Genomic DNA, 55,273 nt, shown 5'->3' with positions numbered 1-55,273 from the left:
ATTGTTTATCTTTACTTAATTTACTTCGTTTCATACTTAAATTTTAACAAATTTAAGTTATCTAGGACAGCCCCATTAATTCAATGAGTACAAATAAAATTAATTCTATAATTATGGATTTTTATGAGATTAATAGAAAATAATGAAGAAATTTTATATAGAAAAATACATCCAGCATCTATATTTTGGGATAACGAACATAACAGACCTTCTTCAGCAGCATATAAAGATAAAAAAGGTTTATCAGTTGATAGATTAGGAGATAGAGAAGAAAATGAAGTTATTAACTCTTTCATTAATAGATTTGGAATGGATAAAGTAAAATCTGTAGTAAAGATTTCTGTTGGAATCTGTAAAGAATTAGAATTATATCCTATTTATAAACCAAGTTTGAATAATGAATATCATGCTGAAATACATGATTCTGAAAATCGAATTGAAATATCTCAATCTAAAGCTAAAAAACTAGCAGAAAATGTTCAAATAGTCTTTTTATAAAATATTCATTTTTACCAACAATTTTCATCTGCATAGATTTACATTTAGTTCAGTCTCATTACTAAATATTATACTAACAATATAACTATAATTTTTTATACATAACTAATAAATAAAATATTTTTTCAAATAGTAATATATAAAAAGTTTAACTATTAAAGTATAGAATATTACTTATTTTTATTAATAAACAAATGCATTTAGATAAATACAATATTTTAATATAAAAAATAATATTACTTATTATCCTTTATAACATTGTTATGAACAAAGAACATCATATTTACAAATACATAAATAATCATCATACTTGCAACTATAAGTTCAAATATAGAAATGATATTCCATATATAAAAATACTGTCCATTAACACTTTTAGAATAATTAGCATATTTTAATAATGCTTGAGCACCTACAGCCAAAGGAAAAGTATAAGCCGCAAATAAAGGTATAAATTTTATTTGAAAAGCTCTTATAAGAGATAAATATACTTTGAATGTAGTAAATAATCCCAATGCTAATAGTAAATTAAGCAAAGCAGTATTATAATCAGTAAATGCTGTTAAATAACCGCAAAGACAAAGATTGGCAGGAGCCCCCATTACCGCGAATGCAGGAAATCTGTCATCAGCTAAAGGATCATGAAATATTATTCTATAAAATATAAAAGGGAATAATATAATATAAAGAACAGTACCTATATAAACTATTACTTGAGATACTTGGGGAAATCCCATATTAGATCCAGTAACAGCAGCAACCACTATACCAACAGGAGGAACAAACCAGCTAGGAAGTATATGATGCAAATCTTTTAAATTAATTCTATGAGCTAAAAATGTGAATGCAAATATTATATGAACTGCAATTGCTGTAAACCACATAGCAACCCCAAGGGGTTTTACAAATTTCACTACTGAAGATGATATTACCATAACCGCCATATCAAGAGTAGGAATTGTACTTCCAGCAACTGGGTGTTCTAAATCATTAAGAAAATCTCCAAATGATGAAAATATTTTTGTTATAATAGTTAAAATTAAAATAGATGAAATTAAAGCACCTACATAAGCAAAATATTTAATACCAGTAAATATAGTCCAAGCATTAAATATTCCACCAACGCCAAGTGCTAAACCAGTTAAAGCCAAAGGCATTTTATTAATTTTTCTTATCATTTTTTATTACACTTTATTATTTATATTTTTGAATTATTCATTATTAAGACTTCTAAAAGGAAATTGATAATCAATATAATTAAAGAGGTTTCCATAAATACTTATGAAAACCTCTTAATTTAATAGAATCAAATCACACAGTAATTTGTTGTATTTCTTCTTCTTTAGCAGAATTATCTACATTTTCTCTCTTATCTAAATCTCCGCTTTGTTTGTTATAAACATGGAGTTTGTTATACATTTTAACACCAGTACCAGCAGGTATTAAGTGTCCTATAATAACATTTTCTTTTAATCCAAGCAACTTATCAACCTTACCCTTAATAGCAGCATTAGTTAAAACTTTAGTAGTTTCTTGGAAGCTAGCAGAAGATATAAAGCTTTCTGTATTAAGAGCAGCCTTAGTCAAACCTAAAAGCACTGGCTTACCGCTTGCAGGAGAACCGCCGGCTTCTTCATAACGTCTGTTTTCTTCTTCAAATTCGTATTTATCAACATACTGTCCAACAATATATTTAGTATCGCCTGGATCTGTTATTTCAAGTCTTCTTAACATCTGTCTAATGATAATAGCGAAGTGCTTATCATTAATACCTACACCTTGCTGTTTATATACGCCTTGAATCTCTTCAAGCAAGTAAGTTTGTAATGCTAAATCACCTTGAGTTTCCAATATATCATGAGGGTTTATTTTACCAGCACATAATTGAGCACCAGTTTCTACATAGTCACCATTTCTTACTAGAAGCATTTTACCATGAGGAACTAAATGTTTAGTTTCATCAAATTCGTTTCTAATTTTAACTACTTTCTTACCCTTATGAGAACCTCCGATTTCAACCACACCATCAATACCAGCAATAATAGCAGTGTCTTTAGGCTTCTGAGCTTCAAGCAATTCTTGTACTCTTGGAAGACCTCCTGTAATATCCCTACTCTTTTGCTGTATACGAGTTGTTTTAGCAATGATTTCACCAACCTCAACTCTTTGGTTATTATCAACCATAAGCTGAGCACCATTAGGTATGTCAGTTTCAAAAGTATCATTATCACCAACAATCAAAATCTTAGGCTGCATACTAGCATCTTTAAACTCTTGAATTATATTAGTTTTATTACCTGTTTGATCGTCTATAGATTCAACCAATGTTCTTCCAGGTATGATATCCTGCCATCTAACAATACCAGATTTTTCAGAAATGATAGGCTCGTTATAAGTGTCGAAGCTAGCTATTACAGTATTAGGTTCTATGAATACATGTTCTTCAACTTTATATTCACTACCAACTTTAATAGAAATAGTGTGATCAACACCTGTAACCATAACATATTTATCATCATCAGTAATAATGAAAGTACCATTATGAGTAGCTTTTATTTCTGCACCATCTTTATCATAACCTATAACATCACCTATAAGTATCTTAGCATAATTTTCAAATAATACTTCTTTGAAAGATGCTTTTTCGAATTTTTCTAATACACGTCTAATTACTAAATCACCTTTTCTAGCAGTGATTTTAACACCATTAGGCTGTACAACATAGTTAGAGAATTTCTCTATGTATATAGGATAATTTACTTTTACTTCATTTTCCTCAACCATCTGAGTAGCAACACCACCGATGTGGAAAGTTCTCATTGTAAGCTGTGTACCAGGCTGACCAATACTTTGAGCAGCAACAACACCAACAGCCTCACCAATAGAAGCAAGGTTATTAGTAGATAAGCTTCTACCATAACATTTCTGACAAACTCCCATTCTACTTTCACAAGTAAGTGGGTGTCTTATTTTTATTTTTTCTATTCCTGCTTTTTCTATAACATCAGCAATTTCTTCTGTAATTTCAGTGTTAGCAGAACAAATAAGTTCTTTTGTAACAGGGTGATAAATATATTCATTACTAAAGAAACCAACAATACGGTTTTTAAGCGGGTCAATAATTTCGTCCCCTGATTTTATAGCCTCAATTTCAATACCTTTAACAGTACCGCAGTCATGTTCTGAAACAACCACCCCTATTGCAACGTCAACTAATCTTCTAGTCAAATATCCGGCATTAGAAGTTTTTAACGCAGTATCGGCAAGACCTTTTCTAGCACCGTGTGTAGAAATAAAGTACTCTTGTACAGTAAGACCTTCTTTAAAGTTTGATATAATAGGAAGTTCGATAATCTCTCCTGAAGGTTTAGCCATCAAACCTCTCATACTAGCAAGCTGTCTTATCTGCTGTTTAGAACCTCTCGCACCAGAATCAGCCATGATATATACAGGGTTGAATCCGTCTTGGTCTTGTCTTAAATTATCCATCATAGCTTCAGTTATTTTACCTTCAACTGTAGTCCAAAGGTCGATAACTTTCTGCTTTTTCTCATCTGTAGTAATAACACCGTTTTGGTATTGGTTTTCAATGAACTCTACTTGTTTTGTAGCTTCTTCTATCTCATGCTTTTTCATTGGAGGGATAAGTATATCCGCAATAGAAATAGTAGATGAGAATATTGTAGCACTTTGATAGCCAAGTTCTTTAATATCATCTAGCATATTAACAGTTACAGCTGTACCATGTTTTAAATATACTTCATGAATAAATTTAGCTAAATCTTTACTGTTAAAATCTCTATTCTGATATCTGAAATCTTCTGGAATAACTTCATTGAATTTTAATCTTCCAACAGAAGTTTCTAGGAATTTTTCCTCTCCATCTTTATCTTTCATCAAAACTTTAATTCTAGCTTCAAGCTCAATTAAATTATTATCATAAGCAAGTATAGCATCTTTAGGAGAAGCAAACATTTTTCCTTCACCTTTGCTGCCTGGTCTTAATTTAGTCAAATAGTTAATACCAAGTACTATATCCTGAGTAGGGTTAACAATAGGTTCTCCGTTAGCAGGGTTCAATATATTATGAGGAGCTAACATCAAAGTCCAAGCCTCAATTTGTGCCTCTGCTGAAAGCGGAGTATGTACTGCCATCTGGTCACCGTCGAAGTCAGCGTTATAAGCGTGACATACTAATGGGTGAAGCTGAATAGCCTTTCCTTCAACAAGTACTGGTTCAAATGCCTGTATACCTAATCTGTGAAGTGTAGGGGCTCTGTTTAATAGAACTGGGTGTTCTTTAGCTATTTCTTCTAAAACCTCCCAAACTTCATCTCTGCCCTCCTCTACATACTTCTTGGCAGTTTTTATATTATGAGCTGAATTATTTTCAACTAATTTTTTCATAATAAATGGTTTGAATAATTCAACAGCCATTTTCTTAGGAAGTCCGCATTGATGCATTTTAAGTCTAGGACCAGCAACAATAACGGAACGGCCTGAATAGTCAACACGTTTACCTAAAAGGTTTTGACGGAAACGTCCTTGCTTACCTTTAAGCATATCAGAAAGAGATTTTAATGGTCTGTTACCTGGACCTTTAACTACTTTCTTACGTCTGCTATTATCAAATAAAGCATCAACTGCTTCTTGTAACATTCTTTTTTCGTTTCTAATGATAATATCAGGAGCTCTTAAAACTAATAATCTTCTTAAACGTATATTTCTGTTTATAACTCTTCTGTAAAGGTCATTCAAATCTGAAGTAGCGAAACGTCCGCCGTCTAACTGAACCATAGGTCTTAAATCTGGCGGTATTACTGGAACAACATCAAGTATCATCCAAGTAGGATCATTTCCGCTTGCTTTGAAGTCTTCAAAGATTTCAAGACGCTTTCTTAAACGTCTGTCACTCTTTTCACCTTTTTTAATCATTTCTTCTCTAAGCTTTTTGATTTCCTCGTCCATATCTAGGTCTTTAAGCATATCTCTTATACCTTCAGCACCTATACCGATTCTGATATTATCACCATATCTATCTAAAGCTTCATTATATTCATCTTCAGTCAATAGATCGCCTTTTGAATAAGCACTATCGCCTGGATCTATAACAACATATCTTTCAAAATAAAGTACGCTTCTCAAATGAGCGATATTCATATTAAGAAGAAGTCCTATTCTTGAAGGAGTATTTCTATAATACCAAATATGAGCAACAGGAGCAGCTAATTCTATATGTCCCATTCTCTCACGTCTTACCTTAAAATGAGTAACTTCAACACCGCATTTATCACAAACTACACCTTTATAACGAATGCTTTTAAACTTACCGCAGTAACATTCATATTCTTTAGTAGTTCCGAATATCTTTTCACAAAATAGTCCATCTCTTTCAGGTCTTAAAGTTCTGTAGTTAATAGTTTCAGGCTTTTTAACCTCACCATAACTCCAATCTCTCATAACCTGTGGGCTTGCTATACTAATTTTTATTTGGTCAAAGTTTGAAAATTGCATATACTTAAACTTCTCCTAATTATTTAAAAATCTGTGTTTTCTTTTTAGTTTTTTGTCTAAGTTCTTTTTCAGTAGAAGGAAGCTGATTGCCTTCTTCATCATGAATAGTAATATTAAGACCCAAACCTCTAAGCTCTTGAACTAATACGTTAAAGCTTTCTGGTATACCTGGAGAAGATATAACATCACCTTTAACTATAGATTCATATATTCTAGCACGTCCTGTCATATCATCTGATTTAACAGTTAAGAACTCTTGAAGCATATTAGCAGCTCCATAAGCCTCTAATGCCCAAACTTCCATCTCTCCTAAACGCTGACCTCCGAATTGAGATTTACCTCCCAAAGGCTGCTGAGTAACAAGTGAGTAAGGTCCTGTACTTCTAGCATGTACTTTATCTTCAACCAAGTGATTAAGTTTAAGCATATACATGTATCCAACAGCAACATCATTCTTAAATGGTTCGCCTGTTCTTCCGTCATAAAGTCTAACTTTACCATTAGTATTCATACCGCTAAATTCAAATGCTTCTCTCAAAGCTTCTTCTTTAGGGCCCTCGAATACTGGACAAGCATATTTTAATCCCATTTTATGACCAGACCAACCGAGTAACATCTCAATTACCTGACCAATGTTCATACGTGAAGGTACACCTAATGGGTTAAGACATATATCTACTGGAGTACCATCTTCTAAGAATGGCATATCCTCTATAGGCATTATTCTAGCAACAACCCCTTTGTTACCGTGACGACCAGCCATTTTGTCGCCTTCCTGTATTATACGTTTTTTAGCAAGGAATACTTTTACTACTTCCTCTACTCCAGGCTTTAATTCATCTCCATTTTCCCTGCTGTAAACTCTTACATCTATAACTGTACCGTCTTTACCATGTGGTACTCTTAAAGAAGTATCTTTTACATCTCTTGCCTTCTCACCAAATATTGAGTGAAGAAGTCTATATTCTGGTGTTATTTCTGTTTCTCCTTTTGGAGTTACTTTACCAACTAATATATCACCAGCTTTTACTTTAGCACCTATTCTTACAATACCTCTTTCATCTAAGTTTTTGAAAGCTGCCTCTGAAACGTTAGGTATATCTCTAGTAATATTTTCTCTGTCTAATTTTGTTTCGCGAGCTTCTGTTGAAAACTCTTCTATATGTATGGAAGTAAATACATCTTCCTGAACTAATCTCCTGCTTAAAAGAATAGCGTCCTCGAAGTTATAACCTTCAAAAATCATAAATGCTGCGAGTACGTTTCTTCCTAATGCTAATTCACCATGATCTGTAGCAGGTCCGTCAGCTAAAAGTCCGCCAACTTTAACTACATCACCTACATTAACAACTGGCCTTTGATGGTAGTTTGTATCTTGGTTAGTTCTTTGATATTTTACTAATTCATAAACATCTACATCATTATCGCTGTTTGGTTTTGTAGGTTTTACTCTTATTTCATCATGAACAACTTTAATAACTTTACCAGCTCTTTTTGCATGTACTGCTATACCAGTTCCAGGCTGACAAATTTTTGCCTCTACACCTGTTCCTACTATAGGAGCTTCTGGATACAATAAAGGTACACTTTGACGTTGCATGTTTGAACCCATCAATGCTCTGTTAGCGTCATCATGCTCTAAGAATGGGATCAATGAACTTGAAAGTGAAACTATCTGCTGAGGTGAAACGTCCATATACTGAACCTGATCTGGTGAAGAATATGGGAATTCACTTCTATATCTTGTTGATATTAAGTTTTCCTTAAATGTACCGTCCTCATTTATAGGAGCGTTAGCATCAGCAATGTGGTATCTTTCCTCATCATGAGCTGTCAAATATTCTATTTCATCTGTTACTCTGCCGTCAATAACTTTTCTATAAGGAGTCTCTAAGAAACCATGTTTATTAATTTTAGCATAAGTAGCTAATGAAACTATAAGTCCGATGTTTGGACCTTCAGGAGTTTCAATAGGACATATTTTACCATAGTGAGTATGGTGTACGTCTCTTACTTCAAATCCTGCTCTATCTCTTGTAAGACCTCCAGGACCTAAAGCGTTTAATCTTCTTTTATGTGTAATTTCAGATAATGGATTGTTTTGATCCATGAACTGAGATAATTGGCTTGTACCATAGAATTCTTTTATTACTGCTTGTATAAGTTTAATGCTTACAAGTGATTGAGGAGTTACTGCCTCCATATCCTGCATTTGCATTCTTTCTTTAGCTATACGTTCCATTCTAGTGAAACCAGCTTTTATTTGTATAGCTAATAATTCACCAACGCTTCTTACGCGTCTGTTACCTAAGTGGTCAATATCGTCTAATTGTTCTTCGTTAATAAATACTTTGATTAAGAAACGAATTGTTTCTACTATATCTTTATGTCTTAAGACTTTGTCTTGTTCGCTTTCTGGGAAATTCAATCTTTTATTGATTTTATAACGTCCTACATCACCTAAAGCATATAATTTAGGATCGAATACTAAATCATTACAAGTTTTTACAACGTTTTCTATTAAAGCAGGTTCTCCTGGTCTTATAACATTATAAATTTTTGTACATGCTTCTTCTTGGTTCTTTGTAGTATCTTTATCTAAAGTATTAATTATGGTAGCATTGTCTTTTATTGCATCCATATTTAATACTGATATCTCTTTAATTCCGCTCATTAAAAGTCTTTCAGCAAGGTTTGTATTGATAAGTTCGCCTGGGTTTAATATGATTTCGTCAGGGTTTTCTGTATCAAATACTGTTGAATAAGAACGTCTGCCTATTAAAGCTTCTTTTTTCTCTTCGTCTGAAAGTTTTTCTAATGATATATTATCTATTTCATAAAATAATTTTAAAATTTCTTCATTAGTTGTGATACCAATAGCTCTTAAAAATACTGTAACAGGAAGTTTTTTCTTTCTGTCAATTCTAACATACATTATATCTTTTTTGGTATCAAGCTCAAATTCCAACCAAGTACCTCTGTCTGGAATAATTTTAGCCACAAACATGGCTTCTCTATCACTTCTATTAAAAACAACACCTGGGGATCTATGAATCTGAGAAACTACAACACGTTCAGCACCATTGATAATAAATGTGCCTCTGTCTGTCATAGCAGGTATATCACCAACAAAAATTTCTTGTTCTATTATTCTTTCTGGATCTCTTACTGTTAATTGTACTTTTATTTTAAAAGGATAAGCATAAGTTTTATCTCTTCTTCTAGCTTCTTTTTCCGATATTTTAGGGTCGCCTATAGAATAAGAAATAAATTCTATTTGCATTTTTTCATTTGATGCTACTATAGGGAATATTGAAGTCAATACTTCTTGCAATCCTTCATTTTTTCTTTTATGTTCAGGTACATCCTTTTGAAGGAAACTTTCATAAGACTCTTTCTGTATAGCAAGGAGATCAGGAGGTTCTATTACTGAAGCAGAACGTGAAAAGTTTACACGTCCATTTTCTATCCTATATTTTTTTGCGAACTCCACCCCTCGTTCTGGATATACTTTATTATCTATCTGAATATTATTGGCCATATTAAAAGATCTCCAAATTAAAACGCTTTTTGATTATATTGATTTGACTTAATACACTAATAAGAAGGGTACAAAAGCGTTATACCCTTCTTACTATATGAATCATTAAATGTTAATGATATATTTACAAAAATAATTATTTAACTTCAACTTTACCACCAGCAGCTTCTAATTGTTTTTTGATTGCAGCTGCTTCGTCTTTAGAAACGCCAGATTTAATTGTTTCTCCGCCTTTTTCTACAGCGTCTTTAGCTTCTTTCAAACCTAAACCGCTAACAGCTCTAACTTCTTTAATAAGAGCAATTTTCTTGTCAGCTTCAAAACCTGTAAGAATGATATCGAATTCTGTTTTTTCTTCTTCAGCTGGAGCTGCACCGCCTGCTGCTGGAGCTGCTGCTACTGCTGCAACTGGCATAGCTGCTGTTACGTTAAATTCTTCTTTGATAGCTTCTACTAATTCATGAAGTTCAATAACTTTCATTTCTTTTATTGCTTGTAATATTTCTTCTTTTGTTAAAGCCATGGTTTATCTCCTTAAAATTGTTTAATAATTTTCTTTATTTTTATTAATTAATAATTATCAACATATTATGCTGATTTTTTCTTTTCTTCTTCAACACTGTCAAGCACATAAGCAAGCTCTGATATAACGCTTTGCAAGCTGTTTGCAAAACCAGATATAGGAGCTTCGAGTGCTGTAACAAGATGAGATAGTAAAACTTCTTTTGGTGGAATATTAGCAACTACTTGTACTTGTGCTGGGTCAAGTAAATCTTCACCCATGTAACCACCTTTGATTTTTATCTTATCATTTTTCTTAGATGCTTCGCTTATTACTTTAGCAGCACCTGGAACGTCTTCCTTAGCAAATACTACTGCTGTAGGATTAACGAACATTTCATCTTTTACTTCTCTGCCTAACTCTTTTAAAGCAATATCAACTAAAGAGTTTTTACATATTTTCATTGAAGAAGAAGTCTTAGCTAATTCACGTCTTAAATCTGTAAGTTGTGCTACTGATACTCCTCTGTAATCAAAGAATACTAAGCCGGCACATCCTCCAATATTTTCTTTAAGAAATGATACTGTTTCAATGTTTTTCTTATTAGGCATACTACCACCTCTATTATATTAAACCATCTTATTATTACTATTCATATAATGGGATCACAAAATACGACTTCGCTAAATAAAATAGGTTTATCACTAAACTAATTACATTTTGATTTTTTTATGATCTATTTTTATACCTACACCCATTGTAGATGTAACACCTACTGCTTTAATATATTCACCTTTTAAATCTGTAGGTTTTTTTCTTAAAATTTCATCATAGAATGCTTTAAAGTTTTCATTTAATTGCTCTAAAGTCATAGAAGCTTTACCTACACCCATTCTAACTATACCGTTTTTATCAGCTCTGTATTCCATTCTTCCAGCTTTGAAACTTTTTACTGCTTGAGCTATATCAAGAGTAACTGTTCCAGTTTTTGGGTTAGGCATAAGACCTTTTCTACCAAGAATTTGTCCTAATTTACCTACTTCTTTCATTAAATCTGGCGTAGCAATAGCAACATCAAAGTCAGTATATCCGCCTTTAACTTTATCTATTAAATCTAAATAACCAACTTCCATAGCACCAGCTGCTTTAGCTTCATCAGCTTTCTCACCTTGTGCAAATACTACAACTCTTTTTTCTTTACCAAAAGCATTTGGGAAAGATAAAGTATCTCTTATTGAGTGTTTTGGTAATATATTAAGGTTAATTGTAACCTCAATAGTTTCATCGAATTTACAGGTAGCGTTTTTCTTAGCTAATTCAATAGCTTCTTCTACTGAATAGAGTTTTAATTTCTCTACTTGTTTACGTATAGCGTCGTAACGTTTGCCACCTATTTTTTTTCCTTTTGTAGCCATCTTATTTTCTTCCTTTTTTCAAACGTTTACTTCCATTTATTTACTAATAAATGGTATGCTTCTTAAAATATATATTATTCTACTTTAATACCCATAGCACGAGCAGTACCCGCAACTATTTTTTTTGCTGCTTCTATATCATTAGCTGACATATAAGCCATTTTCTCTTGAGCTATTTCTTCTAATTGCTTTTGATTAATTGTAGCAACTTTAGTTTTGTTAGGCTCTCCAGAACCTTTCTCAATACCTAATTTTTTCTTGATTAATGTAGAAGTAGATGTACCTTTTGTAACGAATGTATAAGTTTTATCTTCATACACTGTTATATAAGTATTTAATATTTGCCCTTTCATTTTAGAAGTTTTAGCATTAAAATCTTTAACGAAAGCTGCTATTTGTATCTGCTTCTGTCCTAATGCTGGTCCTAATGGTGGAGCAGGTGTTGCCTCTCCGCCTGGTATGCGAACCTTTACAATACCAACTACTCTTTTAGCCATTTTTACTACCTCTTAATTATTTATTTTATAAATTTATAATCTTTATCTTATAGTTTCTTTACTTTGTTAAACTCTAATTCTGTAGGAGTACTTCTTCCAAATATTTCTATTTTTACAGTTACTTTACCTTTATCAGAATTAATATTTTCTATAACACCATTTAAACCGTTGAAAGGTCCGTCTATTACTTGAACCTTCTCACCGATATCAAATTCCATTCCTATAATTTCATTTATCTCAGTCTTAGATTTCTCATCTCTGTTTTCAAATATACGAGCAACATCACTTTCACTTAAAGGAGTAGGAACTATATTACCTTCTTCTTTTGTTGTAGCATGACTACCAATAAAACCAGCCACTCCAGGTGTTCTTCTAACCATAGCCTGAGTAGCATCTGTCATAATCATTTTTACTAAAACATATCCAGGATAAAAGAATTCTTCCTTAGATACTTTTTTACCATTTTTTGTAGAAGTAACTGTTTCTGAAGGTATATATATATCGACTATTAAATCAGTCATTCCATTTTCTTTAGCTCTTTTCTCTATACGCTCACGAACTTTATTTTCATAACCATGCTGAGTATGAACTATATACCATCTATAATCTTTTATATCAGCCATTTCTTCAGACATATTTTAATCACCTATTATATCTATTTTTTCTCATATAACGAATAGCAAAATACACAACAAATAAAACAACTACAGCCAATACTAAAACTAATGTAATCTTAGAAGATATTAAGCTACCCAAAATAGAACCATCTAATAAAGCCCTTACAACGAATGTTACAATATAATCTGCCGCACCTAAAAAAGCTGAAGCTAATATGAGCAAAACTATAACGACAACTGTTTGATTCATAACATCTTGTCTTGTAGGCCATACACTTCTTTCAAAAAGCTCTTTTTTTATCTCTTGCAAAGAAGCAAAAAAACTGTTTTTCTTTTTATCTGCCATAAAGCTACCTTAAACTGTATTATCTTAATCTTATAAGAAAAATAATCAGGTCAGACAGGAGTCGAACCTGCAACACTCGGTTTTGGAGACCGATGCTCTGCCAATTGAACTACTGACCCAAATTTATAAACATCTTATTAAAAAATAAGTATTTATCTAGATACTTTTAATTCCTTATGAATTGTGTGTTTTTTATCATGAGGACAATATTTTTTTAATTCTAATTTTTCTGGAACATTTTGTTTATTTTTAGTTGTTATATAATTTTTTCTTTTACATTCTGTACATTGAAGATGTATTTGCTCAGTTTTTACTTTAGCACCTGCCATTTTTTGCTCCTTAAATTTAAGTTAAACAAATTTAGATGACCTATAATTTACAAGGTATTCTATTATACTACGAAAAAAATTTTATGTCAACAAGAAATATAATATTTTTATATTTAAACATTATTTTTTACAGTACTTTACTATTGAAAATAATGTTTAAATATATATAATTTATACAAAAAATTTTATAAAAAATAATTGACTATATACAATTAATGGAATGAAAAATGAAACTCATAAAACAATTCACAATCATATTCGCTGTATATTCTGTGGCTGATATATTAAGTAAATTATTGAAACTTCCAATACCTGGAAATGTAATAGGCATGATATTATTATTCGTACTTCTGTTATTAGGAATAATAAAAGAAAGTCATATAAATGAAGCTAGTGATATATTAATAGCTAATATGTCATTATTATTTATACCGGGAACATTAGCTATAATGGACGAATACAAATACGTTAAAGATGAAATTATACCTTTTGTTATAATATGTGTTTTTATGGTAATAGTAATTATGGCATCAACAGGATTATCTGCACAGCTTTTTGAAAAATTATTTTCAAAATTAAGAAAATAATTAATTTTAAGAAAGTTTATAAACAATAAAAAACATAATGGTAAAAAATAATCAATCAACCTACAAGTAATTAAATTGCTTTGAAGTATTAAGTAATACAATTATATATAGAAAAAATAAATAACAATAAGTAAAGACGGCAAGCAATGAAATTACTTTGTACTATTTGACGACCAAGTAGTAACCTTCTGTGGGCGAACAAACAATAAAAAAGTGAGACAAAGCCGCCGAGTAATGAAATTACCCGGAACTATTTGGATTTGTTGAGCATAACAATAAAAACAGTGAGCCGAAGCCTTTGACTTAATTTATTAAGTCAAACCTTTAGGCTGAGGCGAACATAACAATAATAAGGATTTAATATGAAAGAATTATTTATACAAAACCCTATAATACCAATAGTAATAACTTTAATAGCTTATATAATAGCATATACAATATATATAAAAACTAAATTACCTATATTAACTCCATTGGTAACAAGCGTTATATTGGTTGGTTTTTCTTTATATTTTATGCAAGTACCTTACAGTGTTTACAATGAAAGCGGCGGAAAATTTATCAATGCTATGGTAGGGCCTGCAACTGTTGTTTTGGCTTTGCCTATATATAGAAACCTTCCTATACTTAAAGCTAATCTTGCCGTTATATTGATAAGTATAGCTATTGGAAGCACAATAGGAATAACCGGTATATTTATATCTGCAAAACTATTTGGAATATCTGAAGCTTTATTCCCTTCCCTATTGACTAAATCCGTTACTACAGCAATTGCTGTTGATATCACTGCCAATATGGGAGGAATGAAATCTATAACTGTTTTATCTGTTATAATATCTGGAGTTGTAGGTGCAATAGTACCCCCTTTTGTATGCAAATTATTTAGAATAAAATCTCCTCTTGCAATTGGTCTTGCTATAGGTACTTCTTCACATGCTGTTGGTACAAGCAAAGCAATAGAAATGGGAGAAACTGAAGGAGCTATGTCTGGTCTTGCTATAGGTGTTGCTGGAGCTTTAACTGTTGTGCTTCTTCCAATATTGTATAAATTGCTTTTAATGATATGGAATTAATTATCTTATATTTGATTCCATTATATTTATGATATCATTATCTTTAAAATACACACTGAATGTATTTTCATCATCTCCGCAATCCACCTTGGATTCTATACTGCCGTCTTCATTTATTTTTATTAGTATTTTATATATATCAATATTATTGTACCATTCATCATCTACATCTATAAACATGAAATCACCATAAGCATTCTTTAATGTTTCTTTTGAATCTGATAATACTTTTACATGTTCTTTTAAATTATTAATAATATCTTCTAGTTTCCAAGACTTATGAATACCTATATCAAATAAAGTTGATAATTCTTTTCCAAAAACTTTCATAGGTTTGAATACTTTATATAATTCCCAATCATCTTCACTTATATTAGCATCAGCAACATTAACTAAATCTTCTATATTAATCATAATACTCCCCCGCAATTTAATAGTCTATTTATGAAACTTTTTATTTATAAAAAATAATGATGGTATTGTTATACTAGAAAACAATATAACACTATAAAGAATATTTTCTGCATTATTTAAAACTTTATATTCAACTATTGCATTTTCTTTTCTAAAAGGTGTGGGTTTACTATCTCCATCTGGACCTTTACATTCTTTCTCAGAAAACATCACCAAAAGCATAAATGATAATATAAATAAATATTTCTTCATAATAATCTCTTCTTTCTATATAAAATTTTAGTATATTAAAAAAATTTAATAAGTCAACAGATAATGACATTGGAGTCAAAAAATTATTATTTATGAAAAAATCAGGCCTAAAATAAGCCTGATTTCTTAATTGTTTGTGGAGAATATTATATTATAAAATTACCAATTTTTAGCAATAACTTCATTGTAAGTAGGTATCGAATCTATAGCACCTTTTCTGGTAACTGTTATATTAGAAACTTTAGTAGCAAATTCAATAGCTTCTTCTATAGTTTTACCTTCAGCAATAGTTCTGACAACACCGCCTAAAAAACTATCACCTGCCGCAGTAGTATCAACAACATCTACTTTATAAGCGTCAAAATGCTTTCTTTCTTCTTTAGTTATTAAATCGCAGCCATTAGCACCTAAAGTAAGTATTATATTTTTAACACCGCATTCAAATACATAATCTATACCGCCTATGATATCTATTTCTGTTTCATTAGGTATAAGTATATCAATATTGCTTAAAAACTCTTTATCTAATTTAATTGCAGGAGAAGGATTCAACACTACAATTTTTCCAAGTTTTCTAGCTACAGATGCAGCATATTTTGCTATTTCTATAGGAATTTCTAATTGCATAACTATTATATCGAAAGATGAAATCAAATCTTCTTTAATATCATCTTTTGTAATCAAAGCATTAGCTCCCTGTGCCACTATAATATGATTAGCTCCGTCATTAGTAACTGTAATAACTGCTATGCCTGTAGAAACATTATCCTTTATTAATAAATTACTTATATTAACATTATTAGAAGATAAAGCCTCTGATAAATCCTTACCAAAATTATCATTTCCAACAGCACCTAGCATACTTACATTTCCGCCCAACTTACCTATAGCACAAGCTTGATTAGCACCTTTACCGCCATTAGTAGTACAAAAATTATTACCAAGTATAGTTTCACCCTCTTTAGGAAAACGAGGAGTTGTTATTACTAAATCTTTATTTATACTTCCTATCACTAAAATATTTTTATTCATTTTTATATTCCTTATTGTTTAGATGTCTTATTATTGGCAATTACTCCCATTACACTGGCAACGAAGAAAAAGAAACCAGATATACATATAGACATTGTAATACTAAAATCAAAAAATAATATACCTATTATAACTCCAACTATAGGCTGTGTTGCCATAATCAATGCTGAAATTATAGGCGATAAATTTTTCTGAGCAACAAACTGACAAGCATTTCCTAATACATAAGATCCTAATCCATAAAATAATATAGGATATAAAGGCAAATTGCTTATAGAATGAATGCTTCCAGTAATCAATGATGCTATAAGATAACCTATAGAACTAACTAAACTTTGTATAAAACCAAATGACTCAAAACCAAAAGATCTGGCACATCTTCCTATCCATATAATAGATAAGGCATAACATACTGTAGTTGCCAAAGATAAAAATTCTCCAAGACCAAAAGAAAATATTTTCATTTCTTTATTATAGTTTAATATAAAATTACCTATAAAAGCAAATATTAAACTTGGGTATATAAGTTTTGGTATCTTTACTTTATACATAAAAAAATCTAGTATAGGTACAATAATTACAGTAAGACCAACTAAGAAACCTATTTTTTCAGGGGTTGTCATAGAAACTGCAACATTTAATGACATATTACCAACTAATAATATTATAACAGGTTTAAGTCCGTTTTTCCACATACCAGCATCAAACATAGGCTTTTTCTTTAATATACAAAGCAAAGCAAATACACAAAAAGCTATAAAATAACTTATAGATGCTAAGAAAAACAACGACCATCCCATATCTTTTGAATAATTGGCTACCCAAGCAATAGATGCGAAGATAGTCGTTGCTATAAACATTATTATATAATACATTATATTAATCCTGATATTATTCCAGCAATAGCTGCTGTCATCCAAGAAGCTGCTGCTCCTATAAACATACATTTAAATGCTAAATTAATATAATTCTCTCTGTTGTTTCCAGAAAAAGGCAATACCTTACCTAAATTCATAGCTACTGTGCCAGGGTTAGCATATCCGCATAAAGCAAAACTTGCTATTATAATAGATTTCTCTGTTAAAGCATTGCTTTTTATAAATTCACCAAGCTGTGTAAAAGCAACAAACTCATTAATAGAAAGTTTAGTACCCATTAAGTAACCCATTTTTATAATGTCTTCAACTGGAGTACCCATAGCAAAAGCCAAAGGAGAGAATATATATCCCAATAATGTTTTTAAACTTCCAGGTACAAATCCATTATATTCACCATATATATTTTTTACGCCATGTAATAATTGACCATCAACATAAGCATCTAAACGTCCAAGTATACTGTCAAATACACCTATCAAAGATATAAATACAACCAAACTTCCTGCCATTATCAATACTGTTTGAATTGCATTGCTTATACTATCCATAATAGCATTCATAGGTTTACCGTAGTTAACATCTTTTACTACCTCTATATCCTGACCTCTAGTAACCGGATTATCTACTTCAGGATAACATATTTTTGATACAACTATAACAGCAGGAACACTCATAGCACTAGCAGCCAATAAATGCACTGGAGAAATACCCAAAGATACAAATGCAGCAAACAAGCTAGCTGATATAGTAGCCATTATAGCTGATATAGATAGAGATATTTCAGATCTTGTTAAAGTACTTAAATAGTTTTTTATAAGAAGTAAATTATCTCCTCCCATTGGAATACTAGAAATAGCAACAAGTGTTTCAGCACCGCTTAATGGTTTAATACCCATTCCTCTCATGTTCCAATCTACAAATCTAGCTATACTTATAATAATTTGATTCATTAATCCAACACTTTCTAATAATCCAACAAAAGCTATAAAGAATATTGTAGCAACACCAACATCTATTATAAATACCCAGCCTACTGCCCCTGTATATAATTTGCCGAATATAAACTCACCGCCTAAAGAAGCAAATTTCAAGAATGAAGTTATAGCATCTCCTATTACTCCGAAAAAGTCAGAACCTGTTTTTCCATTAGCTAATAAATTACCAAATATTATACCGCATAATAAAAATCCAGCAATATTTGACCAATGTTTATATAGTTTTATATCTTTACCAAAAGAAAGCAAAGCAACTCTCACTACTCCAACAACTATAAAAAGATACCAAACTATTGAAAGCAATAATGAAGATACTTCGCCGCCAAGTAAATATGTTATGCCTATAACAATAGCTGTAAGAATTAATGATGCTATTGCACTGACAACTATATTCATATTTTTTGCTCTAAAAATAAACACATCTAAATTATACCAAGCTATAGCCCATATCCATATAAAGAATGGTACTAAGCTTATTAATCCTTTACCTAATATTATAGCTGCAATAATAAATTGCATAACTATACCCCAAATAACTAATTTCCAATCAATAGCTTTTTTGTTTTTAGAAAATAAAAAGCCTATAAAACAAAATAAAGCAACACCTAAAAATCCTGTAAATTGCATGATATTATCCTTATCTTAAAAATGTTTTTAATAATGTATCTATATAAATATTTTTATCGATTGTTAATAATCTTTTTACTTTTTTTATATCTTTTTCTGGAAATAAATAATTTGTTATTCTCATTCCCTCATAATCATAAGCAGTAAAACCTCTCATTTTTCCGCTTAATTGAACATCTACATATACTTCATTAGTTGTAAAATAATCCGGATATTTTACATACATAAAAGGAAGAACATCGTATATTCTTGCTGCATGAGGTAAAGCACTTTTTGATATTCTAAAATTTAATAACTGTTCTATCCAATTATCTAAACTTCTGCCTTTCAAATAGGAATCAATATCTTCTTTTGTAAAATAAGCATAATGATCTGTAATATCTAAATCGCTTAAAACTATATTCATATTCTGATTAAAAACGAAATGAGCAGCTTCAACATCAGCATAAATATTAAATTCACCATAAGCTGTCATATTACCAAAACTACCGCCGCCCATAATATATAAACATTCTATTCTTTCTTTATACTTAGGAAAATGCATTAAAAATGTACTGATATTTGTAAGCGGTCCTAATGTGATAATATTTAATTTCTTATCGCTATTTTCAAAAAAGTTAATAAGTCCATTAAATACATGATCTTTTGCTTTATAATCTTTATCTATTACTATAGGTCCTAGATTTACACCATGTATATGTGAAGCATCTATATGGCCCCCTATAGTTGCATAAGAAGCTCCATAATATACTGGTATGTCCTTCTTACTATATTCTAATAAAGCACACACATTTCTAACTGTAGATTCCACAGCTAAATTACCAGCAACAGTGCTGAATCCAACTATATTAAAGTCATTATTCAATGCCCATAATATAGCAACAGCATCGTCTACTCCAGCATCTGTATCTACCCAGTAGAGTTTATTATTGTTAACTATAATTTATATCCTATGTTTATTTTTTATAATTATAAAGTATAGTCAAGTTTAATACGAAGTCAATTTTTTTCAGAAAATTTTCTGAAATTTTTCTGAAACTATACTTTGTATAGAATATTGACAAATTAAACTTCATATATTATAGTAATACAAAATTTTAATTTAATATGATTTATTTATTATGAATGATAAGAAAATAACATTAAGCTACATAGCAAAAAAGGCAAATGTTTCAGTTGCTACTGTTTCTAGGGTATTAAATGGAAACAGCAGTGTAGATGAGAAAATAAAAAATAAGATTAATAAAATTATTAATTCTGATGGGTATAATATAAAAAAAACAATAAAAACAAAAACTATTATATCCGTGATAATACCTGATATTACAAATCCTTTTTTTGCAAATATAATTGAAGGAATAGAAAATACCGCTAATCTTTACGGATATCATATAATACTTTCTCAATTCAAAGAGAATAAAGATATATCAAATTTCAAAGACATAACAAATATAGGTGTATCCGGATATATTATAATACCATCTGTGGGAAGTACTAAATATTTTGATGATATAGTGAATAATTCTAATTTGCCAGTTATTTTCTTAGACAGAAAAGTAGAACTAGATAATATAAATTATGTGGGTTCTGACAATGAAGTTGGAGCTTATAATGCAACAAAATATTTAATAGATTTAGGCCATAAAAATATTATATATATGGCAGGCCCAAAAGATATAAGCACAGAAAAAGAAAGATTCAGCGGTTTTATTAATGCATTAAATGACAATAATATAGATTTTAATTATGACAAATATTATAAAATAGCGAATTTCAATTTTGATGAAAGTTATGAGCAAATGAAAGAGATAATAAAATCTAAACTTGATTATACTGCTATATTTTCTGCATGCGATGTAATGTGTTTTGGTATAAAAAAAGCTACTGAAGAATTTAATATCTCAATACCTAATGACATATCATTAATAGGATATGACAATATACCTTTTTCATCAATAATAGGATTAACTACTGTATCTTCTCAAGCTTATGAAATGGGTAAAAATGCTGTACTTTCTATACTTAATATTATAAATGAAAGAATAACTGATAATGTTAATATCATACTTCAGCCTAATATAGTAATTAGAAACTCATGCAAAAAAATATAAAAATGCAATCTTTTTAACGCACGGTTAATGATTTATTTTCAATAATAAAAAAATTAGAATTATAATTAACTCAAATAATATAATTTCATTCTGCGTGCGGTGAATAAGCAGCAAATTTAGAAAAATCTTGGGTGGGTGTTTATATTTCTTGATAATTTTTTAAAGAAACAAAATACTTAAAACAAAAAATATATTTATAAGGATAGAGGGCGGGATTTAGAATAATTTTTTTAAACTTAAATATAAAAAATTATTTAATATACAAAATTAAAAGTTGATCAAATATTAAATAAAAATATTTTAGTTCTTTTTTGTATTATATATTTTATTATAAAAAATAAGGTTTTGAAGCATTTATAAAATCATATAATAAAAATATATAATTCATCATTAATTTATTTGAATAGCAAATAATATTTAGTTAATAGAAATTCTTAAATAAATATACTATACTATTATAGATCAAACTTACGGATAAATATATGCATAAATACAAACCAGAAATTTTAAAAGAATTATACGAAATAGTACAAGATGAAAGCATTTATTTAGGCGATATAGATACAAGCCTTATTAAAGATATGAGCGGATTATTTTCAGGAAGCGAAAGAGAAGATTTTTCAGGTATAGAAACTTGGGATACTTCAAATGTTGTAAGTATGAACTCAATGTTTTCTTTTGCACGTAAATTTAATCATAATATAAATAACTGGAATGTATCTAATGTAGAAGATATGGGCTATATGTTTAGGTATGCAATTAAATTCAATCAGCCTATTAATAATTGGAATGTTCATAAAGTAAAAATTATGAATTATATGTTTAATGATGCTATGGAATTTAATCAGGATATTTCATCTTGGAATGTTGAGAGTGTTAAAGATATGACTTGTATGTTTGAAGGATGCAGTAAATTTAATCACCCGCTTAATAGTTGGAATGTATCCAATGTTGAAAACATGTATTGTATGTTTGCACAATCTTTTGAGTTCAATCAGCCTTTAAATGATTGGGATATATCAAATGTTAAAGATACATCATATATGTTTTATCTTGCTTCAAAGTTTAATCAGCCTCTCGATAAATGGAATACTTCAAAAGTAAAAAATATGAGTTACATGTTTGGCGGTACTTATAATTTTAATCAGTACAGTTCTTTAGAAAACTGGGATATTAGTCAAGTTAATTCTATGGAAAATATTTTTCAATTCTGTAATAACTTTCAAAATTTTAAAAATTTGAAATGGACTTTATATTTACATGTATTAGATAATTATTATTACAGTAATGATATTATAAAAGACAATTTGAAAGAAGCTCATAAAATAGCTTCCGAAAGTAAAAATAAAAAAATAATAGCTTTCAAAAGGAGATTAGAAAATATTTATTATGATGAATTAAAAGATTTATCGGATTGCCAAATTTTTAAAAGTATAGAAGAAGCAGAAAATTATGCTGAAAATAATTTAAATAAAAAAGATGAAAAGAAAGTCGATTTTATAAAAGAAGCTAATGTATTAATAAAAGATAAATCAAGAGAAGTTAATATAAATGTAATAAAATACATATATTTAAAATATTTAGAATTAAAGAAGTATATTTATCGTATTGTTGAAATTGATTCTATTATAAATTTTGCTTGATAAAGAAAGTTTTTTAAGCTTTGCTGAAAATATTTACAGAGAAACTAATAAAGAAACAGCACAATTAATTTACGGATTATATGGAGGCTATGAAGCATTAGAGGAAATATACAAAAAAGACGGCGAATCAAAATTATTTTTTAATATACTATCTTTAAATAAAGAAAATGAATATACTATAAAAATACTATTTAATATATATAATAATGCCAAAAAAATGGCATCAAAAAATAACGCTTTAGACATATTAATAGAAATTGCAAAAGATAAAAAAATTCCTTTTTACAATTTAGAATTAAAATATAATTCAAATATTGGATTTGACAAAAACAGTGAAAAAATCCTTGATGAAAATTATAAATTAATATTGAACAATGATTATTCTGTAAGTATATTCGATATAAAAGAAAATAAAATATTAAAATCTATTCCAAGAAATTTAGATGAAAATAAAAAACAAAATATAAAAAATATAAGAGAACAAGTTTCCAATATGATAAAAAAATTCTCGTATATATTAAATAAATTACTCATTGCAGGAGATAAATACGATTATGATTTTTTCAAAGAGGTATTTATTGATAACCCAATAATGAATAAATTTGACTTGTCTCTTATATGGAATTTGTATGACAAGAATAACAATTTTATAACTACATTCAGATATTCAGGCGATGGAAGCTATACAAATAGTAATGATGAAGAAGTAAAAATTGATAATAGTAGTTTTATTAGTTTAGCAAGCCCTATTGAAATGGAAGAAGAAACAATTAGAAAATGGAGGCAACAATTACAAGATTATGAACTGTCTCAGACTATAAATCAATTAAGCATAATAAATATTGATAAAAATAATTTGAAAAATGAAATAGATAAACTTCAAAATATAGAAATTGCTTACGGTACTTTCAAAGCATTCGGAACAAGATATGGAATGTTTCCTTTATATACAGAATATAGAACAATTAAAGAATATAGTTTAACACTTGATAATGGAGATACTTTTATAATAAAAGCAAAAATTAACGGTGAAACTGATTATGCTGATTATAAGGATAAAATTAAAATAAATATAGAATTTAAAAATAATGAAAACAAAGAAGTTTCAAAAAGATTTATATACAATTTATTAATATTTATAGCATGGGATTTTAGACTTACAGATATGTTTAATTAAATACACATATTGAATTAATTTATAAAAGTATTTAATTTTTTTATTAATCTATTCACCCCGCCCACCCACCCCTAAATTACAAATATAATGCAAATAAAAAGGCATACATAAATCAATATGCATGCCTTTAATTTATTTAATTATATAATTTTTTAATCTCTGCTTCTTATTTTAGATAAGAGCTTTAATATCTCTAAATAAAGCCATACTAAAGTAACAAGAAGTCCGAAAGCAGCATACCATTCAAAATATTTAGGCATATTATACTGCTCACCTTTCTCCATAAAGTCAAAATCCAAAAGTAAATTAAATGAAGCAATAAGAACTACTACAACGCTTATTCCAATGCTTAAAGGACTTGAACCATATAAGAAAGGAATTCTAGCACCAAAGAATGACATTATAAAATTAACTAAATATACAAGACCTATACACAATGTAGATACAGTTATTACACTTCTAAATTTCTCAGTTACTCTTATTATTCTAAATCTATATAATACCAACATTATAAATAAATCTAAAAATGTAAGAAATACAGCCTGCACAACTATACCGTCATAAGCAGCATTAAAAACATAAGAAACAGCACCTATAGCAACACCTTCAAGTATAGCATAAAGTATAGAAAATACTTTAGATAATTCTTTTTTGAAAGTCATTATCAAAGCTAAAACAAAAGCAGCTATAGATGAACCTAAAGCAGCAGGATAAAGAAGTCCTGGATTAGAAGCTAAAACAAAAAATACACTTACCATAGCAGAAAGCATTAATACTAATGTAAGTATTATTGACTTGTTAATTGCCCCATTAACAGTCATTGTGTTTTCATTTTCATAATTTGATGCATAATTAAATGCCTTATCTGATAAAACAGGATTTGCCATTATTCAAAACCTCCAAAATTCTTTTTATTTAGTTATTTATTATATAACAATTTAAATAAAATACCATTATAAAGTATAGATATAAAACTTGCTATTTTAAATAAAGTAATATTTTTTTGATTATTTATATGACAATTACATAATAACAAAACTAAATATTATATTCTTTTATTTTCTTCATCTTCTGCTATTTTCTTGATAAGAAGTACCCCAATTAAAGTTAAAACAAGTAATATAAGCTTATGAAAGATAGCTGTTATTAACTGGCTAACTATAAATGCTATTAAAAAAGATACTGCATATTTAGAAAAAGTATTAGGAAGAAAAGAAGCATTTTCTAATTTAAAATTATAAATAATAAAAGTTAGAGGTACAGCAATTATAATAGTAAATATAGAAACAGATATTATAGAAGCCGACATAATTTTTCTATTTACTTTTTTATTTTCTTTTTCCATAATTCAAAAACCCCAAAAATTGTTTTTATTTAGTTATTTATATTATAATAATGTAAATATAATACCTATATAAAGTAATATTTAATATAATGTGAATAAATTAAAAAATATAAAACCTTTTTAAAAGCATATTTTATTAAAATGTTTATTTTTAGAAAAAATATCCTCTCATTTCTTTTAGTAATTCTTTATTTAATTCATAATTAGAATGTTTAGGTATAACAGAATCAATGCCGCAATAAGGACAAATAGCAGTTAAATCATTTTCATCTTCTATCCAATCAGTTATAAATTTTGGATTAAAAATACTTACACAATAAAAACAACCGCAAATGTCTTCTTGCATTAATAATTTTTTATGATTAGAAGATAATTTATGTATTTTTAATAGTTTTTCAACTGTCATTTTATTAATCTTTCATTCTTTTTTTTATAATTTTTATTAAAACAACACATACTAATATAGCAATAATAAAAGGTACGGCAAAAATAAAAGAAACACTAGGAGGAGCAGAAGCCCCAGCAAATTTCACAGCATAAAACATATAACCGTAATTGAAAGCAACTACAGTAACCATCATATAAGAAAATAAATAAGCTATAATTTTAATAGTTTTTATAATTCTTTCTTTATTGTTCATAAATCTACTCTAATTTTTCATTAATTCAATAAATATAATATTTTATAATAAATACTATAAAATAAAATTCTTAAAATTTCAAATAAATTAATAATAGTTAAAGCATTGGAAATTGATATAAAAAGAAAATTTTAAAGAATAAAAAAGAATAACATAAAAAAAATCCCAATAGAAGTAAATCTATTGGGATAAATATATAATATATACCCGGCAACGTTCTACTCTCCCGTAAAGCTACCCTTACAGTACCATCGACGATGAAAGGCTTAACTGCCGTGTTCGGAATGGGAACGGGTGTATCACTTTCTCTATGGTCACCGAAATAATATTAGCAAATTAAAAGAACAATTTTTAATCTCTTTGCCAGATATATAAGAGCGTAGATGTCTCATTCTACTTTCTATTATTATTTTCAAGAAGAAAACGATAATATGGTCAAGTCATTGGTCTGATTAGTGCTGCTCAGCTGAACAGGTATTTCTTCCCTGCTTACACTTGCAGTCTATCAACGTCGTAGTCTCCAACGAAACTCATAGGGAAAGTTAATCTTGAAGGAGGCTTCCCACTTAGATGCTTTCAGCGGTTATCCCGTCCGCACATAGCTACTCTGCGATGCTCTTGGCAGAACAACAGATACACCAGCGGTGTGTTCATTCCGGTCCTCTCGTACTAAGAATGACTCTTCTCAACTTTCCAACGCCCACAACGGATAGGGACCAAACTGTCTCACGACGTTCTGAACCCAGCTCGCGTACCGCTTTAATTGGCGAACAGCCAAACCCTTGGGACCTGCTCCAGCCCCAGGATGCGATGAGCCGACATCGAGGTGCCAAACCTCCCCGTCGATATGAACTCTTGGGGGAGATAAGCCTGTTATCCCCGGAGTACCTTTTGTCCGTTTAGCGATGGCCCTTCCACTCGGGACCACCGGATCACTAAGACCTACTTTCGTACCTGCTCGAGATGTCTCTCTCGCAGTCAAGCCACCTTATGCCTTTATACTCTACTACCGATTTCTATTCGGTTTGAGGTGACCTTTGCACGCCTCCGTTACTCTTTAGGAGGCGACCGCCCCAGTCAAACTACCCGCCTGACAATGTCCGACTGCCGGATAACGGCTAATCGTTAGAATCCCATTTTGCGAAGGATGGTATTTCAAAGATGGCTCCATGAGAACTGGCGCTCCCACTTCAAAGCCTCCCATCTATTCTACACATCACAAAACAAAACTCAATGTCAAGTTATAGTAAAGGTTCACGGGGTCTTTCCGTCCTGTTGCGGGTAATCAGCATCTTCACTGATAATTCAATTTCACCGAGTTCTTCCCCGAGACAGTGCCCGGATCGTTACACCATTCGTGCAGGTCGGAACTTACCCGACAAGGAATTTCGCTACCTTAGGACCGTCATAGTTACGGCCGCCGTTTACTGGGGCTTCAATTCGAAGCTTCGCTTACGCTAACCTCTCCTTTTAACCTTCCAGCACTGGGCAGGTGTCAATCCCTATACATCCATTTACATGTTTGCAGAGATCTGTGTTTTTGTTAAACAGTCGGCCAGGCCTTTTCACTGCGACTCTCCTCTCAATATTGCTACCAAGATTCAAGCGTCTCTTTTTCCGAAGTTACAAGACTAATTTGCAGAGTTCCTTAGGGAAGATTATCTCGAGCGCCTTAGAATACTCATCTCACCCACCTGTGTCGGTTTGCGGTACGATTATGACATGCCTAACCTTAGAAATTATTTCTCGACAGCCTAACTCACGCAACTTCCTGAACCCGAAAGCCCAGTCACTATCCAGCCTCAACCTTAAAGCAACAAGCATTTTACTCATCACAAGTCTAAACTGTTTGACGTTATCTACCAATCTAACGCGTACGTAAACAATCTGTGTCATTCCATCGAAACATATCATAGTACAGGAATATTTACCTGTTTCCCATCGACTACGCTTTTCAGCCTCATCTTAGGGGTCGACTAACCCTAGGCAGATTAGCTTTACCTAGGAAACCTTGGGTTTGCGGCGAACGGGTTTCTCACCCGTTTTCTCGTTACTCATGCCTGCATCCTCACTTCTTATACCTCCAGCCCACCTTACGATGAACCTTCAACGGCTTAAAGAACGCTCTCCTACCAATCACACCTTAACGATGTAATTCCCTAGCTTCGGTACTATGTTTGAGCCCCGTTACATTTTCGGCGCAAGAACACTCGACCAGTGAGCTGTTACGCACTCTTTAAAGGAATGGCTGCTTCTAAGCCAACCTCCTGGCTGTTTAAGTATTCTCACATCCTTTCCCACTTAACATAGATTTTGGGACCTTAGCTGAGGATCTGGGCTGTTTCCCTTTTGACAATGACGCTTATCCGCCGCTGTCTAACTGCCATGTTCTGAACTTACGGTATTCGGAGTTTAGTTGGGTTTGGTACTCGGTTAGGAGCCCTAGTCCATTTAGTGCTCTACCCCCGCAAGTAAACACATGACGCTGCCCCTAAAGACATTTCGGAGAGAACCAGCTATCTCCAAGTTTGATTAGCCTTTCACTCCTACCCACAAGTCATCCAAAGCCTTTTCACGGCCACTGGTTCGCACCTCCATTCGATGTTACTCGAGTTTCGCACTGCTCATAGGTAGATCACTTGGCTTCGGGTCGTATAGCACGCAACTAATGTCGCCCTATTAAGGCTCGCTTTCACTACGACTACAAGGCTATTACCTCTTAATCTTGCTACGTACTATAAGTCGCAGGCTCATTCTACAAAAGGCACGCCATCAGGCCATCTACTATTGCTAGCAGGGTACCCTCTGACTACTTGTAAGCTTAAGGTTTCAGGTTCTATTTAATAACCCTCAACGGGAGACTTTTCACCTTTCCCTCACGGTACTCTACACTATTGGTCACTGGTTAGTATTTTGCCTTGGATAGTGGTCTACCCAGATTCAAACAGGGTTTCACGTGCCCCGCCCTACTCAGGAACGATAAAACCTTGTCTATATGATTTCGTGTACGGGACTATCACCCACTATGGTCTGCTTTTCCAAAACAGTTCTACTATCATATAAAGCAAAGTCGATGTATGTAAGTACATCACTTACCGCCCTACAACACCATAATAACAACGTCTTACAACTTGACATTATTATGGTTTAGGCCCTTCCCCTTTCGCTCGCCACTACTTAGGGAATCTCAATTTTGATTACTTTTCCTCCAGGTACTTAGATGTTTCAGTTCCCTGGGTGTCGCCTCATACACCTATGAATTCAGTATATGATATAGAAGGTTTACTTCTATGGGTTTTCCCATTCGGTGATCTACGAGTAATAAAGAATATTTGCTTCTCCTCGTAGCTTATCGCAGCTTGTCACGACCTTCATCGCCTTCCAGTACCTAGGCATCCACCTTAAGCCCTTACTTACTTGACCATATTATCCTTTTCTTCTTTATTATTTCTAACATCAAAGCTAAGTTTAATACATCAAATTGAATGAGACTTTTTAGCTAATTAAAGCTGTTTCTTATCTAATTCTTTAGTAACGCTCCGCTTAATTGTTTCTACTCTAAGACACACAATCTAATTGTGTTTTCTTTATCTAGTGAAGATTTTTATAATCGCTGATTTCCGTTTTTTAATATTGGAAAAAACTTTCTAAAAATCTACGCTCTCATATATCTGTCAAAGATCTTAAGTTTTTCGTTTTTTCAGTTGGTGTTTGTTTCGTTTTATTTTTTGTTTCTCATCAACTGTTTTATTATTATAGCATAGGGTCGAAAAAACACAATAGGTTTTAGATGCGATTTTTAAAAAAATTCGCATTATTTTGGCTGTTTTTCGGTTTTATACTACATTTTATACAAATTACCTGCAGGAAAATTCCAAAATTCCCAAAATTTGCCTTTTCGGACCCGAATTTCACTCCAAAATCACCAAAATTTGGGCAAATTTGGGAAGAAAAATGGGAATTTTTTTATTAAAAATCCTAAAAAATTCAAAAAAATCCAAAAAACTAGCATATTTTCAAAAAATAATATATAATTCAGCGATAATTATTAATAAAAAAACATAGAGAGTTATGAATTATGAGTGTAAATATTGAGGAAAATGGCAATTTAAAACTAAAACCTAACACTATTATTTTTTACGAAGGCGAAAATATAGAAAATATATCTATTGTTACCAATGGTGAAATAGATGTCTATATATCTTCTAAAGAAATTTTAGGAATCGAAGATGAAAATGAAATAATGAGATATAGCTGCAGATTATTTTCAATACCTAGAAACATTATGCTTGGCATAGGAAGCTACAAATCCAATTCAAAATACATGTTTTCTTTTAAGGCTAAAAATGATACTGAAATATACGCTGTAAAAACACCTACACAAGAGTATGTTAAGAACTTTTTCAAAGTTAATAAGGCTTATATCACAAATATGTATCATTCAATTGCCTACATGATACTAAAATCTTACGAAGAATACATGAAAATCAAAAAAATCAATGATAATATTAAGATTATTTCTTCAAACCTTGCTGTTATGTATTTCAATTTACAGCAAAATAAGGCAAAAATAAAATCTGAGATGTTCAAAAACTATAAAGACATTTACGAAGATTCTATAAACTCTGGATTTAACTTCCCTACTTCGTTTGATGTTGATTTTATAAGAGCTGATCACTCTGAAATTTATATGCTTAATAAAAATCAGTTCATAGAAAATAACGAAAAATTAGAATTTGAAATAGATTATGTGAGAAGATTCTTAACAATGCCTAAGAATATTAAAACTCAATTCTTCACTTATGACATCAATATGAGTTTAGATGCTTCACATATGCTTTATGAAAACCTTAAAACTGTATCTTCTATGCTAAAAACTGAAATTGTTGAAGCTATAGAAAATATATTATTCTTATCATCAAATGAAAATGAGTCTTTATTTGGAGAATATTTTAAAATTGCTATAGATTTAGATAAACAAGATAAAGACAATGAAGTATGGGTTAAATATATTGGCTTTATGTCCAGCATCATAAAAGATATTTATAATAAAATCAAAACAGAATATGATTATGATTTGAATATAGACTTGGAAGAAATTGAATCTGCTGTAAAAAGAATATCAAGAAGCACTAATATTTCTTCTGAAGAAGCTGCTTTAGAAAACGATGACATAAGAGTTACTATAGGTTTTGAAGAATTACCTGCTGAAGTAAAAAATCCTACTAAGAGATTAATAGATATGTCTGGAATTGAAGAAGGTAAAGCTAAAAACTTTATGAAATCATTACAAGCATTCAAAAAATTAAGAGATAAATTCAGCACAGAAGATGATGTTAGAAAAATCAGACGAGGCGTTACTAGCGTATTCTTTGAAATATACAGAGAAGTTGCTAAAAGAGCTATTATAAACGGCAATAGAAGTAAATTAGTCGAAATGTTCATAAACTTTGGATATATGGACGATGAATTACTTACTCCAAATCAGATAATGGACCTTTATGAAATAAAAGATAAAAGCAAAACTAAGAGAGTCAATGTTTATTACATAGATGAGTGGCTTCAAAAAATATACGATAAAGATGAGCCTCCTTCTGTTAACGGTTTCGGACAGGATTACAGAGAAGCTTTGAGAGAATTAAAAAAACGCGGTACTATAAGCGATAAAGAGTTGGAAGAACATTGGGAAAGTTCATCAAAAAGACTTGAATACGAAGTTGATAACATGATCGAAACTACACACAGATTATGTTATGGTCAGGTTAGTGTATACTTCCCTATCTTACACAAAGATATGATTACTAAAGATCTTGAAAGAGCATTGATTAGAAGAGATGTGATGGAAAAATCTATCAAAGAAATAACTGATATAGATTTCTCAGCATTCTATAGGGAGGTATTGTATAAAAACAAAGAGTTGAATATAGAAAAAGAACTTGTTATGCAGGAAGTTCTTCCAAATATAATACTTATGCCTACATTCGGTTCAAGAGCTATAATGTGGGAAGAGCTTTCAAGCAGACAAAAAAATAGTACCGGAAGATTTTTATTCCCTATATTCACTTCTGAAGAAATAGAATCTCTATTACTTCCTACTATCGGTGCTTTCAGATGGGAATTATGCAAAACTATGCTTGGACCTGCTTGGAATGATATTACTCAAATGTCTATAACTTCTGAATATAGTGATTATGTTCAATTCTACAAGAAAAATAGAAATCTATCAGATGAATCTAAAGAAAAATTAAAAATACAAATCAAAAAGTGCAGAAACAATTTGAGAGAAGTATTTGTTTCAGATTACAACTTATGGATTAGATATGAAAGTAAAGGTATTATGAGACTTAACAGAGTTGCTAGAGGAATATTATACAGACAAGTACCTTTTGCTAAAAACATAAGAGATGAACTTTCTAAACAGCCTATGTTCTCAGAAATAGCTAACAGATTCAAAAACATAAGAAACAAAAAAGCTACTGAATTAGAAAATAGATATTTCAAATTCACAAAAACAGGAAACCCATTACCTCCTGAATTACAGCATCATATAGAGTTCTATAAAGATATGTAAAATAGCAGACGGTACGAAACAGTACTAATAAACATAAAAGAGCCTTGAAAAAATTATTTCTTCAAGGCTCTTTTTTTATAAAGAAAACACTAAATTAGTACTTATTCATACCAATTTAGTATTATATGTAGTATAATATATATTTTTTAACCAAAAAAGACAATTATTTAAGCATTATAATAATGCCAAAATTAATCAAAAAAATAAATAAAAAAACAATTTTTTAATTTCTAATAGTACAATTTCTATAAACATATAATATTTTTTTTATATTTCACTAAGATGTTATGCTAATAAATTAAGAATTTAAAAACTAATTATATATAATTTTAACTTATATTTTTAATATTAAATTAATGAACTTCTACTGCAGAATTAAAAATTGACACATAACTTCTACTTATAAAAATAAATTTATATTTTACTTTTAGAATGTATTAATGACTGAAAATTATATTATTCTTAAAAATATTTTGTATAGAAAACATATTTCAGAATAATATAAAAGATAGAAAATTAGTATGATTTAAGACTATTTCTAATTTACAAATTATATTCTAATGATGTAAATTAAAAAAGAAATTAACAAACTCTATTTATCATTTAATTAAAAAGCAGCTTTATTTAAATTATTTTTATAAGGTTATGATTATATTTTATAAAAACTTTATTAGAAACATGTTAAACAAATTATAAAAATTATACTTAAACTATTTTTTTAATATAATTAAATATTAACAATATCAATTTTTGTATGCAGTAAAATTATAAATAAGTTTATATATATTTTAATTATAAATGACAATTATTTAAAACTTTATTATATAAAAAATAATTCTTCCTAAAACAATAAAAAATATTTCAAAACTTTTATAAATAAAAAAATATAAAAATAGCACTTTATTAACATACCCCACCCTATAAATTTTATAATATAATTTTTCAATTTAAATATTATTATTCTTTTCAATTTATTTTTCTCAATATAACACCCACCCTAGTTTTTTATAGATTAAAAAAATTCTTTAACGCACGGTTAATGCATTATTTTTTATTATTATAATTTTGATAATTAATTAATATATACCTAAACAATTATATTTTGTCAAAAATAAATTTATATTTTTGTTTTTATATCTGGGGCTTTGCCCCATACCCCAGTTCTTTTATTGGTATAAAAGAACCAAAACAACTGCATTTTTGACCTAAAACTAGGGTTTATACCATATTTAATACATATTCTTAAAATATAAAGTTCTAGCAATTGCGTTTTTTGCTACTTTTTTGTGCGGCAAAAAAGTAGATAATATCTATATAAAGTGCATCAATTGACAAACTTAAAAATTTTCAGTATATGTTTATAATATTATTCTGCGTGCGGTGAATATTAAAAAAAAAATAATTTAAGTACCGAAATAAAGATTATCATAATTAGGAAAATAATAATGAATTACTCTACAGAAAAAGAAGGCAATATATTTTTTATTCCGCTATTTTTGCCAAATGATATAAAAAATAATATTAAAAGTTATTCAAAAACAAATTTTCTTCCTACACAAAATTACGGCTTTGGAAGACTGATTGAAATTAATAAATCTGGGGGAGATTTAATAGAAATATTTAATTATACCGGAAATATTCCTGATGATCAAAATAATATAATAAAATCCTGACTTATGTTTGAAGCATTACATACTGCAATGGGATTTAACAAAAAGAGATGGAGATTTATTTTTGGAGGATTAAATTATGATAAAGAAAAAGATTCTAATTATTCTTCAATATCTTTTTTATTGGGCAATGAATATGATACAAAACTATGGATTGGAGGGAAAATAAAAACAATAGATAATTATGATACAAATAAATACAAAGAATGGATTATTTACTCACCCGTTGAAATAGAAGAAATGATAAGAAATAAAAAGTCTTTAATATAATTTTTATAATAAAGCAATAGTTTTAACTTAAAATTTAATATTTCTATTTTTTTTTATATAAAGGTTTAATTATGATTTATAAAATGTATTTTTATAATAACTAATAGCAATACAATTTTTAAAAACCTTGTACAATAAAGTAAAATGCTTTTTATTGATAATTTTATATTTAATTAAAGAAAATTTTTTATTAAAATTTAAAATTCATATAAATAATATTTTATACCACAAAAACATCAAAACATGATTAATTTTTAATATATACCTAAACAAATATATTTTGTTAAAAAATAATTTTTCAATTTAAAATATTCGCAAGGCCTTGACCACTACGCTGCAGCACCCCAGTTTTTTTACAACCGAAGGAAATACTGTAAGTGTAAAAAGAACCTATATCCTTGATAAACTCAGATACACTTCGCGAAAAACTGCATTTTTAGTATAAATTTAGAATATATCCTATATTTAATAAGTATTTTTAAATTATAAAGTTCTAGTAATTGCATTTTTTGCTACTTTGGCGAAGACTGCAGAATGTGTACTACAAAAATAGATAACATCTATTTAAAGCATAAATTGATGACAAACTTAAAAATTTTTATTGTTATCTTGCTAAGCCAGTTAATCAATCATAAATAAAAAGCCTTTATAACTTCATATTCTTGAAACAAGTATTAAATGTACAATAATATAAAATTTTAGTATAAATTGCTAAGGAATGTTGCTAAAACCTGGCTTAAATAACCAATAAGAAAAAATACAAAATTGGATAAAATTAATTGTGATCTGTAAATAATCACAGAAATATTAGGAAAATATGAAAATATTTTAAATTTATTTTTGAAAACTAAAATAATTATAATATATATACAAAAAAGCATATTTTTACAATTTTTTCAAAATATTAATTTAATAACATTAATAATTTTATATAATGATAATTTCTTATGCGGTAATAAAGAACAATAAAAGAACAACATCTTCATAATACTCAAAAATATTTTATATTACTGTTATTATAGAACAAACAATAAAATTTATTTTATTGTAATCCATAATTTTATAAATAAAAATACAGTTAAAATATATACATTATTTTTATAATAAAATTACATATTCATTTCAATTCACAATAAAATCAAATAATTTTACAATAATAAAAATATTGTTTTCAAGCAAATTATTTTTTTTTCGATATTTAAGATAATCATAAATAATTATTTTATAACTATACTTGCAAAAAATGTCATAAATTGTTAAAATGTAAGTAACTAGCATAATAAAGAGTATTTAAAATGAGACTTGACTATATAAGACCATTTACTGATGCTTCCAATGAGATATTGCAAAATTATTTGGGTGACAATATCAAAACTAGCGATATTACACTAAAAGGTGATTTTGTAAATGCTTCTGGTATTATAGCAATAGTAGCTCTATCCGAAGACATAGTTGGACATTTCATAATAGATATGGACGTAGAAACTGCTAAAAAAATAGTTTCTATAATGAATGATAGTGAAGTAAGAGATATTAATAAATTATCATTATCCACATTACAGGAATTGATAAATTTAATAGCTGGATTAGCTGTTACAAAATTAGAAGCAGACGGATATGACGTTGATATATCTCCGCCTGTTATAATGAAAAGCAAAAATTTAGAGGTTTCGATAAGCGATTCGGAATTTCTTCATATAAAATTAGATACCTCTATTGGCGATTTTAATATATTAGTTGCCGTAGAATCAGAAAAGGAGTAAATAAATATGGCTGACATTAATACAAAAGAAGCTGATGGTATAAACGAATTTGGAAAACCATACAAAGTTCTAATTGTAGATGACTCTGCTTTTGTTGTTAAACAATTGCAACAAATTTTTGTATCAGAACAATATAATGTAGTTGGTACAGCAGAAAATGGTGAGGAAGGCGTACTTATGTATAAAGAATACAAGCCAGACTTAGTAACTATGGATATTACAATGCCAAAAATGGATGGTATTACAGCCTTAACTAAAATAATAGAGTATGATAAAAATGCAAAAGTAGTTATGGTTAGTGCTTTAGGTAAAGAAGATATGGTTAAAAAAGCTTTATTAGCTGGTGCAAAAAACTATATCACTAAACCTTTAGATAGAAAAAAAGTTCTTGAACGTATTAAGATGGTTCTTGCAAAAAATAAACAATAAGTTTATTTTTATTAATTCTGGAATAATTAATTTTGAATGAGCTAAAATTAACTGACAAACAATTTGATCTGTTTAAAGATTTTGTATATAGAGAAAGCGGAATTTGTTTTAATGTTATCAATAAAATTATTTTAGAATCTCGAATTGCATCTTCTATGAAAGAGAGAAAACTTGATAAAGTAGAAGATTATTATAAACTCGTTTCTACAAATAAAGAGGAATTAAAAGCATTTTTAGATAACATTACTACAAACCTTACAAAATTTTTTAGAAATGAACCTAACTTCAAATTACTTAGAAATTATGTTTTGCCAAGAATAATGAAAACTAAAAAAGTTGGCGAACAAATAAGAATTTGGAGTGCCGGCTGTTCTACAGGTGAGGAACCCTACTCTATAGCTATAACTTGTTTAGAGACAGCTGGGATAAAAGCACAAGATATAAAAATATTTGCAAGTGATTTATCCCTTAATTCTTTGGTGGCTGCTAAAGAAGGAAGATATGAAGCTCACAAAGTGGAAAATGTTCCAGCAGAATATTTAAAAAAATATTTTGATAAATTATCATCAGGTGAATACTCTATAAAAAATGATATAAAAAAATTAATCACATTCGACTATCATAATCTAAGACATAGAGGAAGCCAAACTAATATGGATGTAATTTTTTGCAGGAATGTACTTATTTACTTTGATAACGAATCTGTAAAACTTACTGTTAATAGATTTTATGATATATTAAATGAACATGGATATTTATTTATAGGACATAGTGAGTCTTTGTTTGGACTTGATACAAAATTCAAATTCAATAATATAGATAATTCCATAGTATACACTAAAAACTAGGAGTTTTTTCGATGTTTATGAAAAGAAATGAGAGTACAGAATCTAATTCCATTATAGGTGAAGGCTCATATTTTAAAGGCGAATTTACATTAAACGGTACTTTAAGAGTAAATGGTTGTTATGAAGGTGAGATATTAGAAGTTGATAATGTTTTTGTGGGTCAGACAGGAAAAGTAAAATCAAATATAAAAACTGTATCAGCCGTTATAGAGGGAATAATTATAGGCAACATAGAAGCTAAAAATAGAGTTATGCTTATGCCTACAAGCAGAGTGCTTGGAGAAATCAGAACACCTGAATTGATTATACAAAATGGTGTTATACTTGAAGGTTTATGTATAGTGGCTCCAGACCCTCTTACTAATCCAAGAGAAACCATACTATCTTTATATAATAACAATACGGATAATAACGGAAATAAATAATTAATAGATTATGCCATATCTATATAATGTTGAAAAAAGAATTAGTATACATATCATTATTATAACTCTTATTGCTGTCCTTAGCATTGTTGCAGTAGCATATTTATTCACATATAACTATATAGAAAAAAAAAGATTAAAATCTATATATGATTATATGGCATTAGAAGATTATGACAATGCCTCTTTTATATTCAGTGATCTTTATGCTAAAAGACCTCTAAATAAAAATATATTAGTTACAGGAATAGATTTATATTATGATATACTTATAAGATCAGATAAAAATGATATTATGAGACTTGCAAGCGAAAATATTATACGTTATGCAAATCAATTATTATTAACAGGAAAATTTGTAAAAAATAAGCGTGTTATATATCAGAGATTGGGCTATAGCTATCAAAGACTTGGAAAAGCTTATTATATCGATTCATATAATTCATATATAGATGCCATTAATGATGGAGATAATAGAATATCCACAACTATAGAATTATCAAAAGTATGTTATGAAATTGGTTTATACAAAGATGCTATAAAATATTTAGAAAACGCAATTGACAGAGAAATAAGGGAAAATAGTGAAGAATTTATAAATATGGAATTATATTATGAACTTGCCAATGCTTATGAGGGAGATAAAGATTATACTAAGGCAATACAAATATTATCATCAATGGATGGAAAATTTAAAGGCAATTCTATATTAGAGGCAAAAACATACTTCAAATTAGGCGATTTATATTATAGACAAGGATTATATAAGGAAAGCGAATTTTTTTACAAAAAGACATTAGAGATAGATGACAAAAATCCGGATTTATATTATAGTATAGGAACATTATATTTAGAAAACAAAAGAAGAAATGAAGCTATAAAAATGTTTAGAGAAGCTCTAAAAATAGATAATTCGTATAAGCCCGCTAGGGATATATTAAGGAGATTATAATAAATGTTTAACTGGTTATACAATATGTTCTCAAGTGATATGGGAATTGATTTAGGAACTGCTAACACTTTGGTATATGTAAAAGGAGAAGGAATTGTTTTAGCTGAACCATCAGTAGTAGCTATAGAAAAAAGTACAGGAAACGTTATTGCAGTTGGTAATGAAGCAAAAAGAATGTTAGGTAAAGTTCCTAACTCTATAGCAGCTATAAGACCAATGAGAGACGGGGTTATTGCTGACTTTGAAACTGTTGAAAAGATGATAAGATACTTTATTAATAAAGTACATAATAAAAGAACTTTAGTAAAGCCTAGAATAGCTATAGGTATTCCTACAGGTATTACAGAAGTAGAAAGAAGAGCTGTAAGAGAAAGCTGCGAACAGGCAGGAGCTAGAACAATATTTTTAATAGAACAGGCAAGAGCTGCCGCAATAGGTGCCGATATGCCTATAAATGAACCTCATGGAAATATGATAATAGAAATAGGAGGAGGTACTACAGAGGTAGCCGTACTTTCACTTGGAAGTATGGTAAGAAGTGCTTCTATACGTGTAGGCGGAGATGAGCTTGATGATGCTATTATTAAATATATGCAAAGAACTCACAACTTATATATCGGTGAAAAAACTGCTGAAGAAATAAAGATCAATATAGGTCATGCTTATAAAGGTGATATATCTAAAACTATGGATATAAGAGGAAGAGACTCTGTATCAGGACTTCCAAAAACTTTAACTATTAATAGTGCTGAAATAAAAGATGCTATAGCTGATATATTAATAGAAATATTAGAAGCTGTAAAATCTGTACTTAATCAGACACCTCCGGAAATTTCTGCTGATATAGTAGAAAGAGGAATAGTTATGAGCGGCGGTACTTCAATGCTTCCTGGTTTCACTGATTTGATATCTATGGAAACAGGTGTTCCTGTAATTCTTGCTGAAAGTCCTCTTACTTGTGTAGCTATAGGCTGCGGAAAGTTTATAGAGGAAACTAGAAATTTGAAAAATTACAGAAGATACTCTTAATCGGAAAAATAATAAAAATTTTATTAATATAGCCGATACTCATAGACGTGAAACTTTTTATAAAACATAAACTTCTTACTTTATATATTCTGCTAAATCTTATAGCAGGTGTACTTATGGTCTTAAATAGAAGTAATTTTGTATTTAATTTACAATCTATTTATGCTTTAGGTGTATACCCTATTCAAAGTGCCACAAAAAGTATTTCAAGGGCATTTGTATACATATATACAAGTATTACTGATATATTTACACTTCAAAGTCAGGTACAATTATTAAAAGATAGAATAGCAGAATTAAGCGGCGCTGCTTTAGAATATGAGCAATTAAGTGCTGAAAATGAAAGATTAAGAGCATTATTAAATGAAGCTCCTACAGATGAATACCCTTTAGAATATGCTGAAATAGTATCAAAAGACCCTCAAAACTTTTATACTACAATAGTTATAAATAAAGGAAGTGCTCATGGTATAGTTGTAGGAATGCCTGTTATATCTTATCAAAATGGATATAAAGGTTTGGTTGGAAAAGTTGTTGAGGTAAGAAGATATAACAGCAGAATATTATCTTTAGTTGACCAAAGATCGCAAATTTCTGTAATGCTTGAAAGCTCAAGAACTACGGGGATAATGGTTGGTCAAAGTCCTAAATCTACACAAACGCATTTGCAGTATATAGATTTACAAATGGACGTTGAAGAAGGTGAAAGAGTTGTTACAAGCGGTATGGGAGGAGTGTTCCCTAAAGGTATATTAGTTGGAACTATATTCAAAGTTGAAAAGAAAAATTATGGTCTTTTCCACGATTTATATGTAGAGCCTGCGGTAAACTTCTCTACTCTAGAAAATGTTTATGTAATAAAAAAGATACCTGATCAAGAAATCATTATGCTTGCTAATGAAGAAGATACTGAAGCAAATGGAGATAATACAAAATGAAAAGAATAATAACCGTTATCATTACAACTCTTATTTTGCTTTTAATACAATCATCTCCTGCTTATGATTTAATAAGAGTAGCTCTTGGAGCGAAACCAGATTTATTATTGATTTTCTTAGTTTTTATATCATTTAGATATGGTTCATTCGATGGTATAATATACGGATTTATTATAGGACTTTTACAAGATATAGTTTCAAGCGGTACTTTCGGTTCTTATGCTATGATATTTTTAAATATTGGTTTCTTTGTTGGATTCTTCAACACAAGAATATTTATCAAGCAAATTGCCGCAGGAATATTCGTAACTTTGGTAGGATATTTAATAAAAATTATAGCATTATTCTTAGTAACTTCTATATATTCTGATCTCTCAAATGTAGCTGTCTTAATAAGAGCAGAATTATTAGTAGGACTTCCTCTTACTGTTATATTATCATCTCCTTTATTCATATTGTTTGAAAAAGTTGCTCCTCTTATTTATGATAAAAACAAAATACATGTTGATGACAGCACTTCAAAAGAATATACAGAATAACAAAAAACATAAAAAACAAAATGCTTTTTATAATAAAACATTGACTTTATGTAATTCTGCTGTATACTAAAAAATATATGATTTTATCTAATTAATGTATATAAAAATAGGGAAATTATATGATAAAAAAAATTTTCTCCTATAAATCTGATAGGAAATATATAACTATTAATATTTTAGGAATAAAGATCACAATAAAAAAGAATATATACAAAGAATTTATTAAACATAAAATACCAGATAACTCAGTATTAATAATTGAATTTAATCCATATCATGGAGAAACTTTACCAGGTTTTATAAAATACTTTGAAGATTTAAACTATAATATAGATATTTTAATAGATTCTACACTATATAAAGATAAAGCTCTATCAAATTTCAATTATAAAAAATTAAATAAGATATTTGTATTCAATAAGTTCGACATAATTAATAATATATTACTTTTCCCTGTAATCAAAAAATATAATATTGTTTTTTTTAATAGTTATGTATTTACATTAGATAATAAAAGACAATCTATATTTGTTTATAAAGAAAAAGTATTAGATAATATGAATAAATATATATGTGTAGAACATAATGCTTTTTATGATTTTGAAAGAAATATAGATAAAAATAGAACTGTTACGCTTTTACCAAATAGTTTTTGTTCTAAATATATTAACCCTCATTATTATTTTGAAAAAAAACTAAACAATAAAAATAAAATTACAAAATTTGCAATATTTGCCAGAGAAGAAAACAGTCTAAAAAATATACAATTATTAATTGACTCTGTAAAAAAAATAATAGATATAGGAATAAATAATTTTAACTTAATTTTAGTTGGAAGAATAAACAAATTGAATATTGATATTACTGGATATGAAAAATATATAGCATTTACTGGTTATTTAGATTATGAATCTTTATACAAAGAAGTACAATTATCTGATTTTATTTTACCTATGCTAGATCCTAATATTGAAGACCATAAAAGATTTTTAGAAGATGTTTCTGGTACATTTCAGCTAATATATGGTTTTGGAAAAATACCTATAATACATAGTTTTTTTTCATATAGATATGGATTTAACAAAGAAAATGCCTTAATATATAATAATAATGATGAATTAGTAGAAAGTATTAAATATGCTATCAATATGGATAATGATGAATATTTACAAAAATCTAAAATGATATTTGAATATTCTGATATTTTATATAAAGAATCATTAGAAAATTTAAAATATATGTCAGAAAATTAATGGATAATTAAATGAATAAAATAAAAATAAGTGTAATAATACCTGTTTACAATGTAGAACAATATTTAAAAGAATGTTTAGATTCAGTAATTAATCAAAGTCTAAAAGATATAGAAATCATTTGTGTAGATGATTGTTCTACTGATAATAGTTACAAAATATTAGAAGAATATGCAAAAAAAGATAATAGAATAATAGTATTACAAAACGAAAAAAACAGCGGAGCTGGAACATCTAGAAATAAAGGTATTAATACTTCAAAAGGAGAATATATTGGTTTTATAGATTCTGATGATTATATATCTAAGGATTACTTTGAATCTTTATATAACACAGCTAAAAAATTTAATTCAGATATCACAAATAATATAAACATATATTTAGATACTAATTCTAAAATATCATACCATTATTATAATCTTAATAGAATATCAAAATTAGATATTGAATATGAAGCTGAAGCAAAAATAAAAAATATAAATATCTTATCAAAAAATATTATTACATATCATGTTTGGAATAAAATTTTTAAAAAAGAGTTTTTAAATAAAAAAAAATTACTATTTATAGAAAACAAAACAGGCTCATCAGAAGATGCCGATTTTATAATGAAAATTGTAATTAATAATCCTAAAATGTCATTTAACAATTTTGGAAAATATTACTATAGAAAAAGATCAAATTCTTCTATTGATACATCTATAAAAAATGTAGAGTATTGGAACGTTACTATAGAACAGATGCAAAATACGATACTCTATTGCAAACAAAATAAAATAGAATATTTAGATTATATATATATAAAAACTTGGCATTGCCCTTATTACTTATTTTCACTCTCTAACGAAATTAATAGGAAAAAGTGCTATAAATATTTACATGATTTTGCTTCATCTATACATATAAAAAAAGATTTAGTTACTCCAAATGGCGGAGAATATTTAGAATATAATGAATATTTATTAATAAAATCAAATGATACTTACGAAAAATATTTGTTAAATAAAGAAATATTTGATAAAATCAATAATATTAATAATAGATTAAACGAATTAAATAAAAAAATTACTCAAATAAACTCTAATTCAAAAAATATAAAAATATTTGGTATCGATAAATTTAATGATAGAAAAATTATATATTTTTTTGGAATAAAGATAACATTAAAAAATAATTAGGATAAAGTTATTATGAATAATATAAAAGTAAGTATAATTGTACCTGTATATGATGTTGAACCTTATTTAAAAGAATGTTTAGATAGCATTATCAATCAAACTTTAAAAGAAATAGAAATTATATGTATTGATGACTGTTCTTCTGATAACAGTTATAAAATATTAGAAGAATATACCAAAAAAGATAATAGAATTATACTATTACAAAATGATGAAAATAGGGGCGTAGGATATACTAGAAACGTTGGAGAAAAATTAGCTAAAGGAGAATACCTATATTTCATAGATCCTGATGATTATATTTCTTTAAACTTTTTAGAATGTTTATATAATACAGCAAAAAAATATGATTCTGATATAGTACATACTCTTAATATATATACAAATACAAATGGAAAATTAAACAAATATTGGCTTCATATAGACAATATTTTATCTGCTGAACAGAAAAAAAATATTGCAAATTATATGGAATATAAGTCAGAAGCATCATTAAAAAAACTTAATAGAAAAAATATAGAAACTACAAATTTTAATTTATGGTCTAAGCTATATAAAAAAGAATTTTTAATAAATCATAATTTATTCTCTAATGAAAGTAAAATAGGTGCAGGATATGATACGGAATTAACCCTTCGAATATTATTATATGAACCAAAATTATCATATAATAATAATGCTATATATTATTACAGAATAAGAGGAAATTCAATAGTTGATAAATATAAAAAAGAAATAGACAGATCAATATATATGATCGATAATATGAACAATATTATAAAATATTATAAAGAAAGAAGAACTGATTTACTAAACGATTTATATCCAAATGTTTTTACTCCTTGTTTTTATGTTTTTAATATTTCAACAGAAAGTAATAGAAGTATGTTTTATAGTTATATACATGATTTTACACTCAATATATATGTTTCAAAATCAGATCTTGATAATGATAAATATAATGAATATTTATTAATAAAAAATAATGATACTTATGAAAAATATTTATTAAATAAAGAATTATTTAATAAAATAAATAACATAAATAATAGAATAAATGAATTAGATAAAAAAATTAATAGTATGCTTACCAATAAAGTTTCTAAAAATACAAAACTGTTTGGTATCGATAAACTCAGTGACAGAAAAATTATATATTTCTTTGGTATCAAAATAACAATTAAGAAGAAAGTAAATTAAAAATATTGATGGTAATTAAATTTTATATAAATATTTTAGTATTGCTAATTTTATAATAAAAGTATAATATATAGAAAAAAGAAAATAAATAAAAAAATGAATATGGAAAATAAACATTTAAATTCTGAAATTGAAATTAAAGCTTATGTTAGAGATTTTGAATCTGTTATAAATTTCTTATATCAAAATGCGAAATTCAAAAAGAAGTATTTTAAAAAAGATATTTATTATGCCAAAGAAAAAAGCATAAAAGAAGGAAATATAAAAACAAGCGACTGTATAAGATTAAGAATAGAACATGGAGGATATACATTTTGCTCAAAAGAAAGAGAATTAATAGATGGTGTAGAAGTTAATGAAGAGAGAGAAATTAAAGTAACAAAAAAAAGAGCAAGATTTATAATAAATTTTTTATCATCATTACAAAAATACAAAGAATATGTACGTAAAGAAAAAAAAGGTTCTGCTTTTATATATAAAGATGCTTTAGTTGAGGTATCAAAAATAAAAAATTTAGGCGACTTTATAGAAATAGAATTTTTAAACTCAAAAGATACAGTAGAAGAGCAAATAATAAAATTAAAATCAATATTAAAAGAAATCGGCATAGAAGAAAAAGATATAGAAACTAAACCTTATATAGTTTTACTTTCACAATAAAACATATTAACAAAATACAATCATATTCTGCCATTATTTACATTATATTTACACCATATTTACATAGAAAATATTGAAAATATCATTATTTCACATATAATTATCCTAATAAATAAAAACTTATCAAAAATTAAAGAAAACATATTGGATAAAAAATGAATAAAAAATATTATAGCATAATTTTTATTATTCTATTATCAAGTTTATTGTACAGTCAAAATAGTAATTATAATTCATTAGAAAATAAAATGAATAATTACAAAGAAAAATTGAGTGTACAGTGGAAATATAATCCTCTTAGAGTATATGAAACAGATAAATATTTTTCACCTTGGCTTGATCTAGATAATTATAATACAAGTTTTTGGTTCGGTGATATTTTAAATGCTAAAACATTATATCCTAACAAAAATTTTAATTTAGACAACGTAGTAATGTATTTCAGTCCGAAATTGGCTGTAGATTTAGCTCCAATTGCATTTAATATAAATGGGGATAAACATAGATTTAGAATAGGTGTAGGATATTCTTTAAAATTATTTTTCAGCAGTTATAAAAAAGGAGAAGATCAATTATACGGTTCTACTTTTTTATATGGAAATTACATGCAAGTAGAGGCATATTTTGAATATATATTCAATAATAAATTAAAAATAAGATTTGCTCCTTTAAGACATATATGTGTTCATATGGGAGGCGATATACTTGGCGATGAAACATTATATGATAAGAAAAAAGAAGAATTTAGAGATGTTGGTTTTGAACAAATGCATTTATCTGCAAATTACAGATGGGGCTGGTTCTCATTTTATGGAGGAACTTCTTTTGCAATATCTGGATTTAATATTTCCAATTTAGCAAATTTATTTAATATTTATGCCGGCGCTGATGTAAGAATACCTATATGGGGAGAAATAAGTTTAATAACAGGTATTCATGTAGGAGCATATTTAGACAGAATAAATACCATAAATAGAACTCAAGGACATGGACAAGGATACCCTGTTACTCATAGTTATGATGAATGGACTCCTTCTATAGCTACAGGCATAGGTTTTGAAGTATATAGATTTGTAATCGGAGTAAAATACGAATATGCACGTTCAAAACAATTATATGCTTATAAAAAAATGGAAAGCAGAATAGGACTAGATGCCAGCCTATTTTTCTAAAAAAAAGCATAACTACATATAAAAATATCGTTTTTTATGATAAAGTATTATTGCTATATAAAGAAATAAATTTATAATTCATATCTCAATTATTTTTTACATTTTTATGACAAAAGAGAGACTATGATAAAAACAATTTTAACAATCACAATAATACTTATATCATTCACAACTATTATACATGCTGAAGAAACTAATTCTTTAAATGTAAAAATGGATAATTATACCCAAAAAATAAAAATGAAATGGGAATTTAATCCTTTAAAAAACTATGAAACAGATAGATATTTTTCAGGCTGGACTGATCCCAATGCCTATAACAGTAAATTCTGGATCGGAGAAATTTTTAATATTAAAGAAATGTATAATAATAGAAATTTCAATTTTGATAAAATGAATTTTTATTATCAGCCTACATTAGCAACTGAAATAACACCTATAGCATTTAGATATAATGATATACATAGATTTAAAATAGGTGTAGGATATTTAACACACTTTTTTCTATCAAGCTACAAAAAAGGATATGATCAATACTATGGACAAAGTTTAATGTATGGTACTTATATGCAAGTGGAAGTATTTTTTGATTATATATACAATAATACTTTTAAATTAAGAGTTACTCCATTAAAGCATATATGTGCTCATATAAGCGGAGATATATTGGGAGATCCTTCTTTATATGACAGAGAAAAAGAAAAATTCATGGACTCTGGATTTGAACAAATGCAAGTATCAGCATATTATAAATACGGCTGGTTCACATTTTATGGAGGGACAGACTTTGCTATTACAGGCTTTAAAAAGTCCAATATAGTTAATTTGTTCAGTGCCTTTATAGGAAGTGATTTAAGAATACCTATATGGGGAGAAATAAGTTTTATATCCGGTATTTATATAGCTGCTAATTATGATTTAATAAATGATATTACTAGAAACGTAAATGGTCAAAGGTATTTTATAAACAGCAGTTATAAACAATGGCTTCCTTCTATATCTGTAGGCGTTGGTTTTGAAATTTACAGAGTTATAATAGGATTAAAATATGATTATTCACGTTCAAAACAATTATATGCTCACAAAACGATGGAAAGTAAAATAGGATTGGATATAAGTTTGTATCTATAGTTATTGACTTATTATTACAGCAATATATACTATTGTAAAAATGATATAAAACTAAATTATGAAACGTATATTAATTTTATTTTTTATAATATCAGCTTCATCATTATATGCTTATGAATTAAGACTTCATTTTGTTAGAAGTTATATATATGACAATATACTATATGCTGATGTAAATACTACTTACACTGAACAAATTTACAATAATATTAAAAGATATATAGATAATGGTATTATAGTATTCATTAACTTCAGAATAGATTTAGCTAAAAAAAATTTATTTTTAGATGATAATATAAGGGAAATATATTTATATAGAAAAATATATTATGATTTTTTCACTAAAGAATATGTTGTATTAAGTTCTGAAACTATGAGAGAAACTAGAAATACAAATCTTCAAACCTTAATGAAAAATGTATCCGCAATAAATAGAATAGAAATAATAAATGTAAATAAATTAAATCATAAAAATACATTCTTTTTTAAAACTAGATTATCAATGCAGTTTCAAAATGCTTATCCATATCTGTCTGTATTTTTTAATATAATAACACCTCTGCAATATAGAATAAAATGGTTAAAATCTCAAGAGTTTACTATTAAAGATCTATATTATAATAATATGTAACTATTATTTATAATGAAAAATCCGATTTATATTTAACAGGAAAGTTGGAGGAATTATGATACGTTATTATATTGCTGTTTTGTTTATAACATTATCATTTTTTTCAGAAGTATTTTGTCAAAATAATACAAGAGAAGAAATAGTAAAATGGGCTAATTTTTATTTAAATAAAAAATATAAATATAATCAATCTGATACCATAACAAATCCTTATACAAAAGAAAAGAAGAAAGTAAATTTTGATTGTTCCGGATTTGTAAATGCTGTTTATTGGACTGCTGTAAAAAATCCTAGTATTAAATTTTCCGGTTCAACTGAAAATATATTTTATATATTATCCAAAGCAAATAAAACATATAAAAAATCTTTGCCTAATGTAGGAGATATAATATTTTTTGACGGAACTACATCTCCAAATAAAAAACTTACACATTCTGGTATAGTAATCAAAGTTGATGAAGATGAAACTATTACATATATACATGCCTCAACAAGTAAAGGACTTGTTTTAGGATATATGAATTTAAAATATCCAGATTTAGCTAGAAAAGACGGAAAAGTATTAAATAGCTATCTTAGAGGAGGAAGCACTCCTGAGGCCTATGCTTCATACTGTTTTAATAGTTATGGCACTATTTTTGAAAAACCAAATTAATAATTAATAAAATAAATATTTATATATCATTAAAAATAAGAATATTGTAAATTGCCTTGACTTTTTGCTAATATTTTATAAAATATTTTTCTATTATAAGAGTGTGTTATGCGTTTTTATACTACTATATTATTAATGTTGTTATCATCTATACTGTTTAGTCAAACTTATGGTTATGATAAGGAATATCAAAAACAATTAGAGAAAAGCGGTGTAGAAATAACAGATAAACAGAAGGAAAAAGTTAGATCAGATATAAAAAAATGGGCTAACTTTTATTTGGACAAACATTATCAATATAATGAAAAAGCCCTATTAACTCACCCAGCTTCAAAAGAAAAGAAAACATTTCGTTTTGATTGTTCTGGTTATGTAGCAGCTGTTTATTGGGCATCTAATATAGCAGTATTTGAAAAGCAGGCTATTTTGGATTCTGGCGGAGTAAAAACTATTTATGCAACTTTGTCAAAATACAAAAAGATATATAAAAATGTATTGCCTAATGTAGGCGATATTATTATGTTTGACAAAACTACATCAGATACAAAAAAGCTTACACATGCTGGTATAGTAATAGATGTTGATGAAAAAGATGAAACTGTAACTTATATTCATGCTTCAACAAGTAAGGGACTTATTTTAGGTTATATGAATTTAAAATACCCAGACTTAGCTAGAAAAGATGGAAAAATAATAAACAGTTATCTTAAAAGAGGCGGCGGAGTTAATGCTCTAGCTTCGCATTGTTTTAATAGTTATGGAACTATTTTAGATATACCAGAAAAATAATATGATTGACAAATATAAGTTTTTTTAATTTTTAGATATAAGACATATTTGGAGAATACATGAATAATAATAGTAGAAAGAACAAAAATAATAGAAGACAATCTATGCCTCAATCAGGCGGAGGTGGAAATCAAATTATTATCATACTGCTTCTTACAATGGTTGTAGTAATGGCAATAATGTATTTCCAAAAATCACCTCAAATAAAAGCAGAAGAATGGGATTATTCTACTGTAGTACAAAAGGTTAAAGAAGGTGTTGTTAAAGAAGTAACAATAGTTGATCAGAATATAAGAAATGGTAAAGCTATAGAAACAGTTAATGGCAAAATTACTGAGATAAACTTTTACTCTTATATACCATTTACTGCAAGCGGCTTCGTTAATTTACTTATAGATAATAATGTAAAAGTAAGAGGAGAAGCTGAAAAGCCTAGCTACCTAAATCTTATACTTATAAACTTACTTCCAATAATTTTAATAGGTTTCCTGCTTTGGTTCTTCATGTTTAGACAGGTTCAAGGTTCAAACAATAGAGCTATGAGCTTTGGAAAAAGCAGAGCAAGACTTTTAACTAAAGAAGATGTTAAAGTAACATTTAAAGATGTTGAAGGCTGTAAGGAAGCTAAAGAAGAATTGCAGGAAGTTGTACAATTCTTAAAGGATGCAAGCAAATTCACAAAACTTGGTGCTAAAATTCCTAAAGGTGTATTATTAGTAGGCCCTCCAGGTACAGGTAAAACTTTACTTGCTAAAGCAGTTGCAGGAGAAGCTAATGTACCTTTCTTTAGTATGTCTGGTTCTGAATTTGTTGAAATGTTTGTAGGTGTTGGTGCTTCAAGAGTTAGAGACTTATTTGAACAAGGTAAAAGATCTGCACCTTGTATCATATTTATAGACGAGCTTGATGCTGTGGGAAGAACTAGAGGTGCTGGATACGGCGGCGGTCATGATGAAAGAGAACAAACATTAAACCAAATGCTTGTTGAAATGGACGGTTTCAATACTGATACTAGAATAATCATATTTGCTGCTACTAACAGACCAGATGTATTAGACCCTGCCCTACTTCGTCCTGGAAGATTCGACAGACAAGTTGTTGTTGATTTACCTGACGTAAAAGGAAGAGAAGGAATATTTAAAGTACATATTGCTAAAATACAGCATGATCCTTCTATAGATTTGTATCATTTAGCTAGAGCTACTCCAGGTTTCTCTGGTGCTGATATAGCTAATATGGTTAATGAAGCTGCTTTAATAGCTGCTAGAAACGATAAATCAAGAGTTGAAATTTCTGACTTTGAAGAAGCCCGCGATAAAGTTATGATGGGGCCTGAAAGAAGAAGTATACTAATAAGTGAAAGAGAAAAACTTAATACTGCTTATCATGAAGCTGGACACACTTTGATGGCAGTTCTTCTTCAAAATACAGATGCTTTACATAAAGTTACTATAGTTCCTAGAGGAAGAAGTTTAGGTGCTACTTGGACTTTACCTCCTGACGGAAGATATACACTTCAAAGAAAAAAGGCTATTGATGAAATGTCTTTACTTCTTGGCGGACGTGTTGCTGAAGAATTCAAATTCGGGGAGGATTCAGTTACTACTGGTGCTTCTAATGATATAGAAAGAGTTACTGAACTTGCTAGAAGAATGGTATGTGAATGGGGTATGAGTAAATTAGGCCCTATATCTTTCGGTCAAAAAGAACAGCCAATATTCTTAGGTAAAGAGATTGCAAGACATAAAGACTACAGTGAAGAAACTGCTCAAAAAATAGATGAAGAAGTACATAAGTTTGTAATGAGAGCTTATGAAAGAACTAAAAAATTAATAGCTGAAAATGCTGATAAATTTGAATCTTTATCTAGAGAATTATTTGAAAAAGAATCTCTTGATATAGAAGATATAGAAAGAATATGTGAAGTTAAACTAGATAAAGTTAAAGACAAGCTAGTTTATGCTGGTAAAGACCCAAAAAGAGGTACTGATGAACTTGAAGATCCTTCTGCTTATCAAGACGGAGACGTACAAAGTGTAAAAGAGGAAGTATTTAATACTCCTATAAAACCTCTTAAGAAAGAAGAAAATAAGGAAGTGAAATCAATCAAAAAAAGCAGTGTTAAGAAAGTAACTCCTTCTAAAAAGAAAAAAAATCCAGAAGAATAAAAATTGATTTTTCTGATTAAAAATAAAAATGCCATAGCATGTAAAAATGTTATGGCATTTTTTATATATACCTAAACAATTATATTTTGTCAAAAATAAATTTATATTTTTGTTTTTATATCTGGGGCTTTGCCCCCACCCCCACTTCTTTTGCTACTGAAAGGAGTGCCTTTGGCGTGCCACAAAGAACCTATATCCTCGACAGGCTCGGATACGCTTCGCGAAAGGCTGCATTTTGACTTAAATTTAGTAATTTATCTTACATGTAAAACATAATTAGTATAATTTAATACTAATTTTATATTTGCACTTTTTGGTTCTTTGACGAAGTCCGCAGAGCGTACGCGGCGGGAAAAAGAACAACAAAAAATTGACAAACTTAAAAATTTTCAGTATATACTGAAAATTTCTAAATTTATCAATTTTTTATATCATTTAAGCATTGAAAACCATGAGAAGTTTCAGCATTTCTAACAGCATTATTTATAGCCTTACCCATTACAATAGCAGCAATTGTACCTACTGCATCTAAATTGGCATTAACATCACCTACACTCATAGCATAAATACTGTCGCCGTCTAATGTTGTATGAACTGGTTTTATAGTTCTTGCAAATCCATTATGTGCCATTGAAGCTATCTTTCCCATTTGTGATTTTGTGAATTTAGCATTTGTTATAATGGCACCTATTGTTGTATTTTCTTTTGTATTTGAGGCATTAGAAGTGAAAGATAAATTATTATTCTGTGTGATTTTTATTAATTCTTCTTCTGAACTTCTAAATCCATTTTTATTTTCATTAAGAAGCCCTGCAATCATTTTACCGCTGTCATAATCATATACATCACCGAAAGCATTAACAGAAACTACTGCCCCAATCTTCACATCATCAACTTGTACAGCATAGAAACCAAGTCCGGACTTCATAGCATAATCAGCACCGAGTATCTTTCCAACAGTAGCACCAGTACCAGCTCCATAATTACCCATTTTAGGATTATTATTCTGGGCATTAACACAAGCCTCATATCCCATATTAATATCAGGACGCACTTTATAATCGCCAATTCTCAAATCGAATATACAAGACTGACATACTAAAGGCACTTTTGTAACGCCAACATCAAAACCAATATTTCTTTCCTCTAAATATTTCATAACTCCGCCTGAAGCATCTAATCCGAATGCACTTCCTCCGCTAAGAAGAACTGCATGAACTATATCAGTAGAAGCCTGTGCCTTTGTAAGTTCGCTTTCTCTTGAAGCTGGTCCCCCTCCCCTAACATCTAAACCTATAACTGCACCTCTTTCACATATTATAACTGTACAGCCTGTTGCGGCTTCTTTATTTTCAGCATTGCCTATTTTTATATTTTCTATATCTGTGATTTTTATCTCTTTCATAAAATTATCCTAATTTATTTGTTATTATATTTATAAAACAAAATAAAAAGAAATGCAAACTATTTTTTATAATATACATATTAGAAAAATAAGTGTATTGTTGCTTCGCATAGCAGAATAAGATAATAAATAAATTTGTTTTATATTTTTATATATACCTAAACAACTATATTTGTCAAAAATAATTTTTTGAAATTTCAAATATTTGCAGGGCTTTGCCCTTACGAAGTACACAGCGTGCAGCACCCTAGTTCTTTTATTGATATAAAAGAACCAAAACAACTGCATTTGATTAAGCCCACATTTAATAAATATAAAGTTCTAGCAATTGCATTTTTCGTATAACGTATCCGAAATATAAAAAGTTTGACGAGTACTGAAAAAAGTTGATAATTCCATATAATGGCAAAGCCTAACAAATAATAAAATTTAATTATTCTTTTTCACCACTACAATAGGGCTTTCCTTTATTCTCATAATCTCTCTAATATCTATATTATTTTCTAAAAGCTCCCTCATAGCTTTCATATAAGGGTGAATATGATAAAAATATTTTTTGTATCCTTCACATAAATAATTTTTTCCTTCTTCACTGTCATAAAATTTATCGAATCTGTTTTTTGGGCATTCTCCTCTGCAGGCAAATAAAGCATCGCATCTTAAACAATTTTTAGGTAAATTTGATTTTTTAATTCCGAAAGATTTTTGTTTATCTGAATCAATTATACTTCTAGGATTATCATTTATTATATTTCCTATTTTGTAATGAGGATAAACATAATGATCGCAGCTGTAAATATCTCCATTATGCTCAACTACAGTGCATCCGCTGCATTCTTTTCCAAATAAACATATAGTACTATCTAACCCAAGCCAAGAAGTTAAAGCCCATTCAAAGTTCATAACAAATATTTCCCCAACATCTTTTTTAACCCATTCATCAAAAATAGATATCAAAAAATCTCCGTAACATTCAGGCTCAACAGAATAATCAGTAACTTTTTCATTTGAATTGCTGTTAGGTATAGAATGAGTTAGAGAAAGTTTTTTAGCTTCTTCATCTGGAAGTCTTTCTACTATAGGAGAAAATTGTATATATTTAATTTTATTTTCTTTGAAGAAGTTATATATTTCCAAAGGATATTTAGAAGAATATCTGCTTACAGAAGCTAAAACATTAAAATCTATATTATAATCTTGAAGCAGTTTCAAAGAATTAAAAACTCTATCAAAAGTACCATTTCCAAAAATATCTTTTCTGTATTTATTATGAATATCTTTATTACCGTCTAAACTTAAACCAACAAGAAAATTATTTTCTTTTAAGAACTTGCACCAATCATCATCTATTAAAAGTCCGTTAGTTTGTAATGAATTAGTAATATTTTTATTGCCAGCATATTTTTTCTGAAGCTTTACAACATCTTTATAAAAATCCAAAGAAGCAAGAGTAGGCTCCCCTCCCTGCCAAACAAAATTTATTTCCGGTATATACCTAAACAAATATATTTTGTCAATTTTCAAACAGATGAAAGTTCTCTGCTAATGCTATTGATAATTCAC

Annotated in this window: 47 protein-coding genes, 1 tRNA gene, 2 rRNA genes and 1 pseudogene; 26 read left to right on the top strand and 25 right to left on the bottom strand. The window is 28.6% G+C overall.

What is annotated here, in order from left to right; all coding sequences use genetic code 11:
• Positions 1–123: 123 nt before the first annotated feature.
• Positions 124–498: a hypothetical protein gene (locus tag Q0K52_RS04665; protein ID WP_297296964.1), complete on the top strand. Its 375-nt coding sequence runs from the start codon at positions 124–126 to the stop codon at positions 496–498.
• Positions 499–734: 236 nt separating this feature from the next.
• Here Q0K52_RS04665 and Q0K52_RS04660 read toward each other — a convergent pair whose 3' ends face one another.
• The 11 genes from Q0K52_RS04660 to rpmG all read right to left on the bottom strand — a co-directional run bounded on the left by Q0K52_RS04660 (position 735) and on the right by rpmG (position 13,259).
• On the bottom strand, positions 735–1,676 hold the full coding sequence (locus Q0K52_RS04660) for a TDT family transporter (RefSeq protein ID WP_297296962.1): 942 nt from the start codon (positions 1,674–1,676) through the stop codon (positions 735–737).
• A 133-nt stretch (positions 1,677–1,809) separates the two neighbouring features.
• Positions 1,810–6,012 (bottom strand): DNA-directed RNA polymerase subunit beta', encoded by a 4,203-nt coding sequence (rpoC, locus tag Q0K52_RS04655; protein ID WP_297296960.1) that lies wholly within the window; start codon positions 6,010–6,012, stop codon positions 1,810–1,812.
• Between the two features lie 19 nt (positions 6,013–6,031).
• Positions 6,032–9,553, bottom strand: a complete 3,522-nt coding sequence (gene rpoB / locus Q0K52_RS04650) for a DNA-directed RNA polymerase subunit beta (RefSeq protein WP_297296958.1) — start codon at positions 9,551–9,553, stop codon at positions 6,032–6,034.
• A gap of 136 nt (positions 9,554–9,689) precedes the next feature.
• Entirely contained in the window at positions 9,690–10,076 is a 387-nt protein-coding gene (gene rplL, locus Q0K52_RS04645) for a 50S ribosomal protein L7/L12 (RefSeq protein WP_297296956.1), read from the bottom strand.
• 65 nt (positions 10,077–10,141) lie between these two features.
• Positions 10,142–10,666, bottom strand: a complete 525-nt coding sequence (rplJ, locus tag Q0K52_RS04640; protein ID WP_297296954.1) for a 50S ribosomal protein L10 — start codon at positions 10,664–10,666, stop codon at positions 10,142–10,144.
• Positions 10,667–10,768: 102 nt separating this feature from the next.
• A complete protein-coding gene (rplA, locus tag Q0K52_RS04635; RefSeq protein ID WP_297296952.1) occupies positions 10,769–11,470 on the bottom strand; it encodes a 50S ribosomal protein L1 in 702 nt (233 codons plus the stop codon).
• Between the two features lie 74 nt (positions 11,471–11,544).
• A complete protein-coding gene (rplK, locus tag Q0K52_RS04630) occupies positions 11,545–11,967 on the bottom strand; it encodes a 50S ribosomal protein L11 (protein WP_020004949.1) in 423 nt (140 codons plus the stop codon).
• Positions 11,968–12,014: 47 nt separating this feature from the next.
• On the bottom strand, positions 12,015–12,602 hold the full coding sequence (nusG, locus tag Q0K52_RS04625; RefSeq protein WP_297296947.1) for a transcription termination/antitermination protein NusG: 588 nt from the start codon (positions 12,600–12,602) through the stop codon (positions 12,015–12,017).
• 7 nt (positions 12,603–12,609) lie between these two features.
• Positions 12,610–12,930 carry a preprotein translocase subunit SecE gene (gene secE / locus Q0K52_RS04620; RefSeq protein ID WP_297296945.1) on the bottom strand — a complete coding sequence of 107 codons (321 nt, stop codon included), beginning with the start codon at positions 12,928–12,930 and terminating at the stop codon, positions 12,610–12,612.
• 46 nt (positions 12,931–12,976) lie between these two features.
• Positions 12,977–13,049, bottom strand: a tRNA-Trp gene (locus Q0K52_RS04615).
• A gap of 33 nt (positions 13,050–13,082) precedes the next feature.
• Positions 13,083–13,259 carry a 50S ribosomal protein L33 gene (rpmG, locus tag Q0K52_RS04610; protein WP_008723772.1) on the bottom strand — a complete coding sequence of 59 codons (177 nt, stop codon included), beginning with the start codon at positions 13,257–13,259 and terminating at the stop codon, positions 13,083–13,085.
• 227 nt (positions 13,260–13,486) lie between these two features.
• Between rpmG and Q0K52_RS04605 the strand changes: the two genes are divergently transcribed.
• Both Q0K52_RS04605 and Q0K52_RS04600 read left to right on the top strand, forming a co-directional pair.
• Complete coding sequence (locus tag Q0K52_RS04605) at positions 13,487–13,846, top strand: CidA/LrgA family protein (RefSeq protein WP_297296943.1); 360 nt, start codon at positions 13,487–13,489, stop codon at positions 13,844–13,846.
• A 362-nt stretch (positions 13,847–14,208) separates the two neighbouring features.
• The gene (locus Q0K52_RS04600) at positions 14,209–14,919 is read left to right on the top strand and encodes an LrgB family protein (protein WP_297296941.1); all 711 of its coding nucleotides are present in this window, start codon (positions 14,209–14,211) and stop codon (positions 14,917–14,919) included.
• On the opposite strand, the gene Q0K52_RS04595 is transcribed toward Q0K52_RS04600, so the two are convergent.
• From Q0K52_RS04595 to Q0K52_RS04570, 6 genes are all read right to left on the bottom strand, one after another.
• Positions 14,920–15,333: a hypothetical protein gene (locus Q0K52_RS04595; protein ID WP_297296939.1), complete on the bottom strand. Its 414-nt coding sequence runs from the start codon at positions 15,331–15,333 to the stop codon at positions 14,920–14,922. It lies immediately after the preceding gene.
• Between the two features lie 24 nt (positions 15,334–15,357).
• The gene (locus Q0K52_RS04590) at positions 15,358–15,585 is read right to left on the bottom strand and encodes a hypothetical protein (RefSeq protein ID WP_297296937.1); all 228 of its coding nucleotides are present in this window, start codon (positions 15,583–15,585) and stop codon (positions 15,358–15,360) included.
• Positions 15,586–15,744: 159 nt separating this feature from the next.
• A complete protein-coding gene (gene rbsK / locus Q0K52_RS04585) occupies positions 15,745–16,617 on the bottom strand; it encodes a ribokinase (RefSeq protein ID WP_297296935.1) in 873 nt (290 codons plus the stop codon).
• A gap of 11 nt (positions 16,618–16,628) precedes the next feature.
• Positions 16,629–17,492, bottom strand: a complete 864-nt coding sequence (locus tag Q0K52_RS04580) for a DMT family transporter (RefSeq protein ID WP_297296933.1) — start codon at positions 17,490–17,492, stop codon at positions 16,629–16,631.
• On the bottom strand, positions 17,492–19,117 hold the full coding sequence (locus Q0K52_RS04575; RefSeq protein ID WP_297296931.1) for a nucleoside transporter C-terminal domain-containing protein: 1,626 nt from the start codon (positions 19,115–19,117) through the stop codon (positions 17,492–17,494). The genes Q0K52_RS04580 and Q0K52_RS04575 overlap by 1 nt, the downstream gene beginning before the upstream one ends.
• A gap of 10 nt (positions 19,118–19,127) precedes the next feature.
• Positions 19,128–20,057, bottom strand: coding sequence for a nucleoside hydrolase (locus tag Q0K52_RS04570; protein ID WP_297296970.1), 930 nt, complete (start codon positions 20,055–20,057; stop codon positions 19,128–19,130).
• A 181-nt stretch (positions 20,058–20,238) separates the two neighbouring features.
• On the opposite strand from Q0K52_RS04570, the gene Q0K52_RS04565 reads away from it, so the two are divergent.
• A complete protein-coding gene (locus tag Q0K52_RS04565; protein ID WP_297296929.1) occupies positions 20,239–21,228 on the top strand; it encodes a LacI family DNA-binding transcriptional regulator in 990 nt (329 codons plus the stop codon).
• A 482-nt stretch (positions 21,229–21,710) separates the two neighbouring features.
• Positions 21,711–24,048 (top strand): annotated as a pseudogene (locus Q0K52_RS04560) (BspA family leucine-rich repeat surface protein).
• Between the two features lie 152 nt (positions 24,049–24,200).
• Here the strand turns inward: Q0K52_RS04560 and Q0K52_RS04555 are convergent.
• The 6 genes from Q0K52_RS04555 to Q0K52_RS04530 all read right to left on the bottom strand — a co-directional run bounded on the left by Q0K52_RS04555 (position 24,201) and on the right by Q0K52_RS04530 (position 29,457).
• Positions 24,201–24,935: a Bax inhibitor-1/YccA family protein gene (locus Q0K52_RS04555; protein WP_297296927.1), complete on the bottom strand. Its 735-nt coding sequence runs from the start codon at positions 24,933–24,935 to the stop codon at positions 24,201–24,203.
• Positions 24,936–25,093: 158 nt separating this feature from the next.
• The gene (locus Q0K52_RS04550; protein WP_297296925.1) at positions 25,094–25,393 is read right to left on the bottom strand and encodes a hypothetical protein; all 300 of its coding nucleotides are present in this window, start codon (positions 25,391–25,393) and stop codon (positions 25,094–25,096) included.
• Positions 25,394–25,544: 151 nt separating this feature from the next.
• A complete protein-coding gene (locus Q0K52_RS04545) occupies positions 25,545–25,799 on the bottom strand; it encodes a cytoplasmic protein (RefSeq protein WP_297296923.1) in 255 nt (84 codons plus the stop codon).
• A 4-nt stretch (positions 25,800–25,803) separates the two neighbouring features.
• Complete coding sequence (locus Q0K52_RS04540; RefSeq protein WP_297296921.1) at positions 25,804–26,034, bottom strand: hypothetical protein; 231 nt, start codon at positions 26,032–26,034, stop codon at positions 25,804–25,806.
• Positions 26,035–26,239: 205 nt separating this feature from the next.
• Positions 26,240–26,356, bottom strand: a 5S ribosomal RNA gene (rrf, locus tag Q0K52_RS04535).
• 109 nt (positions 26,357–26,465) lie between these two features.
• Positions 26,466–29,457: ribosomal RNA gene (locus Q0K52_RS04530) — 23S ribosomal RNA — on the bottom strand.
• A 655-nt stretch (positions 29,458–30,112) separates the two neighbouring features.
• Here Q0K52_RS04530 and Q0K52_RS04525 point away from each other — a divergent pair.
• From Q0K52_RS04525 to ftsH, 21 genes are all read left to right on the top strand, one after another.
• Complete coding sequence (locus Q0K52_RS04525; RefSeq protein WP_297296919.1) at positions 30,113–32,605, top strand: Crp/Fnr family transcriptional regulator; 2,493 nt, start codon at positions 30,113–30,115, stop codon at positions 32,603–32,605.
• A 1,445-nt stretch (positions 32,606–34,050) separates the two neighbouring features.
• On the top strand, positions 34,051–34,278 hold the full coding sequence (locus Q0K52_RS04520; RefSeq protein WP_297296917.1) for an Imm26 family immunity protein: 228 nt from the start codon (positions 34,051–34,053) through the stop codon (positions 34,276–34,278).
• A 3-nt stretch (positions 34,279–34,281) separates the two neighbouring features.
• On the top strand, positions 34,282–34,545 hold the full coding sequence (locus Q0K52_RS04515; RefSeq protein WP_297296915.1) for a hypothetical protein: 264 nt from the start codon (positions 34,282–34,284) through the stop codon (positions 34,543–34,545).
• 1,295 nt (positions 34,546–35,840) lie between these two features.
• Entirely contained in the window at positions 35,841–36,308 is a 468-nt protein-coding gene (locus Q0K52_RS04510) for a chemotaxis protein CheX (RefSeq protein ID WP_297296912.1), read from the top strand.
• 6 nt (positions 36,309–36,314) lie between these two features.
• Positions 36,315–36,737 carry a response regulator gene (locus tag Q0K52_RS04505; protein WP_297296910.1) on the top strand — a complete coding sequence of 141 codons (423 nt, stop codon included), beginning with the start codon at positions 36,315–36,317 and terminating at the stop codon, positions 36,735–36,737.
• Between the two features lie 32 nt (positions 36,738–36,769).
• The gene (locus tag Q0K52_RS04500) at positions 36,770–37,585 is read left to right on the top strand and encodes a protein-glutamate O-methyltransferase CheR (protein WP_297296908.1); all 816 of its coding nucleotides are present in this window, start codon (positions 36,770–36,772) and stop codon (positions 37,583–37,585) included.
• An 11-nt stretch (positions 37,586–37,596) separates the two neighbouring features.
• Complete coding sequence (locus Q0K52_RS04495; protein WP_297296906.1) at positions 37,597–38,010, top strand: polymer-forming cytoskeletal protein; 414 nt, start codon at positions 37,597–37,599, stop codon at positions 38,008–38,010.
• A gap of 10 nt (positions 38,011–38,020) precedes the next feature.
• Positions 38,021–38,962 (top strand): tetratricopeptide repeat protein, encoded by a 942-nt coding sequence (locus Q0K52_RS04490; protein ID WP_297296904.1) that lies wholly within the window; start codon positions 38,021–38,023, stop codon positions 38,960–38,962.
• Between the two features lie 3 nt (positions 38,963–38,965).
• Positions 38,966–39,991, top strand: a complete 1,026-nt coding sequence (locus Q0K52_RS04485; protein ID WP_297296902.1) for a rod shape-determining protein — start codon at positions 38,966–38,968, stop codon at positions 39,989–39,991.
• A 59-nt stretch (positions 39,992–40,050) separates the two neighbouring features.
• A complete protein-coding gene (mreC, locus tag Q0K52_RS04480; RefSeq protein WP_297296968.1) occupies positions 40,051–40,929 on the top strand; it encodes a rod shape-determining protein MreC in 879 nt (292 codons plus the stop codon).
• Positions 40,926–41,468, top strand: coding sequence for a rod shape-determining protein MreD (gene mreD / locus Q0K52_RS04475; RefSeq protein ID WP_297296900.1), 543 nt, complete (start codon positions 40,926–40,928; stop codon positions 41,466–41,468). The genes mreC and mreD overlap by 4 nt, the downstream gene beginning before the upstream one ends.
• A gap of 119 nt (positions 41,469–41,587) precedes the next feature.
• Positions 41,588–42,721: a hypothetical protein gene (locus Q0K52_RS04470; RefSeq protein ID WP_297296898.1), complete on the top strand. Its 1,134-nt coding sequence runs from the start codon at positions 41,588–41,590 to the stop codon at positions 42,719–42,721.
• Positions 42,722–42,732: 11 nt separating this feature from the next.
• Complete coding sequence (locus Q0K52_RS04465; protein WP_297296896.1) at positions 42,733–43,899, top strand: glycosyltransferase family 2 protein; 1,167 nt, start codon at positions 42,733–42,735, stop codon at positions 43,897–43,899.
• Between the two features lie 12 nt (positions 43,900–43,911).
• Complete coding sequence (locus Q0K52_RS04460; protein ID WP_297296894.1) at positions 43,912–45,099, top strand: glycosyltransferase family 2 protein; 1,188 nt, start codon at positions 43,912–43,914, stop codon at positions 45,097–45,099.
• A gap of 102 nt (positions 45,100–45,201) precedes the next feature.
• A complete protein-coding gene (locus Q0K52_RS04455; RefSeq protein ID WP_297296892.1) occupies positions 45,202–45,759 on the top strand; it encodes an adenylate cyclase in 558 nt (185 codons plus the stop codon).
• Positions 45,760–45,914: 155 nt separating this feature from the next.
• Positions 45,915–46,931, top strand: coding sequence for a hypothetical protein (locus Q0K52_RS04450; protein WP_297296890.1), 1,017 nt, complete (start codon positions 45,915–45,917; stop codon positions 46,929–46,931).
• A gap of 123 nt (positions 46,932–47,054) precedes the next feature.
• On the top strand, positions 47,055–48,062 hold the full coding sequence (locus Q0K52_RS04445; protein WP_297296888.1) for a hypothetical protein: 1,008 nt from the start codon (positions 47,055–47,057) through the stop codon (positions 48,060–48,062).
• A 58-nt stretch (positions 48,063–48,120) separates the two neighbouring features.
• On the top strand, positions 48,121–48,693 hold the full coding sequence (locus tag Q0K52_RS04440; RefSeq protein WP_297296886.1) for a DUF4390 domain-containing protein: 573 nt from the start codon (positions 48,121–48,123) through the stop codon (positions 48,691–48,693).
• 58 nt (positions 48,694–48,751) lie between these two features.
• The gene (locus tag Q0K52_RS04435; RefSeq protein ID WP_297296966.1) at positions 48,752–49,348 is read left to right on the top strand and encodes an NlpC/P60 family protein; all 597 of its coding nucleotides are present in this window, start codon (positions 48,752–48,754) and stop codon (positions 49,346–49,348) included.
• Positions 49,349–49,456: 108 nt separating this feature from the next.
• Positions 49,457–50,137 carry an NlpC/P60 family protein gene (locus Q0K52_RS04430; RefSeq protein WP_297296884.1) on the top strand — a complete coding sequence of 227 codons (681 nt, stop codon included), beginning with the start codon at positions 49,457–49,459 and terminating at the stop codon, positions 50,135–50,137.
• Positions 50,138–50,196: 59 nt separating this feature from the next.
• Complete coding sequence (gene ftsH, locus Q0K52_RS04425; protein WP_297296882.1) at positions 50,197–52,305, top strand: ATP-dependent zinc metalloprotease FtsH; 2,109 nt, start codon at positions 50,197–50,199, stop codon at positions 52,303–52,305.
• A gap of 418 nt (positions 52,306–52,723) precedes the next feature.
• On the opposite strand, the gene Q0K52_RS04420 is transcribed toward ftsH, so the two are convergent.
• Both Q0K52_RS04420 and Q0K52_RS04415 read right to left on the bottom strand, forming a co-directional pair.
• Positions 52,724–53,710, bottom strand: coding sequence for a P1 family peptidase (locus tag Q0K52_RS04420; protein ID WP_297296880.1), 987 nt, complete (start codon positions 53,708–53,710; stop codon positions 52,724–52,726).
• A 429-nt stretch (positions 53,711–54,139) separates the two neighbouring features.
• Positions 54,140–55,234 carry an anaerobic sulfatase maturase gene (locus tag Q0K52_RS04415; protein WP_297296878.1) on the bottom strand — a complete coding sequence of 365 codons (1,095 nt, stop codon included), beginning with the start codon at positions 55,232–55,234 and terminating at the stop codon, positions 54,140–54,142.
• Positions 55,235–55,273 lie beyond the last annotated feature (39 nt).

This window comes from uncultured Brachyspira sp. (assembly GCF_944390845.1).
In the GTDB taxonomy this organism is placed as follows: Bacteria; Spirochaetota; Brachyspiria; order Brachyspirales; family Brachyspiraceae; genus Brachyspira; species Brachyspira pulli.
This window is presented reverse-complemented; position numbering and strand designations above follow the sequence as displayed.

Excerpts from the sequence above, each read along its gene's own strand:
- Q0K52_RS04665 (WP_297296964.1), top strand. The coding sequence starts at position 124 with ATGAGATTAATAGAAAATAATGAAGAAATTTTATATAGAAAAATACAT.
- Q0K52_RS04660 (WP_297296962.1), bottom strand. The coding sequence starts at position 1,676 with ATGATAAGAAAAATTAATAAAATGCCTTTGGCTTTAACTGGTTTAGCA.
- rpoC (WP_297296960.1), bottom strand. The coding sequence starts at position 6,012 with ATGCAATTTTCAAACTTTGACCAAATAAAAATTAGTATAGCAAGCCCA.
- rpoB (WP_297296958.1), bottom strand. The coding sequence starts at position 9,553 with ATGGCCAATAATATTCAGATAGATAATAAAGTATATCCAGAACGAGGG.
- rplL (WP_297296956.1), bottom strand. The coding sequence starts at position 10,076 with ATGGCTTTAACAAAAGAAGAAATATTACAAGCAATAAAAGAAATGAAA.
- rplJ (WP_297296954.1), bottom strand. The coding sequence starts at position 10,666 with ATGCCTAATAAGAAAAACATTGAAACAGTATCATTTCTTAAAGAAAAT.
- rplA (WP_297296952.1), bottom strand. The coding sequence starts at position 11,470 with ATGGCTACAAAAGGAAAAAAAATAGGTGGCAAACGTTACGACGCTATA.
- rplK (WP_020004949.1), bottom strand. The coding sequence starts at position 11,967 with ATGGCTAAAAGAGTAGTTGGTATTGTAAAGGTTCGCATACCAGGCGGA.
- nusG (WP_297296947.1), bottom strand. The coding sequence starts at position 12,602 with ATGTCTGAAGAAATGGCTGATATAAAAGATTATAGATGGTATATAGTT.
- secE (WP_297296945.1), bottom strand. The coding sequence starts at position 12,930 with ATGGCAGATAAAAAGAAAAACAGTTTTTTTGCTTCTTTGCAAGAGATA.
- rpmG (WP_008723772.1), bottom strand. The coding sequence starts at position 13,259 with ATGGCAGGTGCTAAAGTAAAAACTGAGCAAATACATCTTCAATGTACA.
- Q0K52_RS04605 (WP_297296943.1), top strand. The coding sequence starts at position 13,487 with ATGAAACTCATAAAACAATTCACAATCATATTCGCTGTATATTCTGTG.
- Q0K52_RS04600 (WP_297296941.1), top strand. The coding sequence starts at position 14,209 with ATGAAAGAATTATTTATACAAAACCCTATAATACCAATAGTAATAACT.
- Q0K52_RS04595 (WP_297296939.1), bottom strand. The coding sequence starts at position 15,333 with ATGATTAATATAGAAGATTTAGTTAATGTTGCTGATGCTAATATAAGT.
- Q0K52_RS04590 (WP_297296937.1), bottom strand. The coding sequence starts at position 15,585 with ATGAAGAAATATTTATTTATATTATCATTTATGCTTTTGGTGATGTTT.
- rbsK (WP_297296935.1), bottom strand. The coding sequence starts at position 16,617 with ATGAATAAAAATATTTTAGTGATAGGAAGTATAAATAAAGATTTAGTA.
- Q0K52_RS04580 (WP_297296933.1), bottom strand. The coding sequence starts at position 17,492 with ATGTATTATATAATAATGTTTATAGCAACGACTATCTTCGCATCTATT.
- Q0K52_RS04575 (WP_297296931.1), bottom strand. The coding sequence starts at position 19,117 with ATGCAATTTACAGGATTTTTAGGTGTTGCTTTATTTTGTTTTATAGGC.
- Q0K52_RS04565 (WP_297296929.1), top strand. The coding sequence starts at position 20,239 with ATGAATGATAAGAAAATAACATTAAGCTACATAGCAAAAAAGGCAAAT.
- Q0K52_RS04555 (WP_297296927.1), bottom strand. The coding sequence starts at position 24,935 with ATGGCAAATCCTGTTTTATCAGATAAGGCATTTAATTATGCATCAAAT.
- Q0K52_RS04550 (WP_297296925.1), bottom strand. The coding sequence starts at position 25,393 with ATGGAAAAAGAAAATAAAAAAGTAAATAGAAAAATTATGTCGGCTTCT.
- Q0K52_RS04545 (WP_297296923.1), bottom strand. The coding sequence starts at position 25,799 with ATGACAGTTGAAAAACTATTAAAAATACATAAATTATCTTCTAATCAT.
- Q0K52_RS04540 (WP_297296921.1), bottom strand. The coding sequence starts at position 26,034 with ATGAACAATAAAGAAAGAATTATAAAAACTATTAAAATTATAGCTTAT.
- Q0K52_RS04525 (WP_297296919.1), top strand. The coding sequence starts at position 30,113 with ATGAGTGTAAATATTGAGGAAAATGGCAATTTAAAACTAAAACCTAAC.
- Q0K52_RS04520 (WP_297296917.1), top strand. The coding sequence starts at position 34,051 with ATGAATTACTCTACAGAAAAAGAAGGCAATATATTTTTTATTCCGCTA.
- Q0K52_RS04515 (WP_297296915.1), top strand. The coding sequence starts at position 34,282 with ATGTTTGAAGCATTACATACTGCAATGGGATTTAACAAAAAGAGATGG.
- Q0K52_RS04510 (WP_297296912.1), top strand. The coding sequence starts at position 35,841 with ATGAGACTTGACTATATAAGACCATTTACTGATGCTTCCAATGAGATA.
- Q0K52_RS04505 (WP_297296910.1), top strand. The coding sequence starts at position 36,315 with ATGGCTGACATTAATACAAAAGAAGCTGATGGTATAAACGAATTTGGA.
- Q0K52_RS04495 (WP_297296906.1), top strand. The coding sequence starts at position 37,597 with ATGTTTATGAAAAGAAATGAGAGTACAGAATCTAATTCCATTATAGGT.
- Q0K52_RS04490 (WP_297296904.1), top strand. The coding sequence starts at position 38,021 with ATGCCATATCTATATAATGTTGAAAAAAGAATTAGTATACATATCATT.
- Q0K52_RS04485 (WP_297296902.1), top strand. The coding sequence starts at position 38,966 with ATGTTTAACTGGTTATACAATATGTTCTCAAGTGATATGGGAATTGAT.
- mreD (WP_297296900.1), top strand. The coding sequence starts at position 40,926 with ATGAAAAGAATAATAACCGTTATCATTACAACTCTTATTTTGCTTTTA.
- Q0K52_RS04470 (WP_297296898.1), top strand. The coding sequence starts at position 41,588 with ATGATAAAAAAAATTTTCTCCTATAAATCTGATAGGAAATATATAACT.
- Q0K52_RS04465 (WP_297296896.1), top strand. The coding sequence starts at position 42,733 with ATGAATAAAATAAAAATAAGTGTAATAATACCTGTTTACAATGTAGAA.
- Q0K52_RS04460 (WP_297296894.1), top strand. The coding sequence starts at position 43,912 with ATGAATAATATAAAAGTAAGTATAATTGTACCTGTATATGATGTTGAA.
- Q0K52_RS04455 (WP_297296892.1), top strand. The coding sequence starts at position 45,202 with ATGGAAAATAAACATTTAAATTCTGAAATTGAAATTAAAGCTTATGTT.
- Q0K52_RS04450 (WP_297296890.1), top strand. The coding sequence starts at position 45,915 with ATGAATAAAAAATATTATAGCATAATTTTTATTATTCTATTATCAAGT.
- Q0K52_RS04445 (WP_297296888.1), top strand. The coding sequence starts at position 47,055 with ATGATAAAAACAATTTTAACAATCACAATAATACTTATATCATTCACA.
- Q0K52_RS04440 (WP_297296886.1), top strand. The coding sequence starts at position 48,121 with ATGAAACGTATATTAATTTTATTTTTTATAATATCAGCTTCATCATTA.
- Q0K52_RS04430 (WP_297296884.1), top strand. The coding sequence starts at position 49,457 with ATGCGTTTTTATACTACTATATTATTAATGTTGTTATCATCTATACTG.
- ftsH (WP_297296882.1), top strand. The coding sequence starts at position 50,197 with ATGAATAATAATAGTAGAAAGAACAAAAATAATAGAAGACAATCTATG.
- Q0K52_RS04420 (WP_297296880.1), bottom strand. The coding sequence starts at position 53,710 with ATGAAAGAGATAAAAATCACAGATATAGAAAATATAAAAATAGGCAAT.